At 72.3% G+C, this 57,335-nt stretch carries 47 protein-coding genes and 1 pseudogene (1 of these 48 running past the window's edge); 27 read left to right on the top strand and 21 right to left on the bottom strand.

Annotated elements, in window-relative coordinates; all coding sequences use genetic code 11:
• The 5 genes from ABZT03_RS26200 to pcaD all read left to right on the top strand — a co-directional run.
• On the top strand, positions 1-728 hold the 3' portion of the coding sequence (locus tag ABZT03_RS26200) for a thiolase family protein (RefSeq protein ID WP_356043339.1). 475 nt of this gene lie to the left of the window's left edge; only the last 728 of its 1,203 coding nucleotides appear in the window; its start codon lies off the left edge, out of view; its stop codon occupies positions 726-728.
• A 7-nt stretch (positions 729-735) separates the two neighbouring features.
• Positions 736-1,509, top strand: a complete 774-nt coding sequence (gene pcaH / locus ABZT03_RS26195; protein WP_356043311.1) for a protocatechuate 3,4-dioxygenase subunit beta — start codon at positions 736-738, stop codon at positions 1,507-1,509.
• Positions 1,510-1,515: 6 nt separating this feature from the next.
• Positions 1,516-2,121 carry a protocatechuate 3,4-dioxygenase subunit alpha gene (pcaG, locus tag ABZT03_RS26190; protein WP_356043309.1) on the top strand — a complete coding sequence of 202 codons (606 nt, stop codon included), beginning with the start codon at positions 1,516-1,518 and terminating at the stop codon, positions 2,119-2,121.
• Between the two features lie 77 nt (positions 2,122-2,198).
• Complete coding sequence (gene pcaB / locus ABZT03_RS26185; protein ID WP_356043336.1) at positions 2,199-3,503, top strand: 3-carboxy-cis,cis-muconate cycloisomerase; 1,305 nt, start codon at positions 2,199-2,201, stop codon at positions 3,501-3,503.
• Positions 3,500-4,663 (top strand): 3-oxoadipate enol-lactonase, encoded by a 1,164-nt coding sequence (gene pcaD / locus ABZT03_RS26180; protein ID WP_356043306.1) that lies wholly within the window; start codon positions 3,500-3,502, stop codon positions 4,661-4,663. The genes pcaB and pcaD overlap by 4 nt, the downstream gene beginning before the upstream one ends.
• A 34-nt stretch (positions 4,664-4,697) precedes the next feature.
• Here pcaD and ABZT03_RS26175 read toward each other — a convergent pair whose 3' ends face one another.
• Complete coding sequence (locus ABZT03_RS26175) at positions 4,698-7,382, bottom strand: AAA family ATPase (RefSeq protein WP_356043303.1); 2,685 nt, start codon at positions 7,380-7,382, stop codon at positions 4,698-4,700.
• A gap of 568 nt (positions 7,383-7,950) precedes the next feature.
• On the opposite strand from ABZT03_RS26175, the gene ABZT03_RS26170 reads away from it, so the two are divergent.
• Positions 7,951-8,973 carry a DUF2510 domain-containing protein gene (locus tag ABZT03_RS26170; RefSeq protein WP_356043301.1) on the top strand — a complete coding sequence of 341 codons (1,023 nt, stop codon included), beginning with the start codon at positions 7,951-7,953 and terminating at the stop codon, positions 8,971-8,973.
• A 145-nt stretch (positions 8,974-9,118) separates the two neighbouring features.
• Here ABZT03_RS26170 and ABZT03_RS26165 read toward each other — a convergent pair whose 3' ends face one another.
• On the bottom strand, positions 9,119-9,757 hold the full coding sequence (locus ABZT03_RS26165; protein WP_356043298.1) for a TetR/AcrR family transcriptional regulator: 639 nt from the start codon (positions 9,755-9,757) through the stop codon (positions 9,119-9,121).
• A gap of 246 nt (positions 9,758-10,003) precedes the next feature.
• Here ABZT03_RS26165 and ABZT03_RS26160 point away from each other — a divergent pair, with 246 nt between their 5' ends.
• The gene (locus ABZT03_RS26160; RefSeq protein ID WP_356043295.1) at positions 10,004-10,801 is read left to right on the top strand and encodes a phosphatase PAP2 family protein; all 798 of its coding nucleotides are present in this window, start codon (positions 10,004-10,006) and stop codon (positions 10,799-10,801) included.
• Positions 10,798-11,787, top strand: coding sequence for a hypothetical protein (locus tag ABZT03_RS26155; protein WP_356043292.1), 990 nt, complete (start codon positions 10,798-10,800; stop codon positions 11,785-11,787). Before ABZT03_RS26160 ends, ABZT03_RS26155 begins: the two co-directional genes overlap by 4 nt.
• A gap of 6 nt (positions 11,788-11,793) precedes the next feature.
• Here the strand turns inward: ABZT03_RS26155 and ABZT03_RS26150 are convergent, their stop codons facing one another.
• Positions 11,794-12,609, bottom strand: a complete 816-nt coding sequence (locus tag ABZT03_RS26150; RefSeq protein WP_356043290.1) for a phospholipid scramblase-related protein — start codon at positions 12,607-12,609, stop codon at positions 11,794-11,796.
• Positions 12,610-12,687: 78 nt separating this feature from the next.
• Positions 12,688-14,739 (bottom strand): phosphocholine-specific phospholipase C, encoded by a 2,052-nt coding sequence (locus ABZT03_RS26145; protein WP_356043287.1) that lies wholly within the window; start codon positions 14,737-14,739, stop codon positions 12,688-12,690.
• Between the two features lie 631 nt (positions 14,740-15,370).
• On the opposite strand from ABZT03_RS26145, the gene ABZT03_RS26140 reads away from it, so the two are divergent.
• The 11 genes from ABZT03_RS26140 (at position 15,371) to ABZT03_RS26090 (ending at position 26,686) form a co-directional block, all read left to right on the top strand.
• Positions 15,371-15,970: an acyltransferase gene (locus ABZT03_RS26140; protein WP_356043284.1), complete on the top strand. Its 600-nt coding sequence runs from the start codon at positions 15,371-15,373 to the stop codon at positions 15,968-15,970.
• Positions 15,971-16,224: 254 nt separating this feature from the next.
• Positions 16,225-17,391 (top strand): hypothetical protein, encoded by a 1,167-nt coding sequence (locus ABZT03_RS26135; RefSeq protein ID WP_356043281.1) that lies wholly within the window; start codon positions 16,225-16,227, stop codon positions 17,389-17,391.
• Positions 17,388-18,158 (top strand): WecB/TagA/CpsF family glycosyltransferase, encoded by a 771-nt coding sequence (locus tag ABZT03_RS26130; protein WP_356043279.1) that lies wholly within the window; start codon positions 17,388-17,390, stop codon positions 18,156-18,158. The genes ABZT03_RS26135 and ABZT03_RS26130 overlap by 4 nt, the downstream gene beginning before the upstream one ends.
• A complete protein-coding gene (locus ABZT03_RS26125) occupies positions 18,158-19,417 on the top strand; it encodes a nucleotide sugar dehydrogenase (RefSeq protein WP_356043276.1) in 1,260 nt (419 codons plus the stop codon). Before ABZT03_RS26130 ends, ABZT03_RS26125 begins: the two co-directional genes overlap by 1 nt.
• Before the next feature lie 3 nt (positions 19,418-19,420).
• A complete protein-coding gene (gene wecB, locus ABZT03_RS26120; RefSeq protein ID WP_356043274.1) occupies positions 19,421-20,554 on the top strand; it encodes a UDP-N-acetylglucosamine 2-epimerase (non-hydrolyzing) in 1,134 nt (377 codons plus the stop codon).
• Between the two features lie 51 nt (positions 20,555-20,605).
• Positions 20,606-21,493 (top strand): chain length determinant protein, encoded by an 888-nt coding sequence (locus ABZT03_RS26115; RefSeq protein ID WP_356043271.1) that lies wholly within the window; start codon positions 20,606-20,608, stop codon positions 21,491-21,493.
• Positions 21,456-23,012: an oligosaccharide flippase family protein gene (locus ABZT03_RS26110; RefSeq protein WP_356043269.1), complete on the top strand. Its 1,557-nt coding sequence runs from the start codon at positions 21,456-21,458 to the stop codon at positions 23,010-23,012. The genes ABZT03_RS26115 and ABZT03_RS26110 overlap by 38 nt, the downstream gene beginning before the upstream one ends.
• A 5-nt stretch (positions 23,013-23,017) precedes the next feature.
• A complete protein-coding gene (locus ABZT03_RS26105) occupies positions 23,018-24,142 on the top strand; it encodes a hypothetical protein (protein WP_356043266.1) in 1,125 nt (374 codons plus the stop codon).
• Positions 24,139-24,960, top strand: coding sequence for a glycosyltransferase family 2 protein (locus ABZT03_RS26100; RefSeq protein ID WP_356043263.1), 822 nt, complete (start codon positions 24,139-24,141; stop codon positions 24,958-24,960). The genes ABZT03_RS26105 and ABZT03_RS26100 overlap by 4 nt, the downstream gene beginning before the upstream one ends.
• A gap of 62 nt (positions 24,961-25,022) precedes the next feature.
• Positions 25,023-25,700 carry a class I SAM-dependent methyltransferase gene (locus ABZT03_RS26095; protein ID WP_356043261.1) on the top strand — a complete coding sequence of 226 codons (678 nt, stop codon included), beginning with the start codon at positions 25,023-25,025 and terminating at the stop codon, positions 25,698-25,700.
• Positions 25,694-26,686, top strand: a complete 993-nt coding sequence (locus ABZT03_RS26090) for a class I SAM-dependent methyltransferase (RefSeq protein WP_356043258.1) — start codon at positions 25,694-25,696, stop codon at positions 26,684-26,686. The genes ABZT03_RS26095 and ABZT03_RS26090 overlap by 7 nt, the downstream gene beginning before the upstream one ends.
• A 150-nt stretch (positions 26,687-26,836) precedes the next feature.
• Here ABZT03_RS26090 and ABZT03_RS26085 read toward each other — a convergent pair whose 3' ends face one another.
• Both ABZT03_RS26085 and ABZT03_RS26080 read right to left on the bottom strand, forming a co-directional pair.
• Entirely contained in the window at positions 26,837-27,760 is a 924-nt protein-coding gene (locus ABZT03_RS26085; RefSeq protein ID WP_356043255.1) for a glycosyltransferase family 2 protein, read from the bottom strand.
• Positions 27,757-29,811 carry an O-antigen ligase family protein gene (locus ABZT03_RS26080; RefSeq protein ID WP_356043253.1) on the bottom strand — a complete coding sequence of 685 codons (2,055 nt, stop codon included), beginning with the start codon at positions 29,809-29,811 and terminating at the stop codon, positions 27,757-27,759. Before ABZT03_RS26080 ends, ABZT03_RS26085 begins: the two co-directional genes overlap by 4 nt.
• 125 nt (positions 29,812-29,936) lie before the next feature.
• Here ABZT03_RS26080 and ABZT03_RS26075 point away from each other — a divergent pair, with 125 nt between their 5' ends.
• Positions 29,937-30,605: a hypothetical protein gene (locus tag ABZT03_RS26075; protein ID WP_356043251.1), complete on the top strand. Its 669-nt coding sequence runs from the start codon at positions 29,937-29,939 to the stop codon at positions 30,603-30,605.
• 62 nt (positions 30,606-30,667) lie between these two features.
• Here the strand turns inward: ABZT03_RS26075 and ABZT03_RS26070 are convergent, their stop codons facing one another.
• The 8 genes from ABZT03_RS26070 to ABZT03_RS26035 all read right to left on the bottom strand — a co-directional run bounded on the left by ABZT03_RS26070 (position 30,668) and on the right by ABZT03_RS26035 (position 41,925).
• On the bottom strand, positions 30,668-31,714 hold the full coding sequence (locus tag ABZT03_RS26070) for a glycosyltransferase (protein WP_356043249.1): 1,047 nt from the start codon (positions 31,712-31,714) through the stop codon (positions 30,668-30,670).
• Positions 31,715-31,770: 56 nt separating this feature from the next.
• Positions 31,771-35,316, bottom strand: coding sequence for a DUF4082 domain-containing protein (locus tag ABZT03_RS26065; RefSeq protein ID WP_356043247.1), 3,546 nt, complete (start codon positions 35,314-35,316; stop codon positions 31,771-31,773).
• 124 nt (positions 35,317-35,440) lie between these two features.
• Positions 35,441-36,559, bottom strand: a complete 1,119-nt coding sequence (locus ABZT03_RS26060) for a DegT/DnrJ/EryC1/StrS family aminotransferase (RefSeq protein WP_356043245.1) — start codon at positions 36,557-36,559, stop codon at positions 35,441-35,443.
• Positions 36,556-37,245 carry a NeuD/PglB/VioB family sugar acetyltransferase gene (locus ABZT03_RS26055; protein WP_356043242.1) on the bottom strand — a complete coding sequence of 230 codons (690 nt, stop codon included), beginning with the start codon at positions 37,243-37,245 and terminating at the stop codon, positions 36,556-36,558. Before ABZT03_RS26055 ends, ABZT03_RS26060 begins: the two co-directional genes overlap by 4 nt.
• Positions 37,242-38,381, bottom strand: coding sequence for a DegT/DnrJ/EryC1/StrS family aminotransferase (locus ABZT03_RS26050; RefSeq protein WP_356043239.1), 1,140 nt, complete (start codon positions 38,379-38,381; stop codon positions 37,242-37,244). The genes ABZT03_RS26055 and ABZT03_RS26050 overlap by 4 nt, the downstream gene beginning before the upstream one ends.
• The gene (locus ABZT03_RS26045; RefSeq protein WP_356043236.1) at positions 38,378-39,376 is read right to left on the bottom strand and encodes an NAD-dependent epimerase/dehydratase family protein; all 999 of its coding nucleotides are present in this window, start codon (positions 39,374-39,376) and stop codon (positions 38,378-38,380) included. The genes ABZT03_RS26050 and ABZT03_RS26045 overlap by 4 nt, the downstream gene beginning before the upstream one ends.
• A gap of 30 nt (positions 39,377-39,406) precedes the next feature.
• Complete coding sequence (locus ABZT03_RS26040; RefSeq protein WP_356043234.1) at positions 39,407-40,462, bottom strand: Gfo/Idh/MocA family oxidoreductase; 1,056 nt, start codon at positions 40,460-40,462, stop codon at positions 39,407-39,409.
• A 23-nt stretch (positions 40,463-40,485) separates the two neighbouring features.
• Positions 40,486-41,925, bottom strand: coding sequence for a sugar transferase (locus ABZT03_RS26035; RefSeq protein ID WP_356043231.1), 1,440 nt, complete (start codon positions 41,923-41,925; stop codon positions 40,486-40,488).
• A 340-nt stretch (positions 41,926-42,265) separates the two neighbouring features.
• Between ABZT03_RS26035 and ABZT03_RS26030 the strand changes: the two genes are divergently transcribed.
• The 7 genes and pseudogenes from ABZT03_RS26030 to ABZT03_RS26000 form a co-directional block, all read left to right on the top strand.
• On the top strand, positions 42,266-43,114 hold the full coding sequence (locus ABZT03_RS26030) for a glycosyltransferase family 2 protein (RefSeq protein WP_356043228.1): 849 nt from the start codon (positions 42,266-42,268) through the stop codon (positions 43,112-43,114).
• A 25-nt stretch (positions 43,115-43,139) separates the two neighbouring features.
• Positions 43,140-44,615, top strand: coding sequence for an MFS transporter (locus tag ABZT03_RS26025; RefSeq protein ID WP_356043226.1), 1,476 nt, complete (start codon positions 43,140-43,142; stop codon positions 44,613-44,615).
• On the top strand, positions 44,612-45,661 hold the full coding sequence (locus ABZT03_RS26020; RefSeq protein WP_356043223.1) for a TolB-like translocation protein: 1,050 nt from the start codon (positions 44,612-44,614) through the stop codon (positions 45,659-45,661). The genes ABZT03_RS26025 and ABZT03_RS26020 overlap by 4 nt, the downstream gene beginning before the upstream one ends.
• Before the next feature lie 124 nt (positions 45,662-45,785).
• Positions 45,786-46,853, top strand: a complete 1,068-nt coding sequence (locus ABZT03_RS26015) for an aromatic ring-hydroxylating dioxygenase subunit alpha (protein ID WP_356043220.1) — start codon at positions 45,786-45,788, stop codon at positions 46,851-46,853.
• Positions 46,850-47,035 (top strand): hypothetical protein, encoded by a 186-nt coding sequence (locus ABZT03_RS26010; protein ID WP_356043218.1) that lies wholly within the window; start codon positions 46,850-46,852, stop codon positions 47,033-47,035. Before ABZT03_RS26015 ends, ABZT03_RS26010 begins: the two co-directional genes overlap by 4 nt.
• The gene (locus ABZT03_RS26005) at positions 47,035-47,967 is read left to right on the top strand and encodes a PDR/VanB family oxidoreductase (RefSeq protein ID WP_356043215.1); all 933 of its coding nucleotides are present in this window, start codon (positions 47,035-47,037) and stop codon (positions 47,965-47,967) included. The genes ABZT03_RS26010 and ABZT03_RS26005 overlap by 1 nt, the downstream gene beginning before the upstream one ends.
• Before the next feature lie 51 nt (positions 47,968-48,018).
• Positions 48,019-48,178: pseudogene (locus tag ABZT03_RS26000) on the top strand (ABC transporter ATP-binding protein); the annotation flags it as partial.
• Here ABZT03_RS26000 and ABZT03_RS25995 read toward each other — a convergent pair.
• From ABZT03_RS25995 to ABZT03_RS25965, 7 genes are all read right to left on the bottom strand, one after another.
• A complete protein-coding gene (locus tag ABZT03_RS25995) occupies positions 48,150-50,312 on the bottom strand; it encodes a discoidin domain-containing protein (RefSeq protein ID WP_356043212.1) in 2,163 nt (720 codons plus the stop codon). The pseudogene ABZT03_RS26000 and the gene ABZT03_RS25995 overlap by 29 nt on opposite strands.
• Positions 50,313-50,478: 166 nt before the next feature.
• A complete protein-coding gene (locus ABZT03_RS25990) occupies positions 50,479-52,068 on the bottom strand; it encodes a glycoside hydrolase family 13 protein (protein WP_356043209.1) in 1,590 nt (529 codons plus the stop codon).
• 30 nt (positions 52,069-52,098) lie between these two features.
• Positions 52,099-52,977, bottom strand: a complete 879-nt coding sequence (locus ABZT03_RS25985) for a carbohydrate ABC transporter permease (protein ID WP_356043206.1) — start codon at positions 52,975-52,977, stop codon at positions 52,099-52,101.
• Positions 52,974-53,930: a sugar ABC transporter permease gene (locus ABZT03_RS25980; protein ID WP_356043203.1), complete on the bottom strand. Its 957-nt coding sequence runs from the start codon at positions 53,928-53,930 to the stop codon at positions 52,974-52,976. The genes ABZT03_RS25985 and ABZT03_RS25980 overlap by 4 nt, the downstream gene beginning before the upstream one ends.
• A gap of 5 nt (positions 53,931-53,935) precedes the next feature.
• The gene (locus ABZT03_RS25975) at positions 53,936-55,276 is read right to left on the bottom strand and encodes an extracellular solute-binding protein (protein ID WP_356043200.1); all 1,341 of its coding nucleotides are present in this window, start codon (positions 55,274-55,276) and stop codon (positions 53,936-53,938) included.
• Positions 55,277-55,396: 120 nt separating this feature from the next.
• Positions 55,397-56,392: a LacI family DNA-binding transcriptional regulator gene (locus ABZT03_RS25970; protein ID WP_356043197.1), complete on the bottom strand. Its 996-nt coding sequence runs from the start codon at positions 56,390-56,392 to the stop codon at positions 55,397-55,399.
• 57 nt (positions 56,393-56,449) lie between these two features.
• The gene (locus ABZT03_RS25965) at positions 56,450-57,121 is read right to left on the bottom strand and encodes a GntR family transcriptional regulator (protein WP_356043194.1); all 672 of its coding nucleotides are present in this window, start codon (positions 57,119-57,121) and stop codon (positions 56,450-56,452) included.
• Between the last annotated feature and the right edge of the window lie 214 nt (positions 57,122-57,335).

Here is a 57,335-nt window from a genome sequence, read left to right as displayed (position 1 = left end):
GGACGATCCCGCTGGGCGAGTCTGCGGAACTCATCGCCGACAAGCACGGGATCAGCCGCGAGCAGCAGGACGAGTTCGCTCTCGGCAGCCACCGAAAGGCCGCCGCGGCCCAGGAGTCGGGCCTCTTCGACGCCGAACTCGCCCCCGTGGCCGTCCCGCGGCGCAAGGGCGGCCCGGTCGCCTTCACCGCCGACGAGTCGGTCCGCCCGGACGCCTCGCTCGCGGCGATGGCCCGGCTCGAGCCGTCCTTCCGCACCGAGGGCGGGACCGTCACCGCCGGGAACGCCTCCCCGCTGAACGACGGCGCCGCCGCCCTGCTGCTCGTCGGCGAAGCGGGCCTGAAGGCCACCGGCCGCACGCCGCTCGCCCGGATCAGCGCCACCGGCGTCTCCGCCATCGCGCCGCATCACTTCGGGCTCGCGCCGGTCGAAGCCGTCAACCGGGCGCTCACGAAGGCGGGCAGGGGGTTCGGCGACCTGTCCGTGCTGGAGCTCAACGAGGCGTTCGCCGCGCAGGTCCTCGGCTGTGTGGCGGAGTGGCCGGAGTTCGACCCGGCGATCCTCAACCCGCAGGGCGGAGCCATCGCCCTCGGCCATCCGCTCGGCGCGTCCGGCGCCCGGCTCGCCGGCACCGTCGCCCACCAGCTCGCCCGCAGGGGCGGTGGCACCGGTGTCGCCACCCTCTGCGTCGGCGTCGGCCAGGGCCTCGCCCTGGTCCTCGAACGGTAGGAACACCATGGAACTCACCCAGCGGGACATCGACCAGGAGATCGCGGCCGAGCACGCCGCGTACGAGAAGCGGGTCGCCGACGGCGCGCCCGTCGAGCACCACCCCCGCCGCGACTACGCGCCGTACCGCTCCTCGCTGCTGCGCCATCCCCGGCAGCCGCCGGTCGCCATCGACGTCAGCAGGGACCCGGAGCTGGTCGAGCTGGCCTCGCCCGCCTTCGGCGAGCGGGACATCACCGAGATCGACAACGACCTCACCCGGCACCACACCGGTCAGCCGATCGGCGAACGCATCACCGTCTCCGGCCGCGTCCTGGACCGCGGCGGGCGTCCGGTGCGCGGGCAGCTGGTCGAGATCTGGCAGGCCAACTCGGCCGGCCGCTACGCCCACCAGCGGGAACAGCACGACGCCCCGCTGGACCCCCACTTCACCGGAGTGGGCCGCACGCTCACCGACGGCGACGGCTTCTACCGCTTCACCACCGTGCAGCCCGGGCCCTACCCGTGGCGCAACCACGTCAACGCCTGGCGGCCCGCGCACATCCACTTCTCGCTGTTCGGCTCGGCGTTCACCCAGCGGCTCGTGACCCAGATGTACTTCCCGAACGACCCGCTCTTCCCCTACGACCCCATCCTGCAGTCCGTGACGGACGACGCGGCCCGCCGACGCCTGGTCGCCACCTACGACCACAGCCTGTCCGTGCCCGAGTTCTCGCTGGGCTACCACTGGGACATCGTGCTCGACGGCCCGTCCGCCACCTGGCTCGAAGAAGGACGCTGACCCGCCATGACGAAGATCGACACGAGCAGCCCGGAGAACGTGCTGCCCACCCCGTCGCACACGGTCGGCCCCTTCTACGGCTACGCGCTGCCCTTCCCGGGCGGCGGGGACATCGCGCCCGTCGGCCACCCGGACACCATCACCGTGCAGGGACACGTGTACGACGGCGCGGGCCGGCCGCTGCCGGACGCCTTCGTGGAGCTGTGGGGTCCGGACCCGGACGGCAACCTGCCGACGACCGACGGCTCCATACGGCGCGACCCGGCGACCGGCGGCTACCTCGGCCGCAACGGCGTGGAGTTCACCGGCTGGGGCCGGATCCAGACCGACGCCGACGGCCACTGGTACGCCCGGACCCTGCGGCCCGGCGCGCGCGGGCACAGTGCGCCCCACCTGAGCCTGTGCGTGTTCGCGCGCGGGCTGCTCACGCACCTCTTCACCCGGATCTACCTGCCGGGCGACGAGGCCGCCCTGGCCGCGGACCCGCTGCTGTCCCGGCTGGACGAGGCGCGACGCGGCACGCTGATCGCCGGGGACGGGGACCACGGCACGTACCGTTTCGACATCCGCCTTCAGGGCGAAGGTGAAACGGTCTTCCTGGAGTTCCAGTGACACCCTCTGCCGACCCCCACGCTCCCGCGAACCGGAACCCGACCCCGGACCCCGGCAACGGTCCGGAGGACACCGGCCTGCTCGCCCCCGGCTGGACCGGTTCCCCGGCGGCGGCCGCGACCGGCGACACCGCCTATCTGCGGGCCCTGCTCGACGCGGAGGTCGCGCTGACCCGGGCCCAGGCCGGCCTTGGCCTGGCTCCGGCCGGGGCGGCGAGGGCGGTGACCGAGGCGGCCGACCCGGACCGCTTCGACGCACCGTCCCTCGCCGAACGGGCCCGCGCCGGCGGCAACCCGGTGATCCCCCTGGTCGCCGACCTGACCCGGGCGGTGGGCGAGGAGTACGGCCCGTACGTCCACCGGGGCGCGACCAGCCAGGACATCATGGACACCGCGACGATGCTGGTCGCCCGGCGCGCCCTGGCCCCCGTCCTCGCCGACCTCGGCCGGACCGAACGGGCGCTGGCCGGGCTGGCCGCCGAACACCGGGACACGGTGCTGCCGGGGCGGACGCTCACCCAGCACGCCGTACCGACGACGTTCGGGCTCAAGGCGGCCGGCTGGCGGTCGCTGGCGCTGGACGCACGGGACCGGGTGGGCACCGTACGGCAGTCGCTGCCGGCCCAACTGGGCGGTGCGGCCGGGACGCTGGCGGCCTTCGGGGCGTACGGCGCCCCCGAGCCGGCCCTGCTGCCCCCCGCCTACGCCCGTGAACTCGGCCTGCGGGCAGCCGATCTGCCCTGGCACACCCTGCGCACCCCGATCGCCGACCTCGCGGGGTGCCTGGCGTTCACGGCGGGCGCCCTGGGCAAGATCGCGGCCGACGTGCTGACCCTGTCCCGCACCGAGATCGCCGAGGTCGCGGAGGGCAGCGGCGGCGGGTCGTCGGCCATGCCGCACAAGGCGAACCCGGTTCGGGCCACCCTCATCGCCGCCGCGGCCCGGCGCGCACCGCAGCTCGCGGCGACCCTCTACGCGGCGCTGGTCGCGGAGGACGAGCGGCCGGCCGGGGCCTGGCACGCCGAATGGGAACCGCTGCGGGACCTGCTGCGGCTGGCCGGCGGAGCGGCCCGGGACGCCGCCGAACTCACCGAGGGCCTGCGGATCCGTCCGGACGTCATGCGGGAACACCTCGCGCTCACCCACGGGTTGATCGTGTCCGAACGGCTGTCTGCGGAACTGGCCGGCCCGCTGGGCCGCGACCGCGCGAAGTCGCTGCTCACCGAACTCGCCCGGCGCGCCTACACCGAGGACCGCCCGCTCGCCGAACTACTGGCCGAGCGACCGGAGTTGCGGGATGTCGACCTCACCGCAACCACCGACCCGGCCCACTACACCGGCTGCGCCGGCATGCTCACCGACCGTGCTCTGGAGCGACGTTGACCGACACCCTCCTCAACCACCGCGTGGAAGGCCCTGCTTCCGCTCCCCCACTGCTCCTGGGCCCCTCACTGGGCACCTCGTACGCCCTGTGGGACGCGGTGGCGCCGGAACTGTCCGTGACCCACCGGGTGGTCCGCTGGGACCTGCCCGGGCACGGCGGTTCACCGGCCGGCGCGATCGGTCCCGGGGCCACCGTCGCGGATCTGGCCGCGCTGGTCCTCGCTCTCGCCGACGCGCTGGGCGTCGAGCGGTTCGCGTACGCCGGGGTCTCGCTCGGCGGGGCGGTCGGACTGGAGCTGGCCGTGCACCACCCCGAGCGGCTGTCCTCGCTGGCCGTGATCTGCTCGTCCGCCCACTTCAACGGCGCGAAGCCGTGGGAGGAACGGGCCGCGCAGGTACGGCGGGAGGGGCTGGCGCAGCTCGCCGGGAGCGCCGACGCCCGCTGGTTCACCCCCGGGTTCACCGTGCCCCGGCTGGTCCGGGACCAGCGCGACGCCGACCCCGACGCGTACGCCGCGTGCTGCGACGCGCTGGCCGCCTTCGACCTGCGCGACCGGCTCGCGGAGATCACCGCCCCCACGCTGCTGGTCGCCGGCCGCGAGGACCGGGCGACACCGCCGCCGCATCTGCGGGAGATCGCGGACGCGGTGCCGGACGCCACGCTCGTGGAGCTGCCGGGGGCCGCGCATCTGGCGCCGGCGCAGCGCCCCGAGGCCGTACTCACCGCGCTGCGCGCCCACTTCGGCACCGACGCCCCGCGAGGCATGACGGTACGGCGTGAGGTGCTGGGCGACGCGCACGTGGACCGGGCGCAGTCCCGGCAGACCCCGTTCACCGCCCGCTTCCAGGACTTCATCTCGCGCTACGCCTGGGGTGAGATCTGGACCGACCCCACCCTCAGCCGCCGCGAGCGCAGCATGATCACCCTCACGGCGCTGGTCGCGCACGGCCACTACGACGAACTGGCCATGCATGTGCGGGCGGCGCGGCGCAACGGGCTCACGCCCGACGAGATCGGTGCCGTACTGCTGCAGACGGCCGTGTACTGCGGGGTTCCGGCGGCCAACTCGGCGTTCGCGACGGCGCAGCGGGTGCTCGCCGAGGAGGAGAGGGCGGAAGAGGAGCGGGAGGCCGGGGAAGCGGACGGCACGGCGAGGTGAGCTCGCGGGTGACACCCGACGGGCGCCGGCCGGGTCACCGCAGTCCGCGGCCCTGCTCCAGCACCTTCCTCGCCTGGGCCACCAGGCCGTCCGCACCGCACGAACGGGCCAGCGCAAGGCCCCGGTTGAGCTCGGACGTCGAGCGGGCGGCGATGCCGTACTCGACGCGGGCCGCCGCGTGTTCGTACTGGCAGGGCGAGGCCTCCAGGTAGGCGACCGCCTGGGCGGCCAGCCGGACCGCGCGCTGACCGGTCTCCAGGGCGGCGGCGCAGCGCAGGGCCTCACCGATCGCCGTGTCGGTGCCGAAGCGCTCGGCGTCCCGGCGGGCGTCGGCGGCGAGCTGCGCGGCCCGCGGCGGGTCCTCCGTGGCGAGGGCGCGGGCGAGGTCCACGGCCCAGGGGACGAGGACCGGGTTGTGGTGGCCGCGCACGGCCGCCGCCTTTTCGGCGGCCTCCAGTTCGTTGACGCCGTCCTTGGTGCGCCCGACGGCCAGCAGGAGCCGGCCCCGCACGGACCGCGGGTCGGGCAGCACGATCGTCGACGGGTACGGCGGCGCGAAGCCGTACTGCTCGGCGATCGCCCACGCCTCGCCGACATGACCGCGGGCGAGCAGGGTGTCGACCAGGTTGCAGGTCGCCGACCAGTACAGCGGCAGGCCGCGGCCCACGCGTTCGGCGAGCCGCAGCGACTCGCGCAGCGAGGTCTCCGCCTCCCGCAGCCGGCCGCGCCTGCGGTGGCCGAGCCCGACGTAGGCGTGGGCCAGGGCGAGGTGGCCGCCGCTCCAGCCGGCCGTCTCGTAGGCGCGCAGGCCCTCCGTGTAGAGGGCTTCGGCGCGGTCGAGCCGGTCGGTGTAGGCGTACGCGTTGGCCAGCATCAGCAGGAGTTCGATGCCCCACTCGGTGTCGGTCCAGCCGAGTCCGGGGGCGAGGCGGCCGTTGACGAGGGCGCGGTCGGAGAGTTCGACGACCTCCTCGGCGTTCTCGCCGCGGGTCATGGCGTCGAAGCCGCGCAGGATCAGCAGGGCACGCTCGGAGTTGTCGCGGCCGGTGCAGGTGCGGGCGAGTTCGGCGAGGCGCTCGGAGCGGCCCGGCGAGGTGGTCTCCCCGGCGTGCAGGCCCTCCCACATGTACTGCACGGCCTGGAGCCGCATCCGGGCCGGGCCGGGTTCGTGCCGGGCGGCCTCCGCCTCGACCGTGCGGACGGCCTCCTCCAACTGGTCGTTGTGGAGCAGGGCCTGGGAGAGGCGGAAGACGGCGTCCACGCGCATGGCGCCGTCGAGGCCCGGCATGGCGAGGGCGGTCCGCAGATGACCGATGGTCCGGGCGGGCGCGGTCAGCAGGGTGGCGCAGCCGAGTTCGAAGAGGACGATCGCGTGGACCTCGGGGCGCGGCGGCTCCAGCAGGGCGCGTTCCAGGCAGCGGCGGGCGGCGTCGGGGGCACCGACGGCGAGGTGTTCGCGGGCTGCCTCGCGCAGTTGCTGGACGAGTTCCTCGTCGTCGTCCGGGTGCACCTGGAGGAGGTGGCGGGAGGCGGCCGCGGCGCCGAGCCCGGAGTCGGTGACGACCTGGGCGGCGATGCCGTGCATGGCGGTGCGCAGGGCGTCGGGGATGGAGTCGTAGACGGCGGTGGCGATCAGCGGGTGGACGAACTCCAGGTCGCCCTCCTCGGCGGGGCCGTGCGCCGGGTCGGGATGGGTCAGGATGCGGGCGGAGCGCAGGAGTTCGGCGCAGCGCACCGCCTCGTCGCGGCCCAGGGTGGCGAGGCGGGCCACCAGGCCGACGGAGATGCCGGTGCCGAGGATGGCGGCCGCCCAGGCGAACCGGGTGGCGTCTATGCCGAGTTCCTCCAGGCGGGCGACGAGGCCGCCGCCGCGGGCGGAGCGGTTCAGCTCGCGCAGTTCGGCCGCCGACGACTCGGCCGGTTCCAGTTCGCTGTCGCGGACCTTCGCGAGGAGTTCGACCGTCTCGTAAGGGTTGCCGCCGGTGACGGCCCAGACCTCGCGGCAGAACGGGGCGTCGGCGTGTCCGCCCAGGGTGGCGCGGGTGAGGCCGGCGGTCGCCTCCGGGGTCAGGGCGTTCAGGGTGGCGACGGGGCGGCCCGCGGCGGCGGCGACCGCTTCGAGCAGCCGGGCGCTCTCCCCGGACACCTCTCCGGGCCGGCGGGCCACCACGACGAGGACGGACAGGTCGTCCAGGCGTTCCGCGAAGGCGGCCAGCCAGCGCAGGGTCTCCTGGTCGGCCCAGTGCGCGTCGTCCACCAACAGGACCAGTGGCCAGTCGCGTTCGGCGAGCCGGCGGACCGCGGCGACCAGGCCGTCGCACACGCCCTGCGGGTCGGCCTGCCGCTCACCGGGGTCCGCGATGCCGAGGGCGGGGCCGGCGATGTCGTACCAGTCGCCGAGGTAGTCGCGGGCCTCCTCGGGCAGCAGCGACACGAGCGCCGGCTGCAGCAACTGCCGTACGACGTTGAAGGGGACGGACCTGAGGGTCTCGCCGCCGCGCGCCGACCACACGGTGCAGCCACGGAGTTCGGCGATGCGGCGGGTCTCGGCGAGCAGGGCGGTCTTGCCGAAGCCCGCCTCGGCCCTGATCACCAGGAGGCTGCCCGTGGAGGAACGGTCCGCGCACAGGGCGTCCACCGCGCGCTCCACGGCGGCGACCTCCTCGTCGCGCTCCCACAGGGACCCCGGGGCGGCCGCCATGGACCCTGCCTCGCTCATCCCGCCATCTCCCCAAGTCGGCCCGGACGACGTCCAGACCTTGAGCGTAGTCGCCCGACCGCGGAAGTGGAGACCGCTCCGGCCACCTGTTGCCGTCAGGGGTGACTTCGGGTACGGCGGGGGGACGCCGGGGCGCGGCGACCGGCGGCGTGTGGACTGACTGTCAGTCAAATGACTTGATTTGACGGCGACTTGATGTGCCTTTTGGACGGACATGAGGTGTTGGGGTTCGGGGTGCGGGATGGGTCCGGGAGCCGGCCGGGGCCGCCGGGCCGGACGAGGACGACACGGTCCGGGGTGATCGACTTCGGGCGGCGCGCGACACGGTGATCACCTGGGCGCCACCGGCCGGCAGGACCCCGCGGGGCGCCGGCCGCATCCGGCTGTGCCGCGGCGGCCGGCCCCCTGCCGCGAGGCGACGGCCCGCTCCGCCGGGCCCCGGGGCGAGCCGCCACCGGGCGCAGGGCCTCGGAACCCGAACCCGCCAGGGGTGGCCCGCCCGGAAGATTCCCCGGATACGGGCGGCCCCTCTCATCCCTCTTTCACCCGCGCCTCATACGGTGGGGGCATGACGCAGGCGACTCCCCCCGGGTGGTACCCCGATCCCGGGCAGACAAGTGACGGTCCCGCCACCGAGCGCTGGTGGGACGGCAAGGCATGGTCGGACCAGACCCGTCCCGCGGGATCGGCGGCCGCATGGGGTCCGCCGACGCTGCCGCCGGCCGCCGGGGGGCAGCCGGCGTACCCGGCGTACTCCACCGGGCCGTATCCCGCCGGGCCGGCCCCCGCCGGTTCGCGGCGCGGTCTGCGCACCGGCACAGCCGTGGCGGTGGCCGTGGCCGTCCTCGCGAGCATCGGGGTCGGCGTGTACGTGCTGTCCGAGGACGACGGCGGGGGCGGCGGCACCGCCTCGCAGCAGGGCCCGGACGGACAGGGCGGCCCCGGCGGCGGACAGGGCGGCCCCTTCGGCGGCTCCGGAGGTACGGGCGGGTCCGGTGGCTCCGGGGGTTCCGGCGGCGCGTCCCCGTCCCCCTCCCCCGACCAGTCCCAGGCGCCGAAGATCAAGAGCGGTTCGGTGACCGACCCGGTCGACGGGATCAGCATCCCGATACCCGACGGCTGGTACGGCCAGCAGATGTCGGTGGGCGCCCAGATCACGTCCGAGAGCACCTACAAGTGCCCCGGCGACACCTCCAAGTCCTGCACCAAGGGCGGCGCCTACTCGGCGCCCGCGGTGGCGCTCGGCAGCAAGGGCAGCACGGCCGAGGCGGTCGCGAAGGCGGACATCGCCGCGAACGCGAAGGAGTCCTACGGCGGCACCACGTACGGCTCGATCACCTCGCACGACGTCCTGGCGTCGAAGGCGGTGACGGTGGCCGGGCAGAAGGGCTACCTGGTGCGCTGGAAGGCCGCGACGAGCAAGGGCTCGGACGGTTACGTCCAGTCGCTCGCCTTCCCCGCCCCGGCGAACCCGCAGCAGATCGTCGTCGTCCGCTTCGGTGTCGACGTCGGCCAGAAGCAGTCCGTGATCGACGACGTCACCAAGGGCATCCAGGTGTCGACCGGCGGCGGCTCCGGCCAGAAGGTCTGACCGCCCGGCACACCGGTCGGCCGGGTGGGGCGCCTCTCCGCTCAAGAGGAACCCCACCCGGCCGGGGGGTGCGCGCCGCCCCCGTCCCCACGGTGCGGCGCGAGCAGGCCACCGTCCAGTCATCCCGTGGACGGCGGCCTGGGTCTCAGGGGGTGTCCGGGGCCGGTGCGCCGGACAGGCCGAGAGCCGGCAGTACGGCGGCCTCGACGAACCGCGCCACGTAGTCCGGGTCGGCGTACTTGCCCTCCAGGACGGGCCGCACGCGCAGGATGCCGAACATCTGCGCCGGGATGTACTCCAGCGCCGGGTTGTCGGCGGGCACCTCGCCCCGCTCGACCCCGCGGCGCAGGACCTCCTTGAGCGCGGCGATCTCCGGCCAGACGAGCGCCTCACGCAGCGCCTGCGCGAGTTCCCGGTCCTGGGTGACGGCGTGCCCGAGCGCCTCGATCAGCTTGCTGTCCTTGCCCGACCACTGCCCCACGGCCCGCGCGGCCTGGCGCAGGTCCTCGGCGAGCGAGCCGGTGTCGATGTCGGCGAGGGGCACCCGGCGGCTGGCGCGCAGGGCAGCCGCGACGAACTGCGGCTTGCTCTTCCACTGCCGGTAGAGCGTGGACTTGCTGCACCGGGTGCTGGAGGCGATGCCCTCCATCGTGAAGGAGTCGTAGCCGCATTCACGGATCTGTTCGAGCACGGCGTCGAAGAACTCCCGTTCACGCTCCGGCGTGATCTTGGAGCGGCGCGTGGCGGCGGCCATGTCCGGTCCGTCCGCGGCCTGCGACGTCATGGGCTCTGCTCCTCACATGTGTCCGGACTCGGGTCCCACGGCCCCGGGGGGCCGCCTCCCAGTGTGTCGCACTTCGGCGATGTGAACTACGTCTATCGATACGCCAGTGTACCGGTACCCGATCGTATCGGTACACTGGCGTATCGGTACGCTGACGTACCGATGAGTTCGGGTGGCCCGCCGGGTCACCAGCACAGCCAGCGGCACCACACGCACCAGCGTCAGTGAAAGTGAAGGGGTCGGGAGATGCATGCCCGCACCGAGCCTGCAGAAGCGGAAACGGGCGCGATAGCGCGACCGCCGCTCGTCCGTGAGCTCCTGCTCGTCGCAGGACTCTTCCTCGTCTACAAGTTCGGCCGGCAGCTGGCGGCGGGGCACACCGCCGAGGCGTTCCGCAACGCGCACCGCGTGTGGGACCTCGAACGCGCCGTCCGTCTGCCCGGCGAGGGCTCGGTGCAGTCCCTGCTGCTGCACGGCGACACGTTCGCGCACGTGGCGAACACCTACTACGCGACCGTCCACTTCCCGGCCACCGTCGCGTTCCTGGTCTGGCTCTACCTGCGGCGCCCGGCGCACTACGTCTGGGCCCGCCGGATCCTCGCGGCCCTCACCTCCGCCGCCCTGGTGCTGCACCTCCTCTTCCCGCTCGCCCCGCCGCGGATGCTCGCGGTGACCGGCCTGGTGGACACCGCGCGGGTGTACGGCCCCTCGGTCTACGGGCCGCCGCGCACCGACCACCTCTCCAACCAGTTCGCCGCGATGCCCTCGCTGCACTTCGGCTGGGCCCTGATGGTGGCGATCGGCCTGATCGTGGCGACCCGCTCACGCCGGCGCTGGCTGTGGCTGCTGCATCCGCTGCTGACCCTGCTGGTGATCGTCGGCACGGCGAACCACTACTGGCTGGACGCGCTCGCGGCGACGGCCCTGCTGGGAATCGCCCTCGCGGTGATCCACCCGCCGCACCGGACGGCCACCACGGCCGGGCGCGCCCAGGACACCCTCGTACCGGCCGACAAGCCCGTCCTCGTGGGAGCGGCCCGATGAACGCCACCCTGACCGCCGTCGTCCTGTCCCTGTTCTCCGCCGTCGCCTACGCGGCCGCGGCCGTCGCCCAGGAGCGGCTGGCCTCGCGCAGCCCCGGCGAGGGCACCCTGCGGCTGCTGACCGCCGGCGCCTGGTGGTGGTCGGTCGCGCTGAACGCGTCCGCCGCGCTGCTGCACGTGGTGGCCCTCAGGTACGGGACGCTCACCGTGGTGCAGCCGCTGGGCGCGCTCACCCTGGTCGCGGCGGTGCCGCTGGGCGCGCGGATCGCGGGCCGCAAGGTCGCCGCGAACGAGTGGCGGGGCACGGCCTACACCCTCGCCGGACTTGCAGCGATCCTGGTCACCGCGTCCGGGGCGGCGCCCGACACCGTGCTGAGCGTTCCCGAGGCGCTGGCGGTCGCGGGAGCCACGGCCGCGCTGATCGGCACGCTGGCCCGGCCGGGCGCCCGGCCCGGACTGCGGCACGCGAGCGCGTCGGGCCTCGCCTCCGGGGTCGCCTCGGCGCTCACCCAGACCGTGACCGTCGCCGCGACCGACCGGACGGGTCCGCTGCTCAGCGTGCAGGTGGTGGGGGTGGCACTCCTCGTGGCGGCCTTCGCGGCCGGCGGACTGCTGCTGTCCCAGACGGCCTACCGCGGCGGTCTCGGTGCCCCGCTCGCGATGGTGACCCTGGCGAACCCGCTGGCCGCCGCGGTGATCGGGCTCTCCCTGCTGGGCGAACGGCTCCAGGGCGGTGCGGCGGGCGTGCTGCTGGCCCTGGCGGGAGCCGGGCTGGCGTCCTGGGGCGTGGTGCTGCTGTCGCGGACGGCTCCGGCCGAGACGGCCGCGCACGACGAGAGCGACGACGCCCTCGAGCACGCCGGGTACGCCGACGGCCACGAGGAGCACCCCGTGGCCGCGGTACTGGCGCTGGAGCCGGGCTCGGCCTCGGCCGAACCGGCGCTGCTGCCCCGGCAGTCGGAGCCGGGGCACCTCACCTCACTGTGACCGGGCTCAGCCGAGCCCTCGCGAGTCCTGCTTGAGAGCCGTGTCGACGGTCAGCGCCGTCGCCACGACCAGGCTCAGCAGCGGCTCGGGCAACTGGTAGTGGATCTGCAGGACATAGTTGTCCGCGGTGGTGAACATCGTCTTGGCGAGGCCCTCCCAGGTCTTGGTGATCCGGGCGACCTCGTTGTCCGCGTGGTCGACGATCGCGAAGTTCCAGGCCCGCCAGTTCTCCGCCTTGATGGCGCCGATCTGCTGACCGCCCGCGTTGATCGCGAAGTTGATCTTGCCGAAGACGTTCTTCTGGACGATCTCGCCGACCGGCTGCCCGTCCGGACGCGTCACGATCACCCGCGACTTGAATATCTTCCCCGGCCGGGTCAGCAGCAACTGCGGCTGTCCGTGGGCGTCGCGGATCTCCAGCTTGTGCGTCAGGAACTGGTCGATGCTGGAGAGGAAGCGCACGATCTTCTTCAGCAGGCTCTGCCCGACCTGGACGACCGAGCCGATCTGGTTGCCCGCCTGATCCATGACCTTGTACTCGTTGGTCAGCTCGATCAGCTTGGCCTTCTGGTTCACCACCAGCACCGGCTCGGTGAACAGGGTGCCGCCGCCGGGGCCGCTCGGCGCGACCCCGGCCTGCTGCTGCACCTGACGCCGCACGCGCGCGTCCGGGCCGGCCGACTGCTGCGGCATCTGCCCGACGGCCTGCTGGGCCTGGTTGGTGTTGTCGGTCCACTGCACGCCGTCCCAGTAACGGAGCGTCTGGGGCGCCCCGTGCGGGTCGGGGTACCAGCCTGCAGGTGTGTTCGATTGGGTGGTCACCGGGGCACACTACCCCGAGCCCACCGGTACCTGACCAGCCCCTGCGATACCCCGTTCATCAGGCTTTCACCCCACCTTTCAGCGGGCGGTGAGGGCCGGATCGCTCACCCCCGCACGGCCGTTCTCGACATGTCCGGCGAAACGCCGCAGGAACGCGGGGTCGGTGTCGCAGGTGACGGTCAGGTCGTACCAGCGCCGGCCGGCCGACAGGTCGACGGTGTGCCGGACGGTCCCACCGGCCCGCACGGTGAACGTCCTCGCGGAGCCGCCGTAGCCCTCGGCCACCCGCAGACGGGCCGTGCTCCTCCCCTTGTTGGTGAGGGTCAGCTCGATGTCGTCGCCCGCCCGGCGTGCGCTCACCTCGGGCCCGGCGGTCCTGTTCGGGCCCTTGAAGACCCGCAGGAAGCCGTTCGGACCGTGCACCGTCAGGTCGTACGAGCCACCGGAGTACGCCGAGTTCCAGGTGTCGGAGACGATCTGGCCGGCCCCCGTGGTGTAACTCCAGGGCCCGTCGGCGCGGTTGCCGGAGGTGACCAGGAACGCGGCGCCGGCCTTGGCGCCGGACGCGAAGGTGAGGGTGAACTTCCCGGCCGACGTGTCCGCCGAACCGTCCACGTTCGGGCTGTACTTGAGCGGGCGGGCCGGGCGCAGACCGCGTTCCTGCCGGGGCATGACGGGAGTGGCCGGCGGGGTGGGGACGTAGTCGGGGTGCCGGTCACCGTCCGGCGGCTCGTAGCCGTCGGTGTCGGGCAGCGCGACCGGCCCGGTGTCCCGGCGGGAGAAGTCGAAGGCCGCGGTGAGGTCGCCGCAGATCGCCCGCCGCCAGGGCGAGATGTTCGGCTCGTGCACGCCGAAGCGGCGCTCGACGAACCGGATGATCGAGGTGTGGTCGAGCGTCTCGGAGCAGACGTAACCGCCCTTGCTCCAGGGCGAGACGACGAGCATCGGCACCCGCTGGCCGAGGCCGTAGGGGCCGGCCGGGTGGCCGCCGCCGCCGGGGAACAGGTCCGGTCCGACGTCGACCGTCGACTTGCCCTGCGCGGCGGAGCCCGGCGGGAACGGCGGGACCAGGTGGTCGAAGAAGCCGTCGTTCTCGTCGTAGGTGATGAACAGAGCCGTCTTCGCCCACACCTCGGGGTCGGCGGTGAGCGTGTCGAGGACCTGCGAGATGTACCAGGCGCCGTAGTTCGCGGGCCAGTTGGGGTGCTCGGTGAACGCCTCGGGGGCGACGATCCAGGAGACCTGCGGCAGTGTGCCGCCCTTCACGTCGGCCCTCAGCCGGTCGAAGAAGCCCTCGCCCTTGCGGGCGTCGGTGCCGGTGCGGGCCTTGTCGTAGAGCGGGTCGCCGGGCTCGGCGCTGCGGTACTGGTCGAAGTACAGCAGCGAGTTGTCGCCGTAGTTGCCGCGGTAGGCGTCCGGAATCCAGCCCCAGGAGCCGTTCGCGTCGAGGCCGTCGCCGACGTCCTGGTAGATCTTCCAGGACACCCCGGCCTGCTCCAGCCGCTCCGGATAGGTCGTCCAGCCGTAGCCGGCCTCGTCGTTGCCGAGGACCGGGCCTCCGCCCTTGCCGTCGTTGCCGGTGTAGCCCGTCCACATGTAGTAGCGGTTGGGGTCGGTGGAGCCGATGAAGGAGCAGTGGTAGGCGTCGCAGATGGTGAAGGAGTCGGCGAGCGCGTAGTGGAACGGGATGTCGTCACGTGTCAGGTACGCCATCGTCGTGGAACCCTTCGAGGGCACCCACTTGTCGTACTTGCCCCCGTTGAAGGCGGCGTGGCCGTCGTTCCAGCTGTGCGGGAGGTCCTGGAGGAAGGCGAGCCCCAGGTCGTCGGCGTCGGGGTGGAAGGGCAGGACGTCCTTCGTGCCGTCGGACTGGTGCCAGACCGACTGGCCGTTCGCCTGGGTGACCGGGCGCGGGTCGCCGAACCCGCGGACGCCTCTCAGCGAGCCGAAGTAGTGGTCGAAGGAGCGGTTCTCCTGCATCAGGACGACGATGTGCTCGACGTCCTGGATCGTTCCCGAACGGTGGTTGGCCGGGAGCGCGGCGGCCCGCTGGATGCTGGCGGACAGCGCGGTGAACGCCGTGGTGGCGCCCGCGACTTGGAGGAATCGGCGCCGGTTGACGTCGGGCATGAGTGAGGTACCTCTCGCCTTGGGGGTGTGCTGACCCGGCTCCGGAGGGCCCGATCATGACGGGGTGCGCGCGCAAGGAGTGTTCCAGGACCACCGAACGGCAGGGAAGGGTGCGGTGGCGCACGCGTGAAGGTCGGCCGTACGTGCGGGGGCGGCCCGGCGCGACCGGGCGGGGGTACGGCGGGGTACCGGGGCGGCCGTCGCGGAGGTGGACGACGCGTGCCCGCACCCCCGACCCCGCACCCGCGTCCCGCCGTTCGGCACCCCCGACCCCGCACCCGCGTCCCACCGTTCGGCGCACCCGTCCCGATCCGCCTCCCGGACAGGCATCTTCGCGCCACGGATGGACGGGGCCTCCCGCCGCGCGGCGGACGCGACATCCCACCACGGGCGGGCCGGACCGGCGCGGAACCGGCAGGTCCGCCCGCGGTGCTTGACGCACGATTTGTCCTGCGAAGCCCTGGCTCTACGGGCCGCGGGGTGGGACCGTTGTCGCCACGATGATCGAACACGGGTCCGCCGAACAGACCTTCCGGCGGCCCGGCACGGCCCCGGACACGTCCGGCCGGGCACCGGCACCGCCCGCGGCGGCGTCTCCGGTTTTGTTCGACGAGGAGAAAGGTTCATCCCGTTGAGCTCCAGTATCCAGCCGACCGCCCAGGTCGACCAGACGGCGACCATCGGCGACGGGACGACGGTCTGGGACCTCGCCCAGATCCGGGAGGACGCCCGGCTGGGCAGCGGGTGCATCGTGGGCCGGGGGGCCTACGTCGGCCCGGGCGTGCGGATCGGCGACCACGTGAAGCTCCAGAACTACGCGCTGGTCTACGAACCCGCGGTGCTCGGCGACGGCGTGTTCGTCGGCCCGGCGGCGGTCCTCACCAACGACTACTTCCCCCGCTCGGTGGACCCGGAGGGCCGGCTGAAGCGGGGCGGCGACTGGAAGGCCGTGGCGGTGGAGGTCGCCGAAGGGGCGTCGCTGGGGGCCCGTTCGGTGTGTGTGGCGCCGGTCCGTGTCGGGCGCTGGGCGCTGGTCGCGGCGGGCGCCGTGGTGACCCGGGACGTACCGGACTTCGCGCTGGTGGCCGGAGTGCCCGCGCGCCGGATCGGCTGGGTGGGCCGGGCGGGGGTCCGGCTGGTCGAGCGGGAGGGCGAGCCGGGCGGCTGGGAGTGCCCGGAGACCGGCGCGCTGTTCGAGGAGAAGGACGGCGAACTCGTCGAGCGGGCCTGACTGCTGAATCCCAAAAACGCCAAACATCGAACATCTTCAGGCATAACATGTGCGCTAACGGTGCAGACCGTGCACAGTGAGCACACAATCCACTAGTACCCAGGGGGGGCCGGGTGGGGACAACTGTGCGCGAAGCGAGGAGTGACGACCGCTTAGGCGCCTGACGTCTGCTTTCCGCCATGTCGCAGTCCGCGACGTGGCGATCAGAAGTCTGTGCAAAAAAGGACCCACAGGGGGGTTGGTGTGCCCAAACCATGACCATTTCACGTCTGGCGGCGCTCGGTCGTGACGAGCCGCCGCTGCTCGAACTCGCCCGACGACTCCTCGCGGTGGCGGAGTCCGGGCTCGCGTCGATGCTGCTTCCCGGCGGTGAGACCTTCGCCTTCACCATGGCCGGACGGAGGGCGGCCGACGGTTCCTGGACCCTGGAACGCCGCGGGACCAGCATCCGGTACGCCGCCATCACCGTGCTGGGGGCCAGGTTCCTCCCGGAGGACCGCCAGCGCGCGGTACTCGGCGGGCGTACCGCCGAGGAGTTCGCGGGTCTGCTGGTCGAGTCGATGCCCGCGGTGACCAACCTCGGTGACGCGGCGCTCATCTCCTGGGCCGCGGCCGAGACCGCGCACCCCAAACTGTCCGACGCCCTCGCGCAGGTCGACCTCCTCGACGAGGAGGGCCGGCCGCAGTACACCGTCGAGGCGGCCTGGGTGCTCTCCGCGCTCGCGGCGGCCCGCGGCACGGTCGATGTGGAGAGACGTTTCACCGCAGCTCGCGACCGCCTGCTGCGGGCCCGCGTCGGAGACAGTCCCCTGTTCCCGCACGCCACCGGACCCGGCCTCGTGCCGCGGTACCGGGCACATGTGAGTTGCTTCGCCGACCAGACATACCCGATCCAGGCCCTGGCCCTCGCGCACGCCGGCGGCGACGGCGACCCCGAGGCGCTGGCCGCGTCCGAGGCGTGCGCCGCGCGCATCTGCGAACTCCAGGGCGACGGCGGGCAGTGGTGGTGGCACTACGACGCGCGCACCGGCGGTGTCGTGGAGGGCTACCCGGTCTACAGCGTGCACCAGCACGCGATGGCGCCGACCGCCCTGTTCGACCTCGCCGACGCCGGCGGCACCGACTACGGCGCGGCGATCCGCAAGGGCCTGCGCTGGATGACCGAGGTGCCCGAACTGGCCGCACGCCCCGGGACCCGGGAGCCGTTGATCCTGGACGAGCTCGGCGCCACCTGGCGCAAGGTCTACCGGGGCGACCCGAAGAAGGCCGTACGCGCCGCCCGGGGACTGGGCACGCGCCTGACCCCGAACCTCCGGCTGAAGTCCCTCGACCGGGTGTACCGCCCCGACTCCGTGGACCGCGAATGCCGGCCCTACGAGTTCGGCTGGATGCTCCACGCCTGGCAGGGGGGCCGGATATGACGAAACGTCAGGTGTTGTTCGGGGTCGAGCTGGACCCACTGACCATGGACGAGACCGTGCGGCACTGCCTGGACGCGGTGCGGGACGGCCGTCAGCTGGAGATCGGCGTGGTCAACGCCGCGAAGCTGGTGAACATGCGGCGCGACGAGCGGCTCGCCCGGGCCGTGGCCGGCTGCGACCTGGTGCTGGCCGACGGGCAGGCCGTGGTCTGGGCGGGCCGGGTGCTGCGCGCCCCGCTGCCGGAACGCGTGGCGGGCATCGACCTGTTCCTGCGGCTGCTGGCCGAGGCGGAGTCGGCGGGCATGTCGGTGTACTTCCTGGGGGCCCGGCAGGAGGTGCTGGAGCGGATGCTGGACCGCGTGGCCGAGCGTTTCCCCGGCCTGAAGGTGGCGGGCAGCCGCAACGGCTACTTCGACGACTCCCAGCAGGAGTCCGTGGCGGGCGCGATCGCCGACAGCGGCGCCCGGATGCTCTTCCTCGGCATGACCTCGCCGAAGAAGGAGATCTTCACCGCCGCCTACGGCGAACGCACCGGCGCCCGCGTGGTGCACGGGGTCGGCGGTTCCTTCGACATCCTGGCCGGGGTCACCAAGCGGGCCCCCGAGTCGTGGCAGCGGTGGGGGGTCGAGTGGCTCTACCGCGCGCTCCAGGAGCCGCGCCGGCTGGGCCGGCGCTATCTCACCACCAATGCCGCCTTCGTCCTCATGACGGTGCGCGAGCTCATCCGGCTCACCCCGTCGTCCGCTTCCGCGAACAGGAGTCACTGATGCGCGTCGTCGTGGTCGGACAGGGATACGTCGGCCTGCCACTGGCCGTCCGCGCCGCCGAGGTCGGACACGAGGTGATCGGCTACGACGTCGACTCCCGCCGGGTCAAGAGCCTCGCCGCCGGTGAGTCCTTCGTCGAGGACGTGTCCTCCGAGCGGATCCGCGCGGCGCTGGACCGCGGCGCCTACCGTCCTAGCGAGTCGGCACGCGACTGCGGCGGTTTCGACGTCGCCGTCGTGACCGTGCCCACCCCGCTGCACGAGGGCACCCCCGATCTCCGGTACATCAGGGAGTCGGCCGTCACCCTGGCCCGCTACCTGCGTCCCGGGGCCACCGTCGTCCTGGAGTCGACCACGTATCCCGGTACCACCCAGGAGCTGTTCGCGCCGATCCTGGAGGACGGTTCGGGGCTGAGCGCGGGCACCGACTTCCACCTCGGCTACAGCCCGGAGCGGATCGACCCCGGGAACGCCGTGTGGGGTTTCCAGGAGACCCCGAAAGTCGTCTCCGGCGTCAACGAGGCGTCGCTGAAGGCGGTCCAGGACTTCTACGCCCAACTCGTCGACACCACCGTGCCGGTGCGGTCGCCGAAGGAGGCGGAACTCGCCAAGCTCCTGGAGAACACCTTCCGGCACGTGAACATCGCGCTGGTCAACGAGATCGCGATGTTCGCGCACCACCTGGACATCGACGTCTGGCAGGCCATCGACGCCGCCTCCACCAAGCCCTTCGGATTCATGAAGTTCACGCCCGGGCCGGGTGTCGGCGGCCACTGCCTGCCGATCGACCCCTCCTACCTGTCCTGGCGGGTGCAGCGCGAACTCGGCCAGAGCTTCCGCTTCGTGGAGCTGGCCAACGACATCAACAACCACATGCCCGAGTACGTGGCGCGCCGGATCGGCGACCTGTTCAACCAGCGGCGCCGCTCGGTCAACGGCTCGCGCATCCTGCTGCTCGGACTGGCGTACAAGAAGAACACCGGCGACGCCCGCGAGTCGCCCGCGCTGCGCATCTCCCAGCTGCTCCTGGACATGGGCGCGCAGGTCAGGGCGGCGGACCCGCACGTCGTCGAGAGCCTGCCGGTGGACACCCGGCTGGTGCGGGTCGAACCGGTGCAGGAGGAGCTGGCCGCCGCCGACGTGGTGGTCCTGCTCACCGACCACGACAGCTTCGACTACGAACTCATCGCCGAACACGCCCCGTTCGTGCTCGACTGCCGGCGCCGGCTGTCGTCCGGACCCACGATCGAGGTGCTCTGACCCATGCCCAGAGTCGTGTGCGTCGCGGGGGCGCGCCCCAACTACATGAAGATCAAACCGGTGATGGACGCCCTGGAGCGCCGGGGCGCCGAGGTGGTGCTGGTGCACACCGGCCAGCACTACGACCCGGCCATGAACGACGTGTTCTTCGCCGACCTCGGCATCCGGCCGCCCGACCGTTTCCTCGGGGTCGGCTCCGGCACCCACGCCGAGCAGACCGGACGGGTGATGACCGCGTTCGAGCCGCTGCTCGACGAGGTGTCCCCGGATCTCGTGGTCGTAGTCGGCGACATCAACTCCACGCTGGCCTGCGCGCTGGTCACCGCCAAGGCGGGGCCGCTGCTCGCGCACGTCGAGGCGGGTCTGCGCAGCCGTGACTGGAGCATGCCGGAGGAGGTCAACCGGGTCGCGACCGACCGGGTCAGCGACTATCTGCTGGCGCCCTCGCCCGACGCGGTGGACAACCTGCGCGCGGAGGGCTACCGGGAGGACCAGATCCACCTCGTCGGCAACGTCATGATCGACACGCTGCTGGTCAACCTGGAGCGGGCCAGGGCCTCGGACGTGCTGGGCCGTTACGGTCTGGACCGTGGCGGCTACGGCCTGGTCACCCTGCACCGGCCCGCCAACGTGGACGATCCGGGGACCCTCGCCGGGCTGCTGAAGGCCCTGGGCGAGATCGCGGCCCGGTGCCCGCTGGTGCTGCCGGTGCACCCGCGCGCGGCCGGACGGCTGGCGGAGATCGGCGTTCCCGGGGGCATCCGGCTGGTGCCGCCCGCCGGGTACCTGGACTTCATCGCCCTGCAGGACTCCGCCCGCCTCGTGCTGACCGACTCGGGCGGCGTACAGGAGGAGACCACCGCGCTGGGCGTGCCGTGCGTGACCCTGCGGGACAACACCGAACGGCCCATCACCGTGGAGCAGGGCACCAACGTGCTGGCCGGCCGCGATCCTGAGCGGATCGTGTCGACCGTCGACCGGGTGCTGGACGATCCGCCGGCGCCGCGCAGGCCGGAGCTGTGGGACGGCCGCGCGAGCGACCGGATCGCCGACGTGCTGCTGGAGGGAGGCCCCGCGAGCACCCGGCCCAGACCCACTGACCAGCAGAGATCCACTGACCAAACGCTCCTCATATGATCCGCTTGCAACATATGCTCGTCGAACGTTGGGGTGCGAGGGGGGACCACCATGGATCTCGCTGAGATCTTCCGGGTCATGCGCAGGCGCTGGTACGTCCTGCTGCCCGGACTGCTGCTGACGGCCGGCCTGGTGGTCGCCGTGACCCGGTTCGTCCCGGTCACCTACCAGTCGCAGAGCACGGTGGTTCTCCTGAACTCCCAGAAGGCCACCGTGGCCTACGACGGGAACCCCTTCCTCAGCACCCAGACCTCGCTCACCGGCATGGCCGACAGCCTGGCCCGCAACCTCAACTCGGACGTCTCCGTACGGGAGCTCAAGTCCCGTGGCGCCACCGGTACGTTCGAGGCCAAGCTCGCAGACAACGCGCAGGGCCCGCTGATGTGGCTCACCGTCACGGGCACCGACCGGTCCGCCGTACTGGCCTCGGACCGCCTTCTGACGGCGTACGCCAAGGAACGGCTGGAGCAGTTCCAGCACCAGCAGTCGGTCGCCCCCAAGGCCATGATCCGCCTGACGACCATCGTGGCCCCGCAGAACCCGGTGGCGCAGACCAAGACCCGGCTCGAATACATGATCATGGCCGGTGGACTGGGGCTGGTCGTCAGCATGTTCACCGCCTTCTACGTGGAGGCGCGCAGGAGGCCGAACGCGCAGGCGCCGCACCCCGCTCCCGAGCCCGCGCCCGAACCGGCCGGCCCGCTCGCCGAGCCCGAGGAGAAGAAGGAGGCCCCGCCCGCCCCGGCCGGGGAGCCCGCCGTGGACGAGACACTCGCCATCCGGCGGCCGCCCAGCTGGTCGCGGTCCACCGGGACCGGGCCGGCCTCCGCAGAACCCAAGGCGCAACGGCCCGTCATGGCCGTGACGACCGCCGCCGAGCCGCTCGACGAGGAGTCGACGCATGGACACCGTCCGCGCACCGGACAGCGGGACCGGTGAGTCGGGCGAGGTCCTTGCTCCTCCCGCTCCCGGCTCACCGGCTGCTCCCTCCCTCGGCCCCAAGGTCCGTTCGGCGGCACGCTGGAGCCTGATCAACACCGTCGTCATGCGGCTGGGCAACTTCGCGACGGGCATCGTGCTGGCGCGCTTCGCGCTGGGCCCCGCGGAATGGGGCGTGTACGGCGTCTCGCAGACCGTCCTGCTGGTCCTGCTGTCCGCGAACGAGCTGGGCGTGGGCCTGGCCATCGTCCGCTGGGAGGGGGACGCGCGCCGGTTCGCGCCGACCGTGCTGACCCTCAGCACCCTCTCCAGCGGCCTGCTGTACGTGGCGCTGTTCGCGGCGGCTCCGACGGTGGCCGGCCTGCTGGGCTCGCCGGACGCCGCGGGCGTCCTGCGGGTGATGTGCCTGTGCGTGGTGATCGACGGGGTGGCCCAGGTGCCGGGCGGCTTCCTCACCCGTGAGTTCGCCCAGGGCAGGCGGATGGCCGTCGACGGGCTCAACTTCGTCGTCAGCACCTCGCTGACGCTGGTGCTGGCCTTCGAGGGCTGGGGGGCGATGAGCTTCGCCTGGGGAGCCGTCGCGGGCAACGTCGTGACGCTGGTCGGCTGCGGGCTGGCGGCACCGGGCACCCTGAGGTTCGGCTGGGACCCCGGGCAGGCCCGGGCGCTGCTGCGGTTCGGGCTCCCGCTGGCGGGGGCGAGCATGCTGGCCCTCGCGGTGGTCAACGTCGACACCATGGTGGTCGGCGCGACGCTGGGCAACGTGTCCCTGGGCTTCTACGTGCTCGCCTTCAACATCTCGGGCTGGCCCGTGCGGATCATCTCCGAGGCCGCCCGCCGGGTGTCCTTCGCCGGGTTCTCCCGGCTGGCCGGTTCGCCGCAGGCGCTGGCCCAGGGCTTCAGCCGCGCCCTGGGTGTCCTGATCACCGGCACGGTCCCGCTGTGCGTCCTGCTCGGCGTCCTCGCCAAACCGGTGGTCGAGCTGATCTACGGGAGACACTGGAGTCCCGCCGCCGCCGCGCTGCCCTGGCTGATGGTCCTCGGCCTGATCCGCATCGGCGGCGAACTCGCCTACGACTGCCTCGTCGCGATCGGACAGCGCCGCTCGCTCTTCGTGGTGCAGGGCCTGTGGCTGGCGGCCCTGATCCCGGTGCTGCTCGTCGCGGCCCGCGTCAACGGCATCGTCGGTGTCTCCCAGGCCCACGTGCTGGTCGGCGGCGGCATGGTGGTGCCCGTGTTCCTGTTCGCCCTCAGCCGGGGCGGCATCGGCGTCGGCCTGATCGCCAGGGCCTGCGCGTGGCCCTTCCTGGGCGGCGCCGTGATGGCCGCGGTCGTGCTCGGCCTGCGGCACTCGTTCGGCGACGGGCGGCTCGCGCTCCTCGCCATCGGCGCGGTCGCCCTGGCCGCCTACACCGCGTGCGTACTGCCCAGCCGCGCCTTCCTGCGCGGCGTCCCGCCCCACCGCGGCCGGCACCGGTCGGCCGCGCCGGTCCGGCCGGCCCGACAGGACGTGAGGTGAGCCCGATGTCATGGCGCATCAGCCGAACCCCGCTCGCGGGGCTGCTGCTGGCAGCCCTGCTGGCGGCCGGGAGCGCGGCCTGCTCGGGATCGCCCGGGTCGGCGCTGCCGGCCTGCCCGGACGACGCGCTGACCTGCCCCGCGAGCGGGACCTCCGCGTCCGCGGGCACCGGCGCCCCGACCGCGGCCGGCACGGCGAGCAGCCATCCCGCCGCGTCCCCCTCCCCCACCGCGACGCCCGCCACGACGGCGAGGGGCACCGCGACGCCGGAGGCGAGCGGAGCGTCCGGCACACCCGCGGCGAAGACCGCCTGCGCGTCCCCGGGGGCCTGCGGCTTCCCCGACGCCCGCACGACCGGTCCACGCGTCCCCCTCACCCCTCACAAGACCGGGTACCGGGCGATCCGCACCGACGGGCTCGTCATCCGCGGCTGGGACATCACCGGCTCGCTCGACATCTACGCCAACGACGTCACCGTCATCGACACGAAGATCACGTCGGACAGCTGGTGGGGCGTCAACCTGCGCCCCGGTTTCCACGGTCTGCGCGTCCTGCACTCCACCATCACCGCCGTCCCCGGCAAGGGACCCGACAACGGCGGTGTGGACTACGCGGTGTCGAACATGGGCGGCAGTGCCGTCGAGGTCGGCTGGTGCGACGTCTCGGTGTTCGGCGACGCCCTGTCCACGGGACAGGGGAACCTGCACGACAACTACGTGCACGACATCGTCCCGTTCGTGAACCTGGGCGGCGAGTGGCAGCACACCAACACGGTCATCAGCGGCGGCGGCAACACCGGCGAACTGGTCATCCGCCACAACACCCTGCTGAACCCGACGAGTCTCAAGCAGGGGGCCTCGGGCAGCATCGGCCTGTTCGCGGACACCGGGGTGGTCCGCAACGTCACCGTGGACCACAACTGGGTGGCCGGTGGCGCGTACGCCCTCTACGGAGGTGACACGGGCGCCACCGGGATCAGGGTCACCGACAACGTGTTCTCGACCCAGTACCACCCCGCCTCCGGCGGCTACGGAGTCGTCGCGCACTGGAACGCGGACGGCGCCGGGAACGTGTGGCGCGACAACCGGATGTCCGACGGCCGCCTCATCCAGCCCGAGCCGGCCTCGTGACCGCGGCACCGGGCCGGGAGGCGACCCCCCTGACGCGCCGGGTCGCGCGGGCGCCCTGGACCCTGCTCAAGGCGGTGTTCGGCTGGCTGGTGCTGTTCGAGGCCAGGAACAAGGTCCTGCTGGCACCCTCCGCGCTCGGGCTGCGCCGGGTCGAGAACGCCGAGGCCCGGCGGCTCGCGGCCGGCCACCCGTCCCCGCCCCCAGCACTGGTCGCCACCGTCATCGCCACCCACCGCCGCCCCGAGGCGCTGCTAGCCGCGGTGCGCTCGGCGCTGGCCCAGAGCGTGCGCGACCAGGTCGTCATGGTCGTGGACGACGGCGCCGGACTCCCCGAACTGCCCGACGACCCCCGGCTGTTCGCGGTGTCGCTGGCGAGCAACACCGGTGTCGCGGGGGTCGTCCGCAACGTCGGCATCCGGCTCACCCGGTCCCGCTACGTCGCGTTCCTGGACGACGACAACCTGTGGGAGCCCGACCATCTCGCCCGCGCGCTGGAGGTGCTCCAGGCACCCGGCGGCCCCGACGGCGTCTACACGGCGCTGCGCCGCGTCCTGCCGGACGGCAGCGAGCAAGACGTCCTGTCGGTGCCCTACGACCGGCGCAGGGCCGCCCGCGAGTCCTTCCTGGACACCAACGCCTTCGTCGCCCGCCGCGACCGCTCCCTGCACTTCAGCCGTCTGCGGCGGACCCCCGAGGTGCTGCCCCGCGAGGACTGGGAGCTGATCCACCGCTACGCCCGCACGCACCGGGTGCTCCATGTGCCGCACCCCACCGTGCGGTACCTGATGAACCCGGCCAGCTTCTTCACCCGGTGGTGACGGCCCGGCCGGACCGCCCCGGCCCCGCTCCCCTTCCCTCCCGACCACAGGTGGTTGATCCCATGCCCCGCTCCCGCGCCCTCCGGAACAGGTTCGTCGACGCGCCAGGCTCGCTGGGCGAACGGATGCGCGTCGCCCGCTGGCAGCGGTTCGAGCGCTGCTTCCCCGGCATCGAGAACATGCGGGTGGTGGACCTGGGCGGGACGGCCGAGATGTGGCTGCGCGCGCCGCTGCGCGCCAAGCACGTCCACCTGATCAACCTGGAGGAGCATCCCGCCGGACTGCCCGACTGGATCACGGCGGAGGTCGCCGACGTCACCGACCCCGCTGTGGCCGCCGAGCTCAGCCGTGCGGGCGGCTACGACCTGGTGTTCTCCAACTCGACCATCGAGCACGTGGGCGGCCACAGCCAGCGCCGGCGGTTCGTCGCCGCCGTGGAGACACTGGCCCCGCTGCACTGGATCCAGACGCCGTACCGCTACTTCCCCGTCGAGCCGCACTTCGTGGCGCCCGGCTTCCAGTTCCTGCCCCTGACCGCCAGGGCCCGTCTGGTACGGCACTGGCCGCTCGTCCACAGCCGCCCCGACAGCCCGGAGTCGGCGATGGACGCGGTGATCAACATCGAGTTGCTGACCCGCACCGAGATGCGCTACCTGTTCCCCGGCTCGGTGCTCCTCAACGAGCGGGTGCTCGGTGTGACCAAGTCACTGACCGCCGTACGAACGGAGCCCGGATGCTGAACAACCTGGTCAACAGACATGACGCGGACCGGCTGCTGCGCAAGGTGCGACGGCTGGAACTCGACCCGGTGCTGGCCAAACTGCGGGTGCGCGGCGGCGCGCGGGTGGTCCAGCACTGGTCGCGGGTCGACCCGTCGCTGACCGAGTGGTGGGCGATACCGGCGGTCGTCAGGCGCTGGAACCTGCTGATGACCGGCGACGCCGACACCTCCTTCCCCGCCTACGTGGCGGCCGAGCACTTCGCTCCCCGCACCGATCTGCGCGGGATGTCCCTGGGGTGCGGCACCGGCGGCAACGAGCTGCTCTGGGCGAGGACCGGCGCGTTCCGTCTGCTGGAGGGCGTGGACGTGGCCCAGCAGCGGATCGACTTCGCCACCCGCGCGGCCGCCGAGAACGGTCTCGCCGACGTCCTGCGCTTCCGGGTGTCCGACGTCAACCGGATGACCGGCGACGGGGAACGCTTCGACGTGCTCCTCGGCCTCCAGTCGCTGCACCACTTCGACGACCTGGACGCGACCCTGCCGCGGCTGTCGCAACTCATCGAGCCCGACGGGCTGTTCGTCGTGGACGAGTTCGTGGGCCCTACCCGTTTCCAGTGGACCGACGCCCAACTGGAGGCGGCCGACGCGCTGCTGGCCGCGCTGCCCGAGGAGCGGCGGCGCCTGGCCGACGGACGCGTCAAGCACCGTGTCGTACGGCCCAGCAGGCTGTCCATGGTGCTGGACGACCCCTCGGAGGCGGTCGACGCGGCGGCGCTGCTGCCGGGCCTGCGGCGCCATTTCGACGTCGTGGAGGAGAGGCCGTACGGCGGCACGGTCCTGCACATCGCGCTCTCCGGGATCGCGCACAACTTCCTCGACGATCAGCCCGCGACCCTCGCACTCCTGGAGCGCTGCTTCGCCGCGGAGGACGCGGCCCTCCCGGAGGTGGGACACGACTTCATCGCGATGATCTGCCGCCCCCGCCGCCCAGCCGGAACGCCCTGAGGAACACGCGCCCCTTCGACTGCGTGCCCTTCAGGGCGCGGGGAACCGCGCGACCGGCCACGACGGCCCCGCGGACACCGGGCGACCGGCCCTCCGGCGCAGCCGGTGGACGCCGGGGGCGGCGACGGGGCCGGCGCGGCCCGCGTACCCTCACGGACCCGGCGTGGCCCGCACCGCCCCCGGCCGCAACAGCGCGACCGCCGCCGCCCGGCTGGCCGGACGGCCCAGCGCGGCGCGCGAGCCCTCCCGCAGCAGGACCGCGGCGCGGAAGGCGGCCGTGGCGAGGGCGTGGTGCCGCATCCGGTACAGGCGGACCCGGTTGAGGGTCAGCAGGGTCCACAGCCGGGGCGAGACACGCGAGTCGCCGCCGAGGTGCACGGCCTCGGCCGCCGGCTCCAGCCGGGTGCGGTGTCCCCGGTCCCGCGCGCGCAGGCAGTACTCGGTCTCCTCGGAGTAGAGGAAGAAGGACTCGTCCCACCGCCCGCAGTCCGCAAGGCACTTAGCGGACAGGGCCATCATCGCCCCGGTCGCCCAGTCCGCGTACGTCGGCCGCCGGTACGCGTCGGGGTCGGTGACCAGTTCGCTCAGGCGGGGGAAGCGCCCGGCCCGCCGGTTGCCGATGACGGCCTCGCCGAGGGCGCGGGTCACGCTGGGTTCCCGGCGCAGCGAGGGCAGCGGTGCCTCGCGGCCCTCCTCGTACAGCAGGGGGACGCTGATGCCCGTCCCGGGCCCGAGGGCGTCGACGAGGAGCTTGCCGCAGCCCTGCCGCATCCGGATGTCGGGGTTGCAGACCAGGACGGCCCGGTAGCCGCCCTCCCACTCCTCGGCCGCGCCCAGTGCCGCGTTGACACCCGCCGCGTATCCGGCGTTGCGGCCGGTGCGGACGAGGGTGGCGTCGGGGGCGAGGGCGCGCAGGACGTCCACAGTGTCGTCGGCGGAGTCGTTGTCCGCGACGACGAGCCGCCAGTCGAGCCCGGCCATGCCCTCGGGGAGCGCGGCGAGGAAGCCCGGCAGCACGGCGGCACTGTTCCAGGTGACGACGAGCACGGCGACGGGGCCCTGGTGGGACATCATGACTCCACGAGTTGGGGAAGCGGGGACTCGGCGGTCTTCCGGGGTACCGCCGCCCCGGTCTGCGCGGCGGCGGCCTGCGCGGCGGCGGCCTCGGCCGCTTCGCGGCGGACGAAGCCGAGGTAGCTGCCGCCGGCGCCCAGGGTCAGGAAGAACATCCCCGCGTACATGGGGAAGCTGAGGGCGTCGAAGGTGGCGCTGATGACCAGGGCGACCAGGGCCGAGGCGAGGAACGCCTGCCCCAGTTCCCGGTCCGAGTCGGTGCGGGCGAGCCGGCGGATCGCGCCCCCGGTGTGGATCCCGGTGACGAACAGGACGAGGAGCGCGACCAGACCCACGCCGCCCATCTCGGCCAGCGTCAGCATGTACTGGTTGTCGGTGAAGAAGTACAGGTCGGGCGTGAAGGTGCCGAACCCCCGTCCGAACCAGGGGCGTTCGCTGAGATACGGCACGACCGCGCTGTACTTCACGGTGCGCGCCTGGGTGCTGCTGTCGGAGTTGGACAGGAAGCTCGCGAACAGGTTGGTGATGGTCCCGATGAGCCCGGGGATGATCACCTTGAAGCCGGCCACCGACCCGAGGATGAGCCCCATCGCCGCCCAGCGGCGCTGCGGCTTCCAGCGGGGCACCATCACCAGGGCCACCACGAGGGCGCCGATGATGGAGGTCCGGGACACCGTCAGCGGCAGCGCGCCCGCCATGATCGCCACCGGGGCCCAGCGGCGCAGCGCGCCCGCGTGCCGCCGTACCGGGTCGAACGCCTGGTGGACCGCGAAGGGGACCAGGATGGCCAGCATCCCGCCGAACTCCAGCGGATGGGCGGTGGTGGAGCGGGGCCGGGTGAACGAGCCGCGGTCCATGGCGCTGATCCCGGCGGTGCTCGACCGGAGGCCGGGGATGTGGATGGAGTCGGCGATGTTGGTCGCGGCGAAGAAGTCGTAGTAGCCGATCAGGGCGACCACCGTGCCCAGTACGACGAGCCGGCGCATCAGGACCTCGAGGCGGCCGCGTTCCTGGATGCCGGCCGAGGCCAGCACCACCAGCGCCACCCACACGCCGAGTCCGATGAGTCCCCGGTCGGCCCCGAGGACCTCCTGGTGGGAGCTGTCGCGGGTCGCGTCGGCGAGGTAGGACAGCAGGACGGCCGCGGCGAGCACGCACATCGCCACGCGCGGCAGCCTGGTGCCCTCGGCCGGCCGGATGCGGCCGCCGAGCCAGGTCGCGAGGTACCACAGCAGCCCCAGCAGGGCGAAGACGTTGGCCGGGGTGCCGACGCCGCCCAGCGCGGGCAGCGTGAGGTTGGAGGGGACGAAGAAGGCCAGCACCAGATAGCCGGAGAGGATCGTGGTGGCGTCCAGCCGGCGCGCCAGCAGTCCCCTGGGCGCCCGCTCGGGGGTCCGGCCGCGGTGGCGGCGGGGAACGTATCCGGCCTGGGCGCGGCCCCGGCGGCGGACCACCGCGACGCCCTCGGCGAGGATGGACAGCAGGAACGCGCTGACCATCCCGACGATGACGACCGCCGCGATGTCCTGGTAGCGCGCCTTGGACTCCGAGACGGGAGTCTGCGGAAGGACGACCGGCGCGGCCTGCACGAGGTAGCCCGTCGGCACCTTGGAGGCGGCCTGGAGGGCCTTCAGCTGCTCACCGGTGAACCGGGTCAGGACCGTGGTCTCCCGCAGCACCTTCGCCCGGTCGGTTCCGGTGACGCTCAGCGTGAGCAGCGGGCTGTCGGCCTCGGGCGCGAACCCGGCCGTGTACCGGTCGGTGACGCCCCGGGAGTGCAACTCCTTGGCGGAGTCACTGGACTGGAGCGTCCTGATCAGCACGTCGGCGGTGACGACCAGCGAACCGCCCGCGTTCGAGATGGGGTTGCCGAAGGTCGGCGCCAGATCGGCGACCGCCGTGGAGTCGAGCAGGGTGACGGAACTCTGCGACTGGTAGGACACCGGGATCGTCCGGTAGAAGTACCCGCCGGCGAAGAGACTGAGCAGGGTGAGGGGCACCATGAAGTACCAGCGCCTGCACATGATCGACCAGAGGTCGCCGAGGCTCATGAGAGCTCCCCCCGGCCCGGTGCGGCGGGGCCGGACATCCGGCCTCCGACGCGGCACGGGCCTCGTGATTCGGTGGCGGCTCGCCCCGCCGCCTGCCAGTATCGGTGCCGACGGAAGGAATCCCTGTGTCGCCTCGTGACGTCGCCGAAGCGCTGCTCCGCCGCTGGTACGTGTGGACGCTGGCGCTGCTGCTGACGACCGCCGGGGCCTACCCGGTGCTGCATCCCGCCCCGCGGTACCTGAGTTCGGCGGTGGTCGTCCTCAAGCCGCCGGTCACCGGAAACCAGCCGAACCAGCTGACGAACCTCCAGCCCCCGCTCGCCGCGCTGTCGTACGGGGTCATCCAGCAGCTCGAGTCGCCCGCCGGGCGCCGGGAGCTCCGCTCGGCCGGCGTCCACGGGCCGTACCAGCTTCTCCCGCGCAACAGCGGCACCAGCGCGACGCCGCGTTACCTGATCCCCTCGCTGCAGGTGCAGGCGCGCGCCGCCGGTGCGGCCGAGGCCGACTCGGCGGTGCGCCGGATCGTCGCCGTCTACACCCGGCACGTGGCGGACATGCAGGACGCGCAGCGGATCGCGGCGGGTTCGCGGATCAGCGCGACGGTCCTGGTCGCCCCGAGCGCCGCCCCGGTGCAGGGCACCAGGAGTCGCGCCCTGGCCGGAACGGCCCTGCTGGGGACGAGCGTCGCCGTGCTCAGCGCGCTGTGGTTCGACCGGGTCGCGCTGCGCCGCAGGGGCAGGAGGCAGGACTCCCCGGACCCGCTGCGGGCCGGCGGGGTCCCGGTGGCGGGCTGAGCCGTGCGGGCGTGACAGCCCGCGGGGCCGGCCGGCCCTGGTTCCCGGGTGCGGCGTGACCATCAGATGCCGCGGCGCTTCCAGGACTCCCACCACAGCCACTCCCGTCCGCGCTCGGCCACCGCGGACCACACCAGCGGCTGCAGCCAGGGCATGGCCTTCGGTCCGATCCGCCGCCGCAGCCGCAGCGCGCGGTACTCGGGCAGCGCCGCGTACCCGGGCAGGCACTCCTCGGCGAACGCCACGCACTCGTCGACCGGTACGACGCCGGTGCGGCCCCGGTCGTAGGCCCGGTAGGCGCGGCGCAGGGCGAAGCGGGCGAGCCGGGTGTGCACCTCGTCGGCGAGGCGGTCGGCCTCGGGCAGCCGGTCGGCGCACTTGGTGAGCACCGAGTCGAAGGCCACCAGTCGCTGGCGCAGGTCGTCGAGCTGACCGCCGAAGTCGGTCGTGGACATGTTCTTGCCGTGGACGCGGTAGAACGCCTGGTCGGCGCCGCGTACATGGCCGACGTCGGCGTGGGCGGCGAGCCGCATCCACATCTCGATGTCACCGGCGTGCGGCAGCGCCGGGTCGTAGCCGCCGACCGTGCGCTGCAGGCTGGTGCGGACGACGACCTCGGGCGAGGTGATGCAGCCCGTGCCCTCGCGGAAGCGGCGCTCCAGCCACCACTTGCCGGGGTAGACGACCGACCCGGTGCCCCGGGTGCGGGCGCGCGGCAGCGGGCCGCCGTGCTGGAAGCGCAGCGGGCGTCCGTAGGCGAACCCCGCTTCGGGGTGGGCGTCCAGGAGGTTCGCGGCCCGGACCAGTGCGCCCGGCACAAGCCGGTCGTCGGCGGACAGGAGCGCGACGTAGTCGCCGTCGGCCCACTCCAGCAGGCCCTCGTTGTAGGTGGCGATGTGTCCCTTGTTGGTCGCGTGGACCCGCACCTCGATGCGCGGATCGGCCGCGGCCAGTTTGTGCGCGGTCTCCGCGGAGTCGTCGGGTGAGGCGTCGTCGATGATGAGGACCCGGACGTCCACGCCGTCCTGTTCGTCCAGGACGCTGCTCACGCAGTCGGCGAGGAAGTGGCCGTACCGGTAGCAGGGGATCACAACACTGACGCTGGTCATCGGTGAGAAAGCCAATCCCCGGTGCCGGCCTCACGGGAGGCCGGCACCGGTGGGCACTAGTGCTTCTTGTGGACGGTCTTGCTCTTCAGGACCCAGCTGCGGGACTTCACCGTGTGGTGGTGCTTGTCCCGGGCCGTGACCGTGATCTTGAACCGGGTGCCGTCGGGCAGCGGGGCGGACAGGTGGACGGACACCTTGTGGGTGGCCCGGTCGTAGGACAGGACGGTGGTGACGTGGAGCTTCCTGGCGGCCGCCGCCTCGGCGCCCGGCAGGATCGTCACCGTCGCCTTCACCGACGACAGCTTGGTCGTGCCGGGCAGCGCGGTGACGAGAGGGCTGTCCGCGTCGGCGGTGTGCGCCAGCGAGGACGCGGTCACCTCCGAGGCGGTGGACGACGCCAGCGACCCGGACGGGTTGTCAGCGGTGAAGACCGGCCCGACCCAGTAGTTCGCGGACCCGTAGGAGCCGTTGGGGAAGGCCACGTCACTGCCGTACCGGTAGAGCCCGTTGTGGGCCGAGGCGGTGTCGGCGGTGGCGGTCAGCGGATAGGACTGGTGGGCCGCCGCGAAGTATCCGCCGTCCACCGCGTAGTTGCCGTTCGGCGCGTGGTAGGAGACGACGTACGACGTGTCGGCGCTGATCGCCACCGGGGTCGCGAACGTCATCGTCTGCCAGCCGGTGGCCGACTCGCTGGTGAAGGTGCCGGAGGCGAGGAGCGTGCCGTCGGCGGACCAGAGGCTGCCGGTGTGGGTGCCGGTGTTGCCGGTGCCCTTGTAGAAGGTGACGCCGGTGACCCAGCCGCTCGCCGAGGACTGGAAACGGGTGCCCAGTTCGAGGGAGTTGGGGTCGTCGGTGACGTCGGTCCTGGCCGGCACGGTGCCGGCGCTCCACAGGGTGCAGGGGCAGGTGACGGCGGGCGGGGTCGAACTGGTGGTGAAGGTCCAGGTGACCGGGGCGCCCATGTCGTTGCCCCACAGGTCGGAGGCCTGGACGGAGGCGGTGTACGTGGTGTGCAGCGCCAGTTCCGTCGACGGGGTGAAGGTCGCCTTGTTCGCCGAGGGGAGCGTCTTGGTCCCCGGCACGGTGTTGCCGCCGGGGTCCTTCACGGTGAACGTCAGGCTGTCGCCGTCGATGGCGTGGTCGAAGACGGCCGACACCGGCGCGGTGATCGACACACCGGTCGCCCCCGACGTCGGAGAGGTCGAACTGACCACGGGCGGGGTGGTGCTGGCCGTCGAGGTGTCCAGCACCACGTCGACCCAGTAGTTGCTGCCCGGGGCCGCCGAGGACGGGAAGGCGCTCGTGGAGCCGTAGTGGTAGAGGCCGTTGCCGCCGTCGGTGCCGGACTGCAGGGCGGTGAGCGGGGCCAGGCCGGCGGCCTTGTCGGAGAAGTAGCCGCCGTCGTAGGAGTATCCGCCGTTGGGGGCGAAGTAGGAGGCGACGTAGGTGGTGTTGGCCTTGACGGTCACCGGGGTGGCGAAGTTCAGCTGCTGCCAGCCGGACGCCGTCTCGTTGGTGAAGGTGCCGGTGGCCAGGCGGGTGCCGGAGGCGGTCCACAGGCTGCCGGTGTGGGTGCCGGTGTTGACGGGCGACTTGTAGAAGCGGACGCCGGTGATCGAACCGGCCACCGTGGTGCGGATCTTGACGCCGAGCTCCAGCGAGCCGCCGTCTCCGCCGTTGACGGTGCCGGGTACGGCGGTGGCGGGCCAGACGGTGCACGGGCAGGCCTGCGGGCCGACGGTCAGCGGGATGGTCGTGACGGCGCCGATGTTGACGCTGTCGTCCACCGCGCGGACCTTGACCGACGCGGCGCCCGGGGACGTCGGGGTCCAGCTGTAGCTCCAGGACCCGAGACCCTTGGCGGCGTTCCAGGTCGTGCCGCCGTCGGTGGACACCTCCACGCGGGCCACGACCCCGCCGGAGTCGGTGGCGCCGCCGGTGATGGTGACGGGCTTGAGCGCCGGGACGGTGACCCCGGAGGCCGGGCTCGTCACCGTGACGGCCGGGCCGGTGGTGTCGGTGGTGGCCGTGGCAACGACCAGGTTGCTCTGCCGGGTCTGCGGCTGGACGCCCATGTCGGCCAGGACGTTGACCGTCGCCTGCTGCATGCGGGCGTCCTCGGTGACCACCACGTCGGCGGGGTCGTACGTCGGCAGGTTGGTGAGACCCCACGACCACTGCACGGTCCCCGCCCCGAACACCAGGGCTCCGGAGTCCTGGTCACGGAACTCGACGAGGTTGTGCGTCGCGGTGCCGTTGCCGTAGGTGTTGCCCCAGTCCAGCCGGTACTTGTCGTCGGCGATGTCCACGGTGGTGGACGACACGTCGATCGCGCCGGAGGGTCTGGTGCTGTTGGTGATGTCGCTGTCCCACTCGTAGCCGAGGGTGCCGGCCGGGAAGGTGGCGGTCTGCGAGGCGGTGAGGCCCGCGATGGAGGTGTTGCGCCACAGCCGGTTCTTGCCGTACGAGCCGGGCACGGTGATCGCGTCGCTGCGGTAGCCGTTCACCTGGAACATGGAGCCGGTGAGGATGTTCGGCGGCTGGTAGCTCTGGCCGTAGTTGGTGCTGGCCGGGTCCATCCAGGTGCCCGTCCAGGTGCCGCTGGGATCGGCGATGCCGTTGTTCTGCGCCATCTTGGTCATCTTGTAGCAGACCAGGGTCCGGTTCGCCGTGCTCGTGCCGTCGTTGCTCGGCGCGAGCCGGGTCTTCCAGAAGACCTCGTTGCCGCTGAAGAAGGCCTGCCGCACACCGGCCTTCCTGGCCGCCAGCACGTTGGAGTACTGGCTCTGCGTCCAGTACTCGTCGTGGCCGGAGGACAGGTACACCTTGTGGTTCTTCAGCAGGGTGGCGCCGTTGGTCGACACGTCCACCCCGGACAGGTAGCTCACGTCGTAGCCGTTGCGCTCCAGCCAGGACAGCATCATGAACTCGGAGCCGTAAATGCCGTTGTCGCCGCCGATGTCCAGCGGCCGGTTGTAGCTGACCTCGTAGGCGCGGCCGTCCGGCGCGGGTCCCGCGCCGCCGTAGAGATCCTGGCCGCCGTAGTCGTTGTACGCCTGCCAGGTCTGGTCGCTGGTCTGCACGACGATGTCGGAGGTGCTGGAGTCCTTGCGGACGACGAAGGGGTACGGCATGAGCCCGTCGCCGTCCGTCTGCGTCAGGTTCGCGATGTACAGCCCGGACACGGCGTCGCTGGGCACGGTCCAGTTCGCGGTCACGGGCCAGCTGCCGCAGTCGACCAGGCCGGTGCTGCTCTTGGTGGCGCAACTCGCGGGCTTGTTGCTGTAGTTGGCGGGGTAGGTGACCGCCGCCTGCGCCGCGGTCGACATCTCGCGGGCGCCGTCACCGCCGTACCAGCCCAGCCGGTAGATCTCCACGTGGTACGAGGTCTTCGACTGGACCTTGAACTGGACGGTGTCACCGGCCTGGACGCTCTCCTTGGTGGAGAAGCCCTGGATGTCACCGTAGGCGTTGGGCGAGTACCAGTCGGACATCGGGCTGCCCGCCTTGGAGTTCTCGCAGACGACGGGGTTCATGCCCGTTCCGCACGGGTCGGACGCCGCCTGGGCGGGCGATGCCTGCGGGAGCACAGCCCAGACCATGGCTGCTATCACGGCGAGGCGGCCGCCCCGGAACCGTCTGCTCCATCTGTTCATGTGTACCTCTCAGCGGTGCTGTGCAGGACCGACCCTGAAAGTCGGCAATGGTGCGTGAAGCAGGGACCGGTCAGCGTCGGAGCGCGTCGGCGAGCGCGTCCACGACCCGCTGCTGCTGGTCAGGGGTGATCTGCGGGTACAGCGGCAGTGACAGGATCCGGTCGGCCGTCCGCTCGGCGTTCGGGAAGTCACCGCGGGCGTGGCCGAGATGGCGGTACGCCGGTGTGAGGTGGACCGGGGCGGGATAGTGCACGCCCGCGCCGATGCCCTCGGCGTTGAGCTTGCCCACGAGGTCGTCGCGGTCGGCCCCGTCGACCTCGACGACGTACAGGTGCCACACGTGGACGTTGCCGTCCACCGTGACCGGCCGGACGATCCGTCCGGCTGCCGCCAGGTCGGCGAGCAGCGCGTCATAGCGGGCCGCGGCCGTCCGGCGGGCCGCGTTGCCGTCCGCCAGCCGGGCCAGTTTCGCGCGCAGGACCACGGCCTGCAGACCGTCCAGCCGGCTGTTGAACCCGGGTACGTCGTGGCGGTACTTGGCGACGCCGCCGTGGTTGGCGGTCGCGCGCACGAGCGAGGCCAGTTCCTCGTCGTCGGTCAGCACCGCTCCGGCGTCGCCGTAGGCGCCCAGGTTCTTGCCCGGGTAGAAACTGGTGGCCGCGATCCGGCCGCTGCCGGGCGAGCGGCCGTCGCGGGTCGCGCCCTGGCACTGGGCCGCGTCCTCGACGACCCGTACCCGGGCGGGCAGCCGGCCGGCCAGCTCGGTGACCTCGGCGCACTGCCCGTAGAGGTGGACCGGGACGACCGCGCGGGTGGCCGGGCCGACCGCGTCCAGCGCGGCCTGGGGGTCGAGCAGATGGCTGCCGGGCAGGCAGTCCGCGAGGACGGGTCGCGCGCCGGTCCTGGCGACGGCGCCCGCGGTGGCGATGAAGGTGTTGGCGGGCACCACGACCTCGTCGCCGGCCCCCACGCCGACGGCGCGCAGGGCGAGTTCGACGGCGTCGGTGCCGTTGGCGACGCCCACGCAGTGCGCGACCGCGCCGAACCGCGCGTACTCGCGCTCGAAGAGGCGGACCTCCTCACCGCCGATGAACGCGGTGCCGGCCAGGATCCGGTCGAATCCGGCCCGTACCTCGTCGGCGACCTCCTCGTGGGCCGCCTTGAGGTCCACAAGCGGTATCTGGTTCATGTGAGCTGTCCCCCCGTTGTGCGCGTCGCGAGTTCGTCGAGTGCCGGGGCGGGTGCCGCCCGCAGCCGCCGGGCCGGGCTCCCCGCCCACACCTCGCCCGGCGGCACGTCGCCGAGCACGGTGCTCCCCATCCCGACCAGGGACCAGGCGCCCACCGTGGTGCCCTCCCTGACCAGGGCGCCGGAGCCGACGTAGGCGCCGCGCCCCAGCCGTACGCCCCCGCCGAGGCGGACGCCGGAGGCGAGCGTGGCGCAGTCCCCGACCACGTCGTCGTGGGTGAGGACGACGTGCGGCATCACCGCGACGTGCGCGCCGACCCGCACGGCGGCGGTCAGGACGCAGTGCGCGAGCAGGACCGAGCCGGGGCCCACCACCGAGGTCCCGGACACCGACGCCGTCGGGTGGACCACCGTGGCGTAGCGGTTGGCGGGCAGGCCGAGTCTGCGCACCAGCCGGGCGCGGGCCGCGTAGTCGCCGGGGTTGCCGACGCAGATCACCACCCGCGCCTCGGGCAGTTCGTGGACCAGGTCGCAGCCGCCGAGGACGGGCACGCCGTCCACCTCGGTGCCGTGCAGCGCGGGGTCGTCGTCGAGATGCCCCAGGAGCTTGGCCTCGCCCGCGTCCGCCACGGCCTGCGCGGTCTCCCTGGCGAAGCCGCCCGCGCCGACGACGAGCAGCGCGCTCATCTCCGGGCCTGTTCGCGCAGCGCGGCCACGACGCGGTCCTGCTGGGCCTCGGTCATGGTGTGGAACAGCGGCAGGATCAGCGAGTCGCGGCTGATGCGCTCGGTGACCGGCAGCGGCGCGGAGGGATGGTCCGCGTAGGCGGGTTCGAGGTGGGAGGCCATGATCCCGCGGCGGGCGGAGACGCCGGCCGAGGCGAGCACGGCCAGCAGGTCGTCGCGGCCGAGCGGGAAGTCCTCGTCCAGCAGCACCCAGTACGACTGGAAGTTGCTCTGCCCGTGGGCCGGATCGCGTACGGGGGTGAGGCCCGGCACGTCCTTCAGCAGGGTGTCGTAGCGGGCCGCCAGCTCGCGGCGGCGGGCGATCATCGCGTCGAGCTTCCCGAGCTGGACCAGGCCGATCGCGGCCTGGACGTCCGTCATCCGGTAGTTGTAGCCGACCTCCAGGTAGCTCTCCAGGACCGGCTTGTCACTCGCGTGGCGCTGCGCGGCCGAGGCGTTCATGCCGTGTTCGCGCAGCCGGCGCAGCCGGGCCGCCCACTCGGCGTCGTCGGTGGTGATCATGCCGCCCTCGCCGGTGGTGACGACCTTGCGGGGGTGGAAGGACCAGGCGGCGATCAGCGCGCCCTGTCCGACGGGCTCACCGCCGACGGTCGAGCCGATCGCGCAGGCCGCGTCCTCGACCAGCGGGAGGCGCCAGTCGGCGCAGGCGGCGCGCAGGGCGTGCACGTCGGCCGGTACCCCGCCCTGGTGGACGGCGAGGACGGCCGCGGTGCGGGGGGTGCGGACCGCGTCCACGGTGGCGGTGGTGAGGTTGCCGGTGGCGGGGTCGACGTCGGCGAACACCGGGTCGGCACCGACGTAGCGCACCGCGTTGGCGGTGGCGATGAACGACAGGGAGGGCACCACGACCTCGTCGCCCGGGCCCAGCCCGAGCGCCACGAGCGCCAGGTGCAGGGCAGTGGTGCAGGAGCTGACCGCGATGCCGTGCCCGGCACCCACCCGCTCCGCGAAGGCCCGTTCGAAGGCGGCGACCCGGGGGCCCTGGGCGACCCAGCCGGACAGCACCGCGTCGGAGGCGGCCCGGGCCTCCTCCTCGCCGAGCCACGGGATCATCACCGGGATGCGGTCCGCGCTCATCGCGAGCCCTCCCCGGCGGCGGCATCGGCGTCGGCGTGTTCGGCACGCCACCACTCCACCAGGTCCCGCAGTCCGGTCCGCAGGTCGATCCGGGCCGTGAAGCCGAGCCGTTCGGCGGCCCGCGTGGTGTCCGCGAGCCGCCGGCTCACGCCGTTCACCGCGCGGGCGGGGCCGTGCACCGGCTCCAGGCGCGGGGCGCCCATCGCCTCCAGGAGTCCGTCGGCGAGTTCGCGCAGCGAGGTCTCCGTCCCGCTGGCCACGTTGAACACCTCGTCGGTCAGGTCCGATTCGGCGGCCAGCACGTTGGCTCTGGCGATGTCCCGGACGTCGACGAAGTCCATCGTCTGGGTGCCGTCGCCGAGGATCAGCGGCGGTTCGCCCGCCTCGATGCGCTCCATCCAGCGGATGAGGACCTCGGTGTAGAGGCCGTGGATGTCCATCCGGGGGCCGTAGACGTTGAAGTAGCGCAGTGCCACGTAGTCCAGGCCGTTCATGGCGTGGAAGCTGCGCAGCATGCCCTCGTTGAAGGCCTTCGCCGCGCCGTAGAACGTGTCGTTGTTGTACGCGTGGTGGCGCTCGGTCGTCGGGAAGGTCTCGGCCATGCCGTAGACCGACGCCGAGGAGGAGGCGACCACCTTGCCCACCCCGGCCTCGACCGCCGCCTCCAGCACGTTGAACGTGCCGTCGACCAGCACCTCGTTGGCCAGCCGGGGTTCCTCCGCGCACTGCGTGATGCGGATCGCCGCGAGGTGGAACACCAGGTCGGAACCCTCGGTGGCCTTGCGGACCGTGTCGGCGTCGCGGATGTCGCCGTCGACGACCTCCACGACGCCGCTGGGCAGCGCCCGGGCGAGGTTGTCGCGGCGCCCGCGCACGAAGTTGTCGAGCACCACGATCTCCCGGGCGCCGCCCTGGACCAGCAGGTCGACGAGGTGGGAGCCGATCGTGCCCGCTCCCCCGGTGACCAGGATCTTCTTGCCTCGTACGCTGCTCAACTGCCCTGCCCTCTCAGTGAAGTTAAACGGTCAACGCCCGGCGCGGAGGCCGACGACCGCGCCGCGGAACTCCAGGCTCCGGGACGCCGCCTCGAGAATGTCCAGCACCCGCAGTCCCGCCCGGCCGTCGGTGAGCGGCGCCCTGCGCTCCCTGACCGCGTCGGCGAACTCGTCGACCATGCTGCGCAGCGCCTCCTTCTCGCCGATGGCGGGCGCGACCATGTCCCCGGAGCGGTAGGAGATGAGCATGTCCCGGCGCTCGTCCACGCCGATCTCCTGGGGCGCGGCGAGGTCGACGCCCCGGTCGAAGACCGCCACGCGTTGGGCGGGGTTGAGGTCGTCCCAGATCAGGGTGCGCTTGGAGCCGCCCACCATGGTGGTGCGGACCTTGGTCGGGGACAGCCAGTTGACGTGCACGTGGGCGATGGCGCCGGTGTTGAGCTGGAGCGTCAGATAGGCGACGCAGGCCTGTCCGGCGCCGATCGGGTCGGCGCCGTGGGCGGCGACGGCGACCGGCTCGACGTTGTCGGGAAGGATGAAGTCCAGGATGGACAGGTCGTGCGGGGCGAGGTCCCACATGACGTCGATGTCCTTCTGCACGAGCCCGAGATTGATCCGCACCGAGTCGACGAAGTGGATCTCGCCGAGTTCGCCGGAGCGAACCAGTTCGCGGATACGGCCCACGGCGGGCGTGTAGCAGTAGGTGTGGTCGCACATCAGGGTGAGCCCGCGCTCCTCCGCCTCGGCGACCAGCCGCTGCCCGTCGGCGTAGGTCGCCGCGAGCGGCTTCTCCACCAGGACGTGCTTGCCGGCGCGCAGGGCGGCCAGGGCGATGTCGAGGTGGGTGCCGGCGGGCGTGGCCACGGCGACGGCGGCCACCTCCGGGTCGGCGAGGACGGCCGCGTAGTCCGAGGTGGCCCGGACGGTCGAGTAGCCGCCCAGGACCCGCTGGGCCCGCTCGACGTCGAGGTCGCACAGGTGGCGCAGCCGGAACTGCGGGCTGGCCTGGAAGTTGCGCACGAGGTTGGGGCCCCAGTAGCCGGCACCGACGACCGCGACCCCCAAGGGCTCCGTGGTCTGCGTCACTGTGTTCCTCTCCCCTTGGTCCATCAGTAGGCCCCCGTTCCGCGCACCACTGCCGACGCGGTGCGCAGCAGAATCGATACGTCAAGACTGGTGGACCAGTTGTCCACGTATCCGAGGTCGAGTCGGACCGCTTCGTCCCAGGGCAGGTCCGAACGCCCGCTGACCTGCCACAGCCCGGTGAGGCCGGGCTTCACGAGCATCCGGCGGTTGACCTCCGGCGTGTACGCCTCGACCTCCTCGGGCAGCGGGGGGCGTGGCCCGACGAGCGACATGTGTCCGCCGAGCACGTTGATGAGCTGCGGGAGTTCGTCGAGCGAGGAGCGGCGCAGCACCGAGCCGACCCGGGTGATCCGGGGGTCCTTCTTCACCTTGAACAGCAGCCCGTCGCTGTTCTCGTTCAGGTGCTTCAGTTCCGCCTTCAGCACCTCCGAGTCCTCGCGCATGGTGCGGAACTTGAGCATGGTGAAGTGGTCGCCGTACCGGCCGACCCGCTGCTGGCGGAACAGGGCGGGGCCGGAGCTGTCCAGCCGGACGACCAGGGCGATCAGCAGCAGGAACGGCGCGAGGAGCGTCAGCAGCAGCGCCGCCAGCGACCGGTCCAGGAGTTCCTTGGGCAGGCGGGAGATCCGGGAGAGGTTCGGCGCCTCGACCCGTACCAGCGGCACGCCGTTGGTGGGCCGTACCGTCAGACGGGAGGCGCTCACGTCGGCCAGGACCGGGGCCAGCATGAAGTCGACGCCCTGCGCGGCCGCCGTCCAGGACATCCGGCGCAGGACGGAGGCGTCGAACTCGGGCGCGGGCAGCGCCACCACGGCGCTGACCCCCATGGCCCGGATGACGTCGTTCATGTTGTCGACGCCTCCGAAGACCGGGAGGCCCAGCCTGCGGATGGCCGCCGCGTTCTGCGGGTCGCTCAGGCACACGCCGGCGACCCGGAGTTCGTGCGCACCACCGCGCCGCAGCACGGCCGCCAGTTCCACGATGCCGAGCGAGGGCCCGACGAGAAGCGTCGCGCTGCTGTCCCGGCCGCGTGCCCATCGTCTGTGCAGCCGGCGGCGCAGCGCGTACCGGACGGGCAGGGCGATGGCCGTGGCCGGCACCGCAGCCATGGTCATGTCATGGAGAAGGCCCAGGTCGTGCGTGACCAGCCAGTGCGCGGCCGCGGCCAGCGCCGGCAGCGCGATCGCGCCGCGCAGCACCCGCCGGTACTCCTCGGTCCCCAGGCCCAGAGCACTGCGGTCGTAGGAGCGATGGGCCACCATGACCGCGATCCAGGTCGGGGGCAGCACCAGGGCCACCGCCCAGCGGCCGTAGGCCGCGTGGATCACGAAAGCCGCGGCGGTAGCCGTCAGGCTGTCCGCGACCAGCAGGACTATCCGGTAATTCTGTTCCCAGCGTCTTCGGCGAGCTTGTGGACTTCTGCGTTCCACATCCAGCAGCTCATGCGTGACCTCAATGGCCATGCCCCCCCCACCACATGCGCGGTTACCCCTGACCGAACGAAACCGGGCATACGGGATCAGATCCGTGACCCGGGGTTGCGGCAGTACTGCTGCGCCCTCCACGCAGCGATACCTGAACGGCGCAGCTCCAGCGGTTCCCCAACCGCCGCACGCTCTTCGCGTGTTGGCTACTGCCTGTTCCGAATCCGGTATCACACGCCATCAGATGACATGCGGGCAAGAGCAAGTTCCCCACCCAAACCGGGTCTGGCGGTCATCAATCTAGACCACAGGACCCAGTAGCGGGAACACTTGGACGAAACACACCTCGCAAGGGTGACACCGACGGCATACTGCCCAGGTGACGAGCATTGTGATCCCGGCTCATGACGAGGAAAGAGTCATCGGCCGGCTCCTCGATTCGCTGCTGGCCGGTTCCGCCGAGGACGACACCGACATCGTCGTCGTGTGCAACGGCTGCACGGACGGCACCGCGCGGATCGCGGCCGCTCGTGGCCCGCGGGTGCGCGTGGTCGAGATCCCCGTCCCGTCGAAGCACGCCGCTCTGCGGGCCGGTGACGAGCACGCGCGCGGCTTCCCCCGGCTGTACGTGGACGCCGACGTCGTGCTCGCCGGCGCCGACGTGCGGGCGCTCACCGGACCCCTGGACGACACCGGCTCCGGCGTCCTCGCCACCGCGCCGGCCCGGGAGATCCCGCTCGCCGCGTGCGCCTGGCGGGTGCGCGCCTACTACCGGGTGTGGCAGCGGCTGCCCGCCGTACGGGAGGGGCTGTTCGGGCGGGGAGTCATCGCGGTGTCCCGGGCCGGGCACGCCCGGATCGCCGCCCTGCCGCCGCTGATGGCCGACGACCTGGCCGCGTCCCTGGCCTTCGCCCCGGCGGAACGGCTCGTGGTCGACGCGGCGCGGGTCGTGGTCCACCCGCCGCGCACCTGGCCCGACCTGATGAGGCGGCGGGTCCGGGCCGCGGTGTCCACCGCCCAGGTCGAACGGCACCAGGACCCCGGGGAGGCGTCGGCGCGCACGAGCCGGGCGGACCTCCTCGCCGTGCTCCGCGCGGAGCCGGGCCTGTTCACCGCTGTCGTGGTCTTCGTCACGGCGGCGGTTCTCGCCCGGCGGAGGGCCGCGAAGGCCGTCCGCACCCAGGACTTCAGCACCTGGCTGCGCGACGAGAGCAGTCGGCAGAACTGAGCACACCGCACCTGGAGTACCCGACATGTACCTCACCGACCGCTCCACGCCCCAGGCGGTGGACACCGGGCAGGCCCGAAGACGCGGCCTGGGACCGAAGGTCGCCCCGGTCGTCCTCGTCCTGGGCACCGTCAGCCTGATCACCGACATCTCCTCGGAGATGGTCACCGCCGTACTGCCGCTCTACTTCGTCACCACCCTCGGCTTCAGCCCGCTCGGCTTCGGCGCCCTCGACGGCGTCTACAACGGCGTCAGCGCGCTCGTCCAGCTCACCGGCGGCCATCTCGCCGACCGGGTGCGCAACCACAAACTCATGGCCGGGCTCGGCTACGGCCTGTCCGCGCTGTGCAAACCGCTGCTCCTGCTCGCGAGCAGCGTCGGCACGCTCGGCACGGTCCTCGCCCTGGAACGGACCGGCAAGGGCCTGCGCACCGCCCCGCGCGACGCGATGATCTCCCTGTCCACACCGGCCGGTAAGCAGGGCCGGGCCTTCGGCGTGCACCGCGCGATGGACACCACCGGAGCGATGCTCGGCCCGCTCGCCGCGTTCTTCATCCTGCGCGCGGCCACCGACGGCTACGACGCGGTGTTCGGCGTCAGCGCCTGCGTCGCCGCGCTCGGGGTGCTCGTCCTGGTGCTGTTCGTCCCCGGCCGACAGCGCCTCGCCCAGCCGGGCGAGACCGGCACGACCGAGGACCCCCGGCCGGGCGGCACCGACCCGGACGGCCGACGGCCGGGCGGCACGGACGCGGTGGACGGCCGACTCCCGGGCGAGGCGGCCGTGGTCGCCCCCCGCCCGCCCGATGGCACCGGCCCGCACGACGGTCGACGGCCGGACGCGGCGGGCGGTGTGGAGGAGCGCCGGCCCGTCCGTGTGCGCGAGGCGCTGGAGTTGCTGCGGCTGCCGCGGCTGCGGGCGCTCGCCGGCTGCGCCGCGCTGCTGGGCCTGACGACCGTCAGCGACGCCTTCGTCTACCTGCTACTGCAACGGCGCGCGGGCATCGGCGAGCAGTGGTTCCCGCTGCTGCCGCTGGGCACCGCGGCGGTGTTCCTGCTGCTGGCCGTGCCCGTCGGCGCGCTGGCCGACCGGATCGGGCGGCACACCGTGTTCCTCGCCGGGCACCTGGCCCTGCTCACCGGCTACGCCCTGCTGCTGTGGGCCCCGGACACCCCCGTCCTGCCCTGTCTCGTGCTCGCTCTGCACGGCGTGTTCTACGCGGCCACCGACGGCGTCCTCCCGGCCGCCCTCGCCGACCTCGTGCCGGAACGGCTGCGCGCCAGCGGACTCGCCCTCGTCGGCACCAGCCAGGCGCTGGCCCGCTTCTGCTGCTCGCTCGCCTTCGGCGCCGCCTGGACGCTGTGGGGCGACGGCCCCACCCTAGCGCTGTCGGCCGCCGGACTGCTGTGCTGCGCCGCCGTCGCGGGCCTGGTGCTCCGGCCGGCCGCGGGGGCCGGGACGGTCCCCGATGACGACGTCCGCCTCGGCGAGCAGACCCGATGACCACCACAGCCCCGAGGAACCCCATGTCGTCACTGCGCCGCCGTCTGCTGATACTCGCCGCCGCGGCGCTGGTCCTCGCGGGCCTGGGCACCAGCGTGGTCCTGCACGCCGCCTCCCGCGCCGACCGGGCCGACCGGCCGCAGGCGGGCGGCCCCACCGTCAGCGCGGGCCGGCTGACCCTCGGCCAGAAGGGCCGCCTGACGTTCGTCAACGGGGCCGCCGGACCGCACCGCACCGCGGTCGCCTCGGTGCCTTCCGCCGACCCCGGGAGTCCGCGGACCGCGACGGATCTGAAGTGCGTCCGCTTCTACGCGGCGTCCGGCACCGGTGTCTGCCTCCAGTCCGTCCCCGGCGTCCTCAAGCAGAGCAACCGGGTCCTGCTCCTGGACGCGAACCTGCGCACCCGGCACACCTTCCCGCTCGCGGGCAACCCCAGCCGGGCCCGGGTCTCGCCCAGCGGCCGCTTCGTCGCCTGGACGGTGTTCGTCTCGGGCGAGTCCTATTCCTCGGCGTTCTTCTCCACCCGGACCTCGGTCCTGGACACCCGCACCATGCGGCTGACCCCCAGCCTGGAGACGTTCTCCGTCGTCCTGGACGGCAAGCCCTACCACGCCTCGGACGTCAACTTCTGGGGCGTCACCTTCGCCTCCGACGACGACACCTTCTACGCCACCCTCAACACCGCCAACCGCACCTACCTGGTGCGCGGTTCGCTCTCCCGGCGCACGGTGACCACTCTGGCCGAGAACGTGGAGTGCCCCTCGCTGTCCCCCGACGGGACCCGGGTCGCCTTCAAGAAGCGCGTCCTGTCCCGCACCGCCCTGTGGCACGAGTACGTCCTGGATCTGAGCACCCTGCGCGAGACGCCCCTCGCCGAGCGCCACAGCGTCGACGACCAGGCCACCTGGCTGGACGACGACACCCTCGCCTACGCCCTGCCCACCGACGGCAAGGTCGGCAGCAGCGACCTGTGGACGGTCCCCGCCGACGGCACGGGCACTCCCCGCCTGCTGATCCGCGGGGCCTCCTCACCGGCGCCGCTGTAGCCGGGACCCCGAAGTCCTTCCGTCTGGCAGAAGCCGCCTTGCCGGGCGGGCCCGCGCGTCACGACGCTGAGTCCGACCACGGCACGCGGGGCGGCGCAGCCCCGCACTCAGGGACGGGAACGCCATGCCGCACACCACCGCCTTCGCCAGGAACCAGTGGTACGTCGCCGCCTACAGTCACGAGGTCGGGCGCGAGGAGCTGCTCGGCCGGACGATTCTCGGGGAGCCGCTCGTCTTCTACCGGACCGAGGAGGACGGGACTCCGGTCGTGCTGCACGACCGCTGTGTGCACCGCCGCTTCCCGCTCTCGCGGAGCCGGCTCGACGGTGACCGGATCGTCTGCGGCTACCACGGCTTCACCTACGACACGACCGGCACCTGCGTGTACGTGCCGGGGCAGAAGCGCGTGCCACGCACCGCGCGCGTCGCCTCCTACCCGGTGGTCGAGCAGGACTCCCTGATCTGGGTGTGGATCGGCGACCCGGCGCTCGCGGACCCGCGGGGCATCCCGCGGGCCCGGCACCTCGACTCCCCCGGCTGGACCACGGTCCGCGGGATGGAACCGATCGACGCCGACTACGGGTTGCTCGTGGACAACCTGCTCGACCTCTCCCACGAGACGTATCTGCACGGCGGGTACATCGGCACCCCCGAGGTCGCCGAGACGCCGATCACCACGGAGGTCGACGAGGGCGCGGGGATCGTCCGGGTCAGCCGGCACATGGACGACGCCGAGTGCCCCCCGTTCTACGCCCGTTCCACCGGCATCGAGGGCCGCATCACCCGCTGGCAGGACATCGAGTACCACGCGCCCTGCCTGTACCTGCTGCACAGCAGGATCGCGCCCGTCGGGGTGCTGCCCGAGGCGGACGGCAGCGACCCTAACGGCTTCCACACCGAGATCACGTACGCCATCACCCCGTCCGGCGACGGCAGCGTGTACGACTTCTGGATGGTCTCGCGGGACTGGGCGACCGGTGACGCGGAGGTCACCGAGTTCCTGCGGGGCAACAACCACACGGTCGTCATGCAGGACGTCGACGCGCTCAACCTGCTGCAGCGCACGCTGGGTTCGGAGCGCGCCGGGTACCAGGAGCTGAGCATCAACATCGACACCGGCGGCCTGGCCGCCCGCCGTATCCTCGCCCGGCTTGTCGAGGAGGGCGACAAGCCCGTGGAGAAGGTCCTGTGAGCGGCGGCCCCACCGGCGAGATCTACCGCGTCGACTGGCTGCCGGGCACCGACGTGCTGCACGGCACCTGTCACTGCGGCGCCGAGCACTCCGCGCAGGACCCGGTGGAGATGTGGGAGTGGATGCTCGGCCATCCCGAAGGACACCGGCCGCGCCGGCCCGAGTCGCGAGGGAACAGCTGATGACCGTGTACGACGGTGAACTCGTCGTCGCCGGGCGGGAGTCCGTGGCCGAGGGCGTGCTCGCCCTGATCCTGCGCCACCCGCTCGGCGAGGACCTGCCCTCCTGGGAGCCGGGCGCGCATGTCGACGTCGTGCTCGGTCCCGGGCTGGAGCGCCAGTACTCGCTGTGCGGCGACCCGGCCGACCGGTCGGGGTGGCGGATCGCAGTGCTGCGCGAGCCCGAGGGGCGCGGTGGATCGGCCCATGTGCACGACCGGTTGGGGCCGGGCGACAAGGTCCGGGTGCGCGGGCCGCGCAACACCTTCCGGCTGGAACCCGCCCCGCACTACCGGTTCGTCGCCGGCGGCATCGGCATCACCCCGATCCTGCCGATGCTGGCCGCGGCCGAAGCGGCGGGCGCGCGGTGGACCCTGCTGTACGGCGGGCGCACCCGCGCGTCCATGGCGTTCACCGCGGAGCTGGAGCGCTACGGGGACCGGGTGACCGTCGCCCCGCAGGACGAGACCGGGCTGCTGGACCTGGCGGCGCTGGACGGACTCCCGTCCGGCACCCTCGTCTACTGCTGCGGTCCCGGACCGCTGCTGGACGCGGTGGAGGAGCGGTGTCCGGCCGAGGTGCTACGCGTGGAGCGGTTCCGGCCGAAGGAGCGGGCGGCGGGCACCGGCACGGAGTTCGAGGTCGTACTGGAGCGCAGCGGACGCACCCTCACCGTCGCCCCGGACGTCTCGGTGCTCGACACCGTGCGCGCCGCCGGCGTGGAGGTGCTGTTCTCCTGCACCGAGGGGACCTGCGGCACCTGCGAGACCGACGTCCTCGAAGGCGCCCCGGACCACCGGGACTCGGTGCTCTCCGACGAGGAACGGGAGGCCGGCGAGACCATGCTCATCTGCGTGTCGCGGTGCCTGGGGAAGCGGCTCGTGCTGGACCTCTGAGCCGACTGTCGGCCTCATCCACCTCGTCGATGTGTCGATGTGTCCAGGACGGACCGGCTGAAGGTCGGTCCGCCCGCCCTGCGGGACCGGTTGCGCACCCGGGTGGCCCCGCGCTTCGCCGACCTGCGGACGCATGTCCACGAGCGGATCCAGGCGGCGAAGCGCGGGACGTCGACGGGCGGCTAGGACAGATACGCCTCCACCTCACTGAACTGGGCCGCCGGCCAGCCCGTGTTGGCGGTGACGCCGAGCCGCAGGTAGCGCAGGGCGCCGCCGGGCAGGGTGACGGTGACCGTGTTGCCGCTCGCCGGGTCGAAGCGGTAGTCCTTCGCGGCAACGACCGTCGAGTAGGCCGAACCGTCCGTGCTGCCCTGCACGGACAGTGTCTGGGTGCGGGCCTGCCAGGCCGGCGACGGCGGAAGCTTCAGCACCAGCCGGCGCACGGCCTGACTCGAACCGAGGTCGACCGTCCAGGACTGCGGGAAGGCGTTGTTGGCCGACTCCCAGTAGGTGTTCGCGTCGCCGTCGGCCGCCTTCCCCGGCGTGTACACGTCCTGCGAGCCGGTCGCGGTGGCCGGCCGCCCCTTGACGAGGTTGCGGCCCGGATCGGGGTCCGGGTTGCCCTGACCTGGCTGCGGCCAGGTCGAGCAGTCCGACCAGGCACTGCTCCAGCCGGAGTTGCCGCCGCCGTCGGTGAGGGTGAAGGTGCCGGAGCCGGACGGGTAGGGGCAGTTGTAGACGCCCGCCGCTCCGACACCGGTGGCCTGGACGTCGGCGAACCGCGCGGATCCCCGGGTCTCCGCCTGGACGACGACCGTGCCGGTGTTGCGCACCGTCGCGCCGCTCACGGTGACGTTGCCCGTGGGGTACCCGTGTCCGCCTCCCGACACGAACTCGAACGCGCTGTAGGGGCTGTCGGTGATCGTCGTGCCGGTGATGTTCACGGTGGCGTTGACGGCGCTGTCGTAGGAGTCGACGCGCAGCGCGCCCATCGGGTGGTTCCAGTTGGGGTTCATCGCGCCGGCGCGCACGAGGGTGTTGCCGTCGACGGTGATCGTTCCGGCGAGCGGGGAGAAGGGGTCGAGGAACTTCTGGTTGGAGATCGCGATGCCGCTGCCGAGGGCGTTGGTGTCGGAGACCAGGTTGTCGCGGACGGTGATGTCGGTGCCGCCGTAGATCGCGATGCCGTTGGCGAGGTTGGGCTGGGTGATGGTGTTGTTCTCGAAGCTGCTGCCGGTGTCCGGCGCGTAGAGGGACCACATGGCGAGGGAGTCGTCGCCCTGGTTGCGCAGGAAGTTGCCCCGGACGCGCACGCCGCGCGCGTTGCCGTTGAGGTTGAGGCCGTCGGCGGTGGTGTCCAGGACTCGGTTGTTCTCGACGACCAGGTTGTCGTTGTTGCCGGTCAGCCACAGGCCGACCTTGAGGTGCTGGAGCCACATGCCGGAGACGGTGGAGTTCGGGCCCAGCGACCCGTTGACGAAGTTGTCGGGGCTGGAGTCGACCCGCTCGGTCACCTCGCCGATCACCGCGAAGTCCTTGATGTGGACCGATCCGGCGGAGCTCGACTGGTCGACGAAGCGGGAGGTGTGCACGACCGAGTGCCAACTGCCCGCGCCCTGGAGGGTGACGTTCTGGACGCCGTTGAGGGAGGACGTCAGCCGGTAGTCACCCGGCGGGATCCAGACGACTCCGCCCCGCGCGGCGGCGATCGCGTCCCGGAACGCCTGCGTGGAGTCGCCCTGGCCGCCGGGGTCGGCGCCCTTGTCGGTGACCGAGACCGCTCCCGCCGGCTTGGTGGCCGGCGCGGCGACCTGCTCGAAGTCGGCCACGTCCACGGTGACCTGGACACCCGCCGCCTCCACGGCGACCTTGTCCCCCGCCTGGAGGTTCTGCCCGAGCAACAGCCTGGTGTTGTCGTAGAAGTGGTGGGTCTTCGCGCCGGCGATCCAGGTGGTGTCGACGTAGCTGTACTTCGAGGTGACGGCGAGCGTCTTGGCGAGCTTCTGCCCGTTGACGTACACGTTCAGCGTGCCCGACTGGCCGTCGGGGACGCTGTAGGCGACGTTCACGGCGTTGGCGGCGCGCGGCACGGTGAACTCCACGCGCTGCCCGGCCGCCAGACGTACGGCCTGGCGGCCGGACGCCTCGGAGGCAAGGGTGCCCTGCGTGTGGTCGGGGCCGATCCTGGTGCCGCCCGTGGTGGTGGCGGCCTCCGCCTCGACCGAGGTGAAGGGCAGGGCGGCGCCCGCGGCCGCGTGGGCGGCGGGGGCAATGGCGGTGAGCAGGCCGGCGGCCAGCGCGACCGCGACGGCCGGGGGCAGGGCCGCCGAGCGCGCGGTTGTCATGATCCTGACAGAGAGGTCGCTGGAGCTCCGGGGAGTGCGGGTTCTGCGCATGTGCTGATCCCTTCAGGGGTGGGGGTTGCGGGGACAGCGGTGACAGTGGTGACAGGTGACAGGTGACAGGTGACAGGCGACAGAGGTGACACCGGGGACGAGGCACGCTGCGGTCTCAGGCGCGCAGCCAGACCGCGGTGTCCTTCGGCAGCCGGCCGTCGCCATCCAGCGGGCCGCTGCCGAGGAGGAGCCGGGTGTGGGCGGGCAGGTCGACGGGGGTGCCGGCGAGGTTCACCACGCAGGTCATGCCCTCCGCGCGGCCGAAGGCCAGGACGCCGTCCGGGGCGGGCAGCCAGGTCAGGGGGGCGCCACCGAAGGCCGGGCGGAGGCGGATCGCCTCACGGTAGAGGGTGAGCATGGAGTCGGGGGCATTCTGCTGCCGGTCGACCGCATACGACGTCCAGTCGACCGGCTGCGGCAGCCACGGCGCCTCTCGCGAACCGAAGCCCGCGAACGGCGCCTCCGCCGACCAGGGCAGCGGCACCCGGCAGCCGTCGCGGCCGGGATCGGTGCCGCCCGACCGGAAGTACATCGGATCTTGTATACGGTCGACGGGGATGTCCGCCTCGGGCAGCCCGAGTTCCTCGCCCTGGTACACGTAGACGGCACCGGGCAGGGCCAGCGACAGCAGGGCGGCCGCCCGCGCCCGCCGGGTGCCGAGAGCCAGGTCGGCCGGCGTGCCGAACACCTTCGTGGCGAAGTCGAAGCCGGTGTCGGCACGGCCGTAGCGGGTCACCGTGCGCGTGACGTCGTGGTTGCACAGCACCCAGGTCGCGGGCGCGCCGACCGGCGCGTGCTCGGCGAGGGTCTCGTCGATCGACGTGCGCAGGCTCGCCGCGTCCCAGGGGCAGGTCATGAAGGAGAAGTTGAAGGCGGTGTGGAGTTCGTCGGGGCGCAGATAGCGGGCGAAGCGCTCGGTGTCGGGGAGCCAGACCTCGCCGACGAAGACGGCGCCGTACTCGTCGGCGATCGCGCGCCAGGCTCGGTAGACGGTGTGGAGTTCGTCGCGGTCGACGTACGGGTGCGGGTCGCGGCCCTCGACGAAGTCCGGCAGGCGCGGGTCCTTCACCAGGAGGGCGGCCGAGTCGATGCGGACGCCGGCGACGCCCCGCTCGAACCAGAAGCGCAGGATCTCCTCGTGCTCCCGGCGCACGGCGGGTTCGGCCCAGTTGAGGTCGGGCTGCTCGGGGGCGAAGAGGTGGAGGTACCAGTCGCCGTCGCCGACGCGGGTCCAGGCAGGTCCGCCGAACTGGGACTGCCAGTCGTTGGGCGGGAGTTCACCGTGGCGGCCGCGCCCCGGACGGAAGTGGAACAGCGCCCGCTCGGGGCCGCCGGCGAGAGCGGCGCGGAACCAGGGGTGCTGGTCGGAGACGTGGTTGGGGACGATGTCGACGATCGTGCGGATGCCGAGCTCGCTCGCTTCCGCGATCAGCTTCTCGGCCTCCGCCAGCGTGCCGAAGGCGGGGTCGATGGCACGGTAGTCGGCGACGTCGTAGCCGCCGTCCTTCATCGGGGACAGGTACCAGGGCGTGAACCACAGGGCGTCCACGCCGAGTTCGGCGAGATACGGCAGCCGGGCGCGGACACCCGGCAGGTCGCCGATGCCGTCTCCGTCGCCGTCGGCGAAACTGCGGACGTACACCTGGTAGATGACGGCGTCGCGCCACCAGTCCTGGTCCGCGCGGGCCTGACCGGTCTGTACCACGGGGCCTGCCTTTCTGTGGAGGGGGCGGCGTCAGCCCTTGGTGCTGCCCGCGCTGATCCCGGCGATGATGTGCCGCTGGAAGACCAGGAACATCGCGACCATGGGGATGCTCGCGATCACCATCGCGGCGATGAGCACGGTCAGCTGGATGTTCTGCGACAGCTGGACGAGCGCGACGCTGATCGGCTGCTTGCCGGTGTCGGAGAACACCATCAGCGGCCACAGGAAGTCCTGCCACACGGCGACCAGGGCGAAGATCGACACGACGCCGAGGACCGGCCGTGACATCGGCAGCACGATCGACCACAGGGTGCGCAGCCTGCCGGCGCCGTCGATCTCGGCCGCCTCCAGGACGTCGCGCGGGAGTTGGTCGAAGAACCGCTTGAGCAGGTACAGGTTGAAGGCGTTGGCGACGGCCGGGAGCCAGATCGCGAGGGGGTCGTTGAGCAGGCTCACGTGGATCAGCGGAAGGTCGGCGACCGTCAGGTACTTGGGTACGACCAGGGCCTGCGCCGGGACCATCAGGGTGGCGAGGATGCCGCCGAGGACCACCTTGCCGAACGCGGGCCGCAGCTGGGACAGCGCGTAGGCGGCGGCCGTGCACAGGACGAGCTGGAACAGCCAGGCGCCGGCGGCCTGGACCACCGTGTTCCACAGGTGGGCCGGGAGCTGCATGAGCTCCCACGCGTCGGTGTACCCGCCGAGGTGCCACCGCTCGGGGACGAGGGTGGGCGGGGTGCGCGCGATCTCGTCCGGCGACTTCGCCGCGCCGGTCACCATCCAGTACACGGGGAACAGGAAGGCGAGCGCGAACAGCATGACGACGCCGGTGAAGACGCTCCAGTACGCGGCTCTTCCGCGCGGGCGGGACAGCGCGGCCGGCGAGAGCAGGGTCCTGGTGTCGCTCACGTGTCCTCCCCGGAGCGGGTGAGCCGCAGGTAGGCGGCGGAGAAGACGCCGAGCAGCACCAGGAGCATGACGCTGAGGGCGCAGGCACCGCCGAAGTCGTTGTAGAGGAAGGCGTACTTGTAGATCAGGTAGAGGACGGTGACCGTGGCGTTCTCCGGGCCGCCGCCGGTGATCACGAACGGTTCGGTGAAGACCTGCATCGTGGCGATGATCTGAAGGAGCATCAGCATGAGGATGACGAACCGGGTCTGGGGGATCGTCACATGCCGGACGCGTTGCAGGAGGTTCGCGCCGTCGAGTTCGGCCGCCTCGTACAGCTCACCCGGGATGGACTGGAGCGCGGCCAGGTAGATGAGGACGGTGCCGCCCATGTTGGCCCAGGTGGCGACGATCACGAGGGAGACCAGGGCGGTGTCGGCGCCGTTGGACCAGTTCGAGGTGGGCAGGTGCAGGAAACGCAGCGCCTCGTTGGCGAGGCCGGCCCCGGGGTCGTAGAACCACTTCCACAGGAGGGCGCTGACCACCGGCGGGATCATCACCGGGAGGTAGACGGCGATCCTGAAGAAGGCTCTGGCGTGCCGGAGTTCGTTGAGGACGAGGGCCAGCACGAACGGGACCGCGAAGCCGATCAGCAGGGCGAGCAGGGTGAAGGTCAGCGTGTTGCGCCAGGCCGCGGAGAACTCCGGGTCGTGCAGGACTCGGGTGAAGTTGGCGGTGCCCACCCATTCGGGAGGGGATCCGGGGGTGTACTTCTGGAAGGAGATCACGACCGCGCGGATCGCCGGGTACCAGGAGAACAGGGCGAAGCAGACGAGTCCGCCGAGGAGGAACGCGTAGGCGCGGGCCTGGTCGGCGAGGCGGCGCCGCCTCCGGTCCCCTGCCGGGGGCGGCGCCTGTACCGGGTGGACGGTGATCGCCTCGGCTGGCCGCCGCGGCGCGGTGGTCCTGGTCATGGTCGTCAGCTCCGGGCCAGGATGCCGTCGATCTTGCCGGAGGCGTCCTTGAGGAGCCGGTCGATGTCGGCGTCCTTCTCGGTGAGGACGGCGGAGACGGCGCCGTCGAGCACGGAGTAGATCTGCTGGGCGTGCGGCGGCTCGATCTTCATCGTCAGGCTCTGGTTGCCGTCGAGGAACGCCTGGTAGTTCTCCACGGGGACGTTGGCGTTGGCCTTCTTGACGCGCTGGTCCTCGGCGTCGGCGGCGCCGGTGAACAGTCGGGGTTCGGGCAGGCCGACGGGGGCGTCGGTCTTCCTGGCCCGCGCGTAGTCGCCGAGGAAGCCCTTGCCCGGCCTGAGGAACATGTGGTCTAGCCACTTCAGCCCGGCCCTGATCTGCGCGGGGCTCGCCTTCTTGTTGATCATGTAGCCGTCGCCGCCGATGAGGGTGCCCTGCCCGCCGGGCATGGGGGCGAGGGCGAGGTCCTTGTAGTCGCCGCCCTTCTCCTTGACCAGGATCGGGATGTTGTCGGGGGCGGAGAGGTACATGCCGAGCTTGCCCGAACCCATCAGCTGCTGGACGTCGTTGATGACCAGGAGCTGCTTGCTGCCCATGGACTCGTCGCTCCAGCGCATGTCGTGCAGGTTCCGCAGGACGCCGTGGCCCTCGGGGGTGTCGACGGTGGCCTTCTTGCCGTCGGCGCTGACCACGTCGCCGCCCTGGGAGTACAGCTCGGCGGTGAAGTGCCAGCCGCCCTGGTTCTGGGCGCTGTAGTCGGCGTAGCCGACGGTGCCGTCGCCGAGTGCGGCGATCTTCTTGGCGGCGGCCCTGAGTTCGGGCCAGGTCGCCGGGGGCCGGTCGGGGTCGAGGCCGGCCTTCGTGAACAGGGCCCGGTTGTAGATCAGGCCCATGGAGTATCCGGTACGCGGTATGCCGTACACCTTCCCGTCGACGGTGTAGATGTCGCGCAGCTGCCGCTGGATGGTGGCGTAGCTCTTCAGGTCCTTGAGGTACGGGGTGAGGTCGGCGGCCTGGTGGATGTCGACGACGTGGCGGGCGTCGGTGAAGTACGTGTAGAAGACGTCCTCCATCTGCCCGCCGGCGAGCTTGGCGTCGAAGGTCTTCGGGTCCTGGCAGGGGAACGCGTCGTGCGCGACCACGTCGACGTCCGGGTTCTGTCGCTCGAAGGACGCGATGTCCTGCTCGAAGAACCGCCGGTCGACCTTGGCGCTCTTGGGCGGCATGCAGTTGACCGTGATGCGGGTCTTGCCGCTCGCCGAGTCGTCGTTCGACCCGCAGGCGGTGAGGGCGAGACAGGAGACGCCGATCACGGCGAGGGTACGGCGGAACCCGGTGCTTCTCATCGGTGGACCCCTCTGGGCAGGAGCGGTGGGCGCCGCACACTCAAGCACCGCCGACAGGGGTCCGCAAGATGTCACGCAGAATTTGAAATTATTGGACAGTACGCCGGAACGTTCCGGTGATCACGGGCGCGGGGCTTGCGCCGTCGACCCGCGCACCACCAGCTCCGGCTCGAACAACAGCTCCTCGGCCGGTACGGAACCGCCGCCGACCTGCGCGTTCAGCAGCTCGACCGCCGCCCTCCCCATGGCTTCGATGGGCTGGCGGACGGTGGTGAGCGGGGGGTCGGTGCAGTTCATCAGCGCGGAGTCGTCGTAGCCGACCACCGAGATCTGTCCGGGCACGTCGAGCCCCTTGCGGCGGGCGGCCCTGACGGCCCCGAGCGCCAGCGGGTCGCTCGCGCACACGAAGCCGGTGACCCCCCGGTCGATCAGCCGCGCGGCGGCCGCGTGACCACCCTCGATGGAGAACATGGCCCGCGCCACCCGCTCGTCCGGGAGGTCGCCGTACTCCCGCGCGGCGGCCAGTTTCCGCGCCGACGGCACATGGTCGCCGGGGCCGAGCAGCAGCCCGATCCGTTCGTGGCCCAGCGAGGCGAGATGCCGCCACGCCTGCTCCACGGCCACCGCGTCGTCGCAGGACACGCCCGGGAAACCGAGGTGCTCTATGGAGGCGTTGACCAGGACGACCGGGATGTTGCGGTCGGCGAGCAGCCGGTAGTGGTCGTGCGGCGCGTCGGCCTGGGCGTACAGACCGCCGGCGAAGACGACGCCGGAGACCTGCTGCTGGAGCAGCAGGCTCACGTAGTCCGCCTCGGAGACGCCGCCCTTGGTCTGGGTGCACAGCACCGGGGTCAGGCCGAGCTGGGCGAGCGCCCCGCCGATCACCTCGGCGAACGCCGGGAAGATGGGGTTCTGCAGCTCGGGCAGGACCAGACCGACCAGCCGCGCGCGTTCGCCGCGCAGCTGGGTGGGCCGCTCGTAGCCGAGGACGTCGAGGGCGGACAGCACCGCCTGCCGGGTGGTCTCGGAGACCCCCGGCTTGCCGTTGAGCACCCGGCTGACCGTGGCCTCACTGACCCCGACCTTCTGCGCCACTTCGGCAAGTCGTCGCGTCATGAACGCAAGAATAGCGCAAGAAACGCAAATGGCTTGCGTCACGGCGCAACTCCCGGGTCAGTGTGCCGCCCACATCCCCCGGACGTGGCCCAGGTGCCGGACCATCACCGCGCGCACCGCGTCGGTGTCCCGGGCCAGCAGCGTGTCGAGGAGTTCGAGGTGCTCCTCGGCGGACGCCTCCAGCCGGCCCGCCTCGACCAGCGCGGTCAGCCCGTACAGGCGCGAGCGGCGCCTCAGGTCCCGGACCACCTCCACGAGGTGTCCGTTCCCGGCGAGCGACAGCAGTCCGAGGTGGAAGCGCAGGTCGGCCTCGACGTAGGCGATGAGGTCGCCGTCCGCCGCGGAGGTGACGATCTCCCGCGCGACGGGGCGCAGCGCCTCCAGCGCGGCCGGGTCCGCCGTGGCCGCGAGTCCCGCCGTCGTCGGGATCTCGATGAGCGAGCGGATGTGGGTGTACTCGTCGAGCTGCTCGTCCGAGACGGCGGTGACCCGGAATCCCTTGTTGGGGACCGTGTCGACCAGCCCCTCCTTCGCGAGATCGAGCATCGCCTCGCGCACCGGTGTCGCGGAGACACCGAAGCGGGTGGCCAGACCGGGCGCCGAGTACACCTCGCCGGGCCGCAGTTCACCGGCGATCAGCGCGGCCCGCAGCGCGTCCGCGACCCGCTCCCGGTAGCTGGGTGCCCTGCCGCCCAGTGCCGGCAGGGCGGGGCTGTGCTGCGGTGCCATCGTGTTCGTCCTTCTGCGGAGGTCATCGGCCATGGTCAGTGTGGTCCAGTGCCGTGACCGGAAAGGTTCATCGGCTCGCGGCGTCCGGTGCGGTGCTCCCCCAGCCGAAGGCTGGGGGATGCATATGTGGCTCCTGGTGGGTGTGGGCTGCGGTGGGGTGAGGCCCCGACGGACGGACGGTCAGGCGGACGGGCGGCTGTCGAGGTCCGCGATC

The organism is Streptomyces sp. NPDC005574 (genome assembly GCF_040605435.1).
Lineage (GTDB): Bacteria > Actinomycetota > Actinomycetes > Streptomycetales > Streptomycetaceae > Streptomyces.
The sequence above is the reverse complement of the archived record's forward strand: the minus strand, read 5'-3'. Positions and strand labels throughout refer to the sequence as shown.

Excerpts from the sequence above, each read along its gene's own strand:
- pcaH (WP_356043311.1), top strand. The coding sequence starts at position 736 with ATGGAACTCACCCAGCGGGACATCGACCAGGAGATCGCGGCCGAGCAC.
- pcaG (WP_356043309.1), top strand. The coding sequence starts at position 1,516 with ATGACGAAGATCGACACGAGCAGCCCGGAGAACGTGCTGCCCACCCCG.
- ABZT03_RS26175 (WP_356043303.1), bottom strand. The coding sequence starts at position 7,382 with ATGAGCGAGGCAGGGTCCATGGCGGCCGCCCCGGGGTCCCTGTGGGAG.
- ABZT03_RS26170 (WP_356043301.1), top strand. The coding sequence starts at position 7,951 with ATGACGCAGGCGACTCCCCCCGGGTGGTACCCCGATCCCGGGCAGACA.
- ABZT03_RS26165 (WP_356043298.1), bottom strand. The coding sequence starts at position 9,757 with ATGACGTCGCAGGCCGCGGACGGACCGGACATGGCCGCCGCCACGCGC.
- ABZT03_RS26160 (WP_356043295.1), top strand. The coding sequence starts at position 10,004 with ATGCATGCCCGCACCGAGCCTGCAGAAGCGGAAACGGGCGCGATAGCG.
- ABZT03_RS26155 (WP_356043292.1), top strand. The coding sequence starts at position 10,798 with ATGAACGCCACCCTGACCGCCGTCGTCCTGTCCCTGTTCTCCGCCGTC.
- ABZT03_RS26145 (WP_356043287.1), bottom strand. The coding sequence starts at position 14,739 with ATGCCCGACGTCAACCGGCGCCGATTCCTCCAAGTCGCGGGCGCCACC.
- ABZT03_RS26135 (WP_356043281.1), top strand. The coding sequence starts at position 16,225 with ATGACCATTTCACGTCTGGCGGCGCTCGGTCGTGACGAGCCGCCGCTG.
- ABZT03_RS26130 (WP_356043279.1), top strand. The coding sequence starts at position 17,388 with ATGACGAAACGTCAGGTGTTGTTCGGGGTCGAGCTGGACCCACTGACC.
- ABZT03_RS26125 (WP_356043276.1), top strand. The coding sequence starts at position 18,158 with ATGCGCGTCGTCGTGGTCGGACAGGGATACGTCGGCCTGCCACTGGCC.
- wecB (WP_356043274.1), top strand. The coding sequence starts at position 19,421 with ATGCCCAGAGTCGTGTGCGTCGCGGGGGCGCGCCCCAACTACATGAAG.
- ABZT03_RS26115 (WP_356043271.1), top strand. The coding sequence starts at position 20,606 with ATGGATCTCGCTGAGATCTTCCGGGTCATGCGCAGGCGCTGGTACGTC.
- ABZT03_RS26110 (WP_356043269.1), top strand. The coding sequence starts at position 21,456 with ATGGACACCGTCCGCGCACCGGACAGCGGGACCGGTGAGTCGGGCGAG.
- ABZT03_RS26105 (WP_356043266.1), top strand. The coding sequence starts at position 23,018 with ATGTCATGGCGCATCAGCCGAACCCCGCTCGCGGGGCTGCTGCTGGCA.
- ABZT03_RS26095 (WP_356043261.1), top strand. The coding sequence starts at position 25,023 with ATGCCCCGCTCCCGCGCCCTCCGGAACAGGTTCGTCGACGCGCCAGGC.
- ABZT03_RS26090 (WP_356043258.1), top strand. The coding sequence starts at position 25,694 with ATGCTGAACAACCTGGTCAACAGACATGACGCGGACCGGCTGCTGCGC.
- ABZT03_RS26085 (WP_356043255.1), bottom strand. The coding sequence starts at position 27,760 with ATGATGTCCCACCAGGGCCCCGTCGCCGTGCTCGTCGTCACCTGGAAC.
- ABZT03_RS26080 (WP_356043253.1), bottom strand. The coding sequence starts at position 29,811 with ATGAGCCTCGGCGACCTCTGGTCGATCATGTGCAGGCGCTGGTACTTC.
- ABZT03_RS26070 (WP_356043249.1), bottom strand. The coding sequence starts at position 31,714 with ATGACCAGCGTCAGTGTTGTGATCCCCTGCTACCGGTACGGCCACTTC.
- ABZT03_RS26065 (WP_356043247.1), bottom strand. The coding sequence starts at position 35,316 with ATGGTCTGGGCTGTGCTCCCGCAGGCATCGCCCGCCCAGGCGGCGTCC.
- ABZT03_RS26060 (WP_356043245.1), bottom strand. The coding sequence starts at position 36,559 with ATGAACCAGATACCGCTTGTGGACCTCAAGGCGGCCCACGAGGAGGTC.
- ABZT03_RS26055 (WP_356043242.1), bottom strand. The coding sequence starts at position 37,245 with ATGAGCGCGCTGCTCGTCGTCGGCGCGGGCGGCTTCGCCAGGGAGACC.
- ABZT03_RS26050 (WP_356043239.1), bottom strand. The coding sequence starts at position 38,381 with ATGAGCGCGGACCGCATCCCGGTGATGATCCCGTGGCTCGGCGAGGAG.
- ABZT03_RS26035 (WP_356043231.1), bottom strand. The coding sequence starts at position 41,925 with ATGGCCATTGAGGTCACGCATGAGCTGCTGGATGTGGAACGCAGAAGT.
- ABZT03_RS26025 (WP_356043226.1), top strand. The coding sequence starts at position 43,140 with ATGTACCTCACCGACCGCTCCACGCCCCAGGCGGTGGACACCGGGCAG.
- ABZT03_RS26020 (WP_356043223.1), top strand. The coding sequence starts at position 44,612 with ATGACCACCACAGCCCCGAGGAACCCCATGTCGTCACTGCGCCGCCGT.
- ABZT03_RS26015 (WP_356043220.1), top strand. The coding sequence starts at position 45,786 with ATGCCGCACACCACCGCCTTCGCCAGGAACCAGTGGTACGTCGCCGCC.
- ABZT03_RS26005 (WP_356043215.1), top strand. The coding sequence starts at position 47,035 with ATGACCGTGTACGACGGTGAACTCGTCGTCGCCGGGCGGGAGTCCGTG.
- ABZT03_RS25995 (WP_356043212.1), bottom strand. The coding sequence starts at position 50,312 with ATGACAACCGCGCGCTCGGCGGCCCTGCCCCCGGCCGTCGCGGTCGCG.
- ABZT03_RS25980 (WP_356043203.1), bottom strand. The coding sequence starts at position 53,930 with ATGACCAGGACCACCGCGCCGCGGCGGCCAGCCGAGGCGATCACCGTC.
- ABZT03_RS25975 (WP_356043200.1), bottom strand. The coding sequence starts at position 55,276 with ATGAGAAGCACCGGGTTCCGCCGTACCCTCGCCGTGATCGGCGTCTCC.
- ABZT03_RS25970 (WP_356043197.1), bottom strand. The coding sequence starts at position 56,392 with ATGACGCGACGACTTGCCGAAGTGGCGCAGAAGGTCGGGGTCAGTGAG.
- ABZT03_RS25965 (WP_356043194.1), bottom strand. The coding sequence starts at position 57,121 with ATGGCACCGCAGCACAGCCCCGCCCTGCCGGCACTGGGCGGCAGGGCA.